At 66.9% G+C, this 56,561-nt stretch carries 55 protein-coding genes (1 of these 55 only partly in view); 35 read left to right on the top strand and 20 right to left on the bottom strand.

The window, feature by feature from the left end:
* Positions 1-63, bottom strand: the start of a protein-coding gene (locus ACFWPX_RS15540) for a ZIP family metal transporter (protein WP_378927929.1). 624 nt of this gene lie to the left of the window's left edge; only the first 63 of its 687 coding nucleotides appear in the window; it begins with the start codon at positions 61-63; the stop codon falls past the left edge of the window.
* Between the two features lie 76 nt (positions 64-139).
* Here ACFWPX_RS15540 and ACFWPX_RS15535 point away from each other — a divergent pair, with 76 nt between their 5' ends.
* Positions 140-919 (top strand): alpha/beta fold hydrolase, encoded by a 780-nt coding sequence (locus ACFWPX_RS15535; RefSeq protein ID WP_378927928.1) that lies wholly within the window; start codon positions 140-142, stop codon positions 917-919.
* Here the strand turns inward: ACFWPX_RS15535 and ACFWPX_RS15530 are convergent.
* Positions 906-1,850 carry an SMP-30/gluconolactonase/LRE family protein gene (locus tag ACFWPX_RS15530; protein WP_378927927.1) on the bottom strand — a complete coding sequence of 315 codons (945 nt, stop codon included), beginning with the start codon at positions 1,848-1,850 and terminating at the stop codon, positions 906-908. The genes ACFWPX_RS15535 and ACFWPX_RS15530 overlap by 14 nt on opposite strands.
* 115 nt (positions 1,851-1,965) lie before the next feature.
* Between ACFWPX_RS15530 and ACFWPX_RS15525 the strand changes: the two genes are divergently transcribed.
* Entirely contained in the window at positions 1,966-2,415 is a 450-nt protein-coding gene (locus tag ACFWPX_RS15525; protein ID WP_378916487.1) for a MarR family winged helix-turn-helix transcriptional regulator, read from the top strand.
* A 49-nt stretch (positions 2,416-2,464) separates the two neighbouring features.
* Here the strand turns inward: ACFWPX_RS15525 and ACFWPX_RS15520 are convergent, their stop codons facing one another.
* Positions 2,465-2,917 carry an SRPBCC family protein gene (locus tag ACFWPX_RS15520; RefSeq protein WP_378916485.1) on the bottom strand — a complete coding sequence of 151 codons (453 nt, stop codon included), beginning with the start codon at positions 2,915-2,917 and terminating at the stop codon, positions 2,465-2,467.
* A 545-nt stretch (positions 2,918-3,462) separates the two neighbouring features.
* On the opposite strand from ACFWPX_RS15520, the gene ACFWPX_RS15515 reads away from it, so the two are divergent.
* Positions 3,463-4,095, top strand: a complete 633-nt coding sequence (locus tag ACFWPX_RS15515; protein WP_378916482.1) for a TetR/AcrR family transcriptional regulator — start codon at positions 3,463-3,465, stop codon at positions 4,093-4,095.
* Positions 4,095-4,964, top strand: a complete 870-nt coding sequence (locus tag ACFWPX_RS15510) for an alpha/beta fold hydrolase (protein ID WP_378927926.1) — start codon at positions 4,095-4,097, stop codon at positions 4,962-4,964. Before ACFWPX_RS15515 ends, ACFWPX_RS15510 begins: the two co-directional genes overlap by 1 nt.
* A 21-nt stretch (positions 4,965-4,985) precedes the next feature.
* Here the strand turns inward: ACFWPX_RS15510 and ACFWPX_RS15505 are convergent, their stop codons facing one another.
* Positions 4,986-7,046, bottom strand: coding sequence for a prolyl oligopeptidase family protein (locus tag ACFWPX_RS15505; RefSeq protein WP_378927925.1), 2,061 nt, complete (start codon positions 7,044-7,046; stop codon positions 4,986-4,988).
* 190 nt (positions 7,047-7,236) lie between these two features.
* Here ACFWPX_RS15505 and ACFWPX_RS15500 point away from each other — a divergent pair, with 190 nt between their 5' ends.
* Genes ACFWPX_RS15500 through narI form a run of 5 tightly spaced genes read left to right on the top strand, consistent with a single transcriptional unit; the run spans position 7,237 to position 15,246 of the window.
* Positions 7,237-8,433 carry an MFS transporter gene (locus tag ACFWPX_RS15500; RefSeq protein WP_378927924.1) on the top strand — a complete coding sequence of 399 codons (1,197 nt, stop codon included), beginning with the start codon at positions 7,237-7,239 and terminating at the stop codon, positions 8,431-8,433.
* A 52-nt stretch (positions 8,434-8,485) separates the two neighbouring features.
* Entirely contained in the window at positions 8,486-12,172 is a 3,687-nt protein-coding gene (locus ACFWPX_RS15495) for a nitrate reductase subunit alpha (RefSeq protein ID WP_378927923.1), read from the top strand.
* Positions 12,172-13,821, top strand: a complete 1,650-nt coding sequence (narH, locus tag ACFWPX_RS15490) for a nitrate reductase subunit beta (protein WP_378927922.1) — start codon at positions 12,172-12,174, stop codon at positions 13,819-13,821. Before ACFWPX_RS15495 ends, narH begins: the two co-directional genes overlap by 1 nt.
* On the top strand, positions 13,818-14,498 hold the full coding sequence (gene narJ / locus ACFWPX_RS15485) for a nitrate reductase molybdenum cofactor assembly chaperone (protein ID WP_378927921.1): 681 nt from the start codon (positions 13,818-13,820) through the stop codon (positions 14,496-14,498). Before narH ends, narJ begins: the two co-directional genes overlap by 4 nt.
* A 16-nt stretch (positions 14,499-14,514) precedes the next feature.
* The gene (gene narI, locus ACFWPX_RS15480) at positions 14,515-15,246 is read left to right on the top strand and encodes a respiratory nitrate reductase subunit gamma (RefSeq protein ID WP_378927999.1); all 732 of its coding nucleotides are present in this window, start codon (positions 14,515-14,517) and stop codon (positions 15,244-15,246) included.
* Position 15,247: 1 nt separating this feature from the next.
* On the opposite strand, the gene ACFWPX_RS15475 is transcribed toward narI, so the two are convergent.
* Entirely contained in the window at positions 15,248-15,778 is a 531-nt protein-coding gene (locus ACFWPX_RS15475; protein WP_378916466.1) for a hypothetical protein, read from the bottom strand.
* A 139-nt stretch (positions 15,779-15,917) separates the two neighbouring features.
* On the opposite strand from ACFWPX_RS15475, the gene ACFWPX_RS15470 reads away from it, so the two are divergent.
* Complete coding sequence (locus tag ACFWPX_RS15470; RefSeq protein WP_378927920.1) at positions 15,918-16,892, top strand: dipeptidase; 975 nt, start codon at positions 15,918-15,920, stop codon at positions 16,890-16,892.
* Between the two features lie 7 nt (positions 16,893-16,899).
* Here ACFWPX_RS15470 and ACFWPX_RS15465 read toward each other — a convergent pair whose 3' ends face one another.
* Both ACFWPX_RS15465 and ACFWPX_RS15460 read right to left on the bottom strand, forming a co-directional pair.
* Positions 16,900-17,928, bottom strand: a complete 1,029-nt coding sequence (locus tag ACFWPX_RS15465) for an NADP-dependent oxidoreductase (RefSeq protein ID WP_378927919.1) — start codon at positions 17,926-17,928, stop codon at positions 16,900-16,902.
* 132 nt (positions 17,929-18,060) lie between these two features.
* Complete coding sequence (locus ACFWPX_RS15460) at positions 18,061-19,128, bottom strand: AraC family transcriptional regulator ligand-binding domain-containing protein (protein WP_378927918.1); 1,068 nt, start codon at positions 19,126-19,128, stop codon at positions 18,061-18,063.
* A 134-nt stretch (positions 19,129-19,262) separates the two neighbouring features.
* Here ACFWPX_RS15460 and lpdA point away from each other — a divergent pair, with 134 nt between their 5' ends.
* The 3 genes from lpdA (at position 19,263) to ACFWPX_RS15445 (ending at position 22,199) form a co-directional block, all read left to right on the top strand.
* Complete coding sequence (lpdA, locus tag ACFWPX_RS15455; protein ID WP_378916457.1) at positions 19,263-20,666, top strand: dihydrolipoyl dehydrogenase; 1,404 nt, start codon at positions 19,263-19,265, stop codon at positions 20,664-20,666.
* A 290-nt stretch (positions 20,667-20,956) separates the two neighbouring features.
* Positions 20,957-21,451 carry a L,D-transpeptidase gene (locus tag ACFWPX_RS15450; RefSeq protein ID WP_378927917.1) on the top strand — a complete coding sequence of 165 codons (495 nt, stop codon included), beginning with the start codon at positions 20,957-20,959 and terminating at the stop codon, positions 21,449-21,451.
* Between the two features lie 52 nt (positions 21,452-21,503).
* Positions 21,504-22,199, top strand: a complete 696-nt coding sequence (locus ACFWPX_RS15445) for a polysaccharide deacetylase family protein (RefSeq protein ID WP_378927916.1) — start codon at positions 21,504-21,506, stop codon at positions 22,197-22,199.
* 1 nt (position 22,200) lies between these two features.
* Here ACFWPX_RS15445 and ACFWPX_RS15440 read toward each other — a convergent pair whose 3' ends face one another.
* Positions 22,201-22,599 (bottom strand): winged helix-turn-helix transcriptional regulator, encoded by a 399-nt coding sequence (locus ACFWPX_RS15440; protein WP_378927915.1) that lies wholly within the window; start codon positions 22,597-22,599, stop codon positions 22,201-22,203.
* An 85-nt stretch (positions 22,600-22,684) separates the two neighbouring features.
* On the opposite strand from ACFWPX_RS15440, the gene ACFWPX_RS15435 reads away from it, so the two are divergent.
* On the top strand, positions 22,685-23,527 hold the full coding sequence (locus tag ACFWPX_RS15435) for an NmrA family NAD(P)-binding protein (RefSeq protein ID WP_378927914.1): 843 nt from the start codon (positions 22,685-22,687) through the stop codon (positions 23,525-23,527).
* Positions 23,528-23,675: 148 nt separating this feature from the next.
* Entirely contained in the window at positions 23,676-23,999 is a 324-nt protein-coding gene (locus ACFWPX_RS15430; RefSeq protein ID WP_378927998.1) for a hypothetical protein, read from the top strand.
* Here ACFWPX_RS15430 and ACFWPX_RS15425 read toward each other — a convergent pair whose 3' ends face one another.
* Positions 24,000-24,377: a VOC family protein gene (locus ACFWPX_RS15425; RefSeq protein WP_378916443.1), complete on the bottom strand. Its 378-nt coding sequence runs from the start codon at positions 24,375-24,377 to the stop codon at positions 24,000-24,002.
* Positions 24,378-24,467: 90 nt separating this feature from the next.
* A complete protein-coding gene (locus ACFWPX_RS15420) occupies positions 24,468-25,013 on the bottom strand; it encodes a carboxymuconolactone decarboxylase family protein (RefSeq protein ID WP_378927913.1) in 546 nt (181 codons plus the stop codon).
* A gap of 200 nt (positions 25,014-25,213) precedes the next feature.
* Here ACFWPX_RS15420 and ACFWPX_RS15415 point away from each other — a divergent pair, with 200 nt between their 5' ends.
* The gene (locus ACFWPX_RS15415) at positions 25,214-26,095 is read left to right on the top strand and encodes an NERD domain-containing protein (protein ID WP_378927912.1); all 882 of its coding nucleotides are present in this window, start codon (positions 25,214-25,216) and stop codon (positions 26,093-26,095) included.
* On the opposite strand, the gene ACFWPX_RS15410 is transcribed toward ACFWPX_RS15415, so the two are convergent.
* From ACFWPX_RS15410 to urtA, 6 genes are all read right to left on the bottom strand, one after another.
* The gene (locus tag ACFWPX_RS15410; RefSeq protein ID WP_378927911.1) at positions 26,096-26,845 is read right to left on the bottom strand and encodes a GntR family transcriptional regulator; all 750 of its coding nucleotides are present in this window, start codon (positions 26,843-26,845) and stop codon (positions 26,096-26,098) included.
* Positions 26,846-26,859: 14 nt separating this feature from the next.
* The gene (gene urtE, locus ACFWPX_RS15405; RefSeq protein WP_378927910.1) at positions 26,860-27,552 is read right to left on the bottom strand and encodes an urea ABC transporter ATP-binding subunit UrtE; all 693 of its coding nucleotides are present in this window, start codon (positions 27,550-27,552) and stop codon (positions 26,860-26,862) included.
* Positions 27,545-28,348 (bottom strand): urea ABC transporter ATP-binding protein UrtD, encoded by an 804-nt coding sequence (urtD, locus tag ACFWPX_RS15400; RefSeq protein WP_378927909.1) that lies wholly within the window; start codon positions 28,346-28,348, stop codon positions 27,545-27,547. The genes urtE and urtD overlap by 8 nt, the downstream gene beginning before the upstream one ends.
* Positions 28,345-29,475 (bottom strand): urea ABC transporter permease subunit UrtC, encoded by a 1,131-nt coding sequence (gene urtC / locus ACFWPX_RS15395; RefSeq protein ID WP_378927908.1) that lies wholly within the window; start codon positions 29,473-29,475, stop codon positions 28,345-28,347. The genes urtD and urtC overlap by 4 nt, the downstream gene beginning before the upstream one ends.
* Positions 29,472-30,356 (bottom strand): urea ABC transporter permease subunit UrtB, encoded by an 885-nt coding sequence (gene urtB / locus ACFWPX_RS15390; protein ID WP_266293973.1) that lies wholly within the window; start codon positions 30,354-30,356, stop codon positions 29,472-29,474. Before urtB ends, urtC begins: the two co-directional genes overlap by 4 nt.
* A gap of 70 nt (positions 30,357-30,426) precedes the next feature.
* Positions 30,427-31,677 (bottom strand): urea ABC transporter substrate-binding protein, encoded by a 1,251-nt coding sequence (urtA, locus tag ACFWPX_RS15385; RefSeq protein ID WP_378916423.1) that lies wholly within the window; start codon positions 31,675-31,677, stop codon positions 30,427-30,429.
* Between the two features lie 337 nt (positions 31,678-32,014).
* Between urtA and ACFWPX_RS15380 the strand changes: the two genes are divergently transcribed.
* Positions 32,015-33,844, top strand: coding sequence for an acyl-CoA dehydrogenase (locus ACFWPX_RS15380; RefSeq protein ID WP_378927907.1), 1,830 nt, complete (start codon positions 32,015-32,017; stop codon positions 33,842-33,844).
* A gap of 10 nt (positions 33,845-33,854) precedes the next feature.
* On the opposite strand, the gene ramB is transcribed toward ACFWPX_RS15380, so the two are convergent.
* The gene (gene ramB / locus ACFWPX_RS15375) at positions 33,855-35,261 is read right to left on the bottom strand and encodes an acetate metabolism transcriptional regulator RamB (RefSeq protein ID WP_378927906.1); all 1,407 of its coding nucleotides are present in this window, start codon (positions 35,259-35,261) and stop codon (positions 33,855-33,857) included.
* A 93-nt stretch (positions 35,262-35,354) separates the two neighbouring features.
* On the opposite strand from ramB, the gene ACFWPX_RS15370 reads away from it, so the two are divergent.
* The 5 genes from ACFWPX_RS15370 to ACFWPX_RS15350 all read left to right on the top strand — a co-directional run bounded on the left by ACFWPX_RS15370 (position 35,355) and on the right by ACFWPX_RS15350 (position 39,559).
* Positions 35,355-36,857: an ATP-dependent DNA ligase gene (locus tag ACFWPX_RS15370; protein WP_378927905.1), complete on the top strand. Its 1,503-nt coding sequence runs from the start codon at positions 35,355-35,357 to the stop codon at positions 36,855-36,857.
* A 73-nt stretch (positions 36,858-36,930) separates the two neighbouring features.
* A complete protein-coding gene (locus ACFWPX_RS15365) occupies positions 36,931-38,118 on the top strand; it encodes an anion permease (protein WP_378916416.1) in 1,188 nt (395 codons plus the stop codon).
* 12 nt (positions 38,119-38,130) lie between these two features.
* Entirely contained in the window at positions 38,131-38,412 is a 282-nt protein-coding gene (locus ACFWPX_RS15360; protein WP_378927904.1) for a hypothetical protein, read from the top strand.
* A gap of 11 nt (positions 38,413-38,423) precedes the next feature.
* Positions 38,424-38,789 carry a DUF3349 domain-containing protein gene (locus tag ACFWPX_RS15355; RefSeq protein ID WP_378927903.1) on the top strand — a complete coding sequence of 122 codons (366 nt, stop codon included), beginning with the start codon at positions 38,424-38,426 and terminating at the stop codon, positions 38,787-38,789.
* Between the two features lie 143 nt (positions 38,790-38,932).
* Entirely contained in the window at positions 38,933-39,559 is a 627-nt protein-coding gene (locus tag ACFWPX_RS15350) for a TetR/AcrR family transcriptional regulator (protein WP_378927902.1), read from the top strand.
* Between the two features lie 62 nt (positions 39,560-39,621).
* On the opposite strand, the gene ACFWPX_RS15345 is transcribed toward ACFWPX_RS15350, so the two are convergent.
* Positions 39,622-40,638, bottom strand: a complete 1,017-nt coding sequence (locus ACFWPX_RS15345) for an alpha/beta hydrolase (protein WP_378916406.1) — start codon at positions 40,636-40,638, stop codon at positions 39,622-39,624.
* Positions 40,639-40,884: 246 nt separating this feature from the next.
* Between ACFWPX_RS15345 and ACFWPX_RS15340 the strand changes: the two genes are divergently transcribed.
* From ACFWPX_RS15340 to ACFWPX_RS15325, 4 genes are read left to right on the top strand one after another with little or no spacing between them, the layout of a single operon-like run.
* Positions 40,885-41,655 carry an ABC transporter ATP-binding protein gene (locus ACFWPX_RS15340; protein ID WP_378916404.1) on the top strand — a complete coding sequence of 257 codons (771 nt, stop codon included), beginning with the start codon at positions 40,885-40,887 and terminating at the stop codon, positions 41,653-41,655.
* On the top strand, positions 41,652-42,413 hold the full coding sequence (locus tag ACFWPX_RS15335) for an ABC transporter permease (RefSeq protein WP_378927901.1): 762 nt from the start codon (positions 41,652-41,654) through the stop codon (positions 42,411-42,413). Before ACFWPX_RS15340 ends, ACFWPX_RS15335 begins: the two co-directional genes overlap by 4 nt.
* Complete coding sequence (locus ACFWPX_RS15330) at positions 42,410-43,210, top strand: ABC transporter permease (protein ID WP_378927900.1); 801 nt, start codon at positions 42,410-42,412, stop codon at positions 43,208-43,210. Before ACFWPX_RS15335 ends, ACFWPX_RS15330 begins: the two co-directional genes overlap by 4 nt.
* Before the next feature lie 59 nt (positions 43,211-43,269).
* A complete protein-coding gene (locus ACFWPX_RS15325; RefSeq protein WP_378927899.1) occupies positions 43,270-44,334 on the top strand; it encodes an ABC transporter substrate-binding protein in 1,065 nt (354 codons plus the stop codon).
* Between the two features lie 30 nt (positions 44,335-44,364).
* Here the strand turns inward: ACFWPX_RS15325 and ACFWPX_RS15320 are convergent, their stop codons facing one another.
* Complete coding sequence (locus tag ACFWPX_RS15320; RefSeq protein WP_378916393.1) at positions 44,365-45,384, bottom strand: XdhC family protein; 1,020 nt, start codon at positions 45,382-45,384, stop codon at positions 44,365-44,367.
* 15 nt (positions 45,385-45,399) lie between these two features.
* On the bottom strand, positions 45,400-45,996 hold the full coding sequence (locus tag ACFWPX_RS15315) for an NTP transferase domain-containing protein (protein WP_378927898.1): 597 nt from the start codon (positions 45,994-45,996) through the stop codon (positions 45,400-45,402).
* 126 nt (positions 45,997-46,122) lie between these two features.
* On the opposite strand from ACFWPX_RS15315, the gene uraD reads away from it, so the two are divergent.
* The 9 genes from uraD to puuE all read left to right on the top strand — a co-directional run bounded on the left by uraD (position 46,123) and on the right by puuE (position 56,457).
* Positions 46,123-46,614: a 2-oxo-4-hydroxy-4-carboxy-5-ureidoimidazoline decarboxylase gene (uraD, locus tag ACFWPX_RS15310; protein ID WP_378927897.1), complete on the top strand. Its 492-nt coding sequence runs from the start codon at positions 46,123-46,125 to the stop codon at positions 46,612-46,614.
* Complete coding sequence (gene uraH, locus ACFWPX_RS15305; RefSeq protein WP_378916385.1) at positions 46,611-46,928, top strand: hydroxyisourate hydrolase; 318 nt, start codon at positions 46,611-46,613, stop codon at positions 46,926-46,928. Before uraD ends, uraH begins: the two co-directional genes overlap by 4 nt.
* 1 nt (position 46,929) lies before the next feature.
* Positions 46,930-47,835 (top strand): factor-independent urate hydroxylase, encoded by a 906-nt coding sequence (pucL, locus tag ACFWPX_RS15300; RefSeq protein WP_378927896.1) that lies wholly within the window; start codon positions 46,930-46,932, stop codon positions 47,833-47,835.
* Complete coding sequence (locus ACFWPX_RS15295) at positions 47,832-49,193, top strand: 8-oxoguanine deaminase (RefSeq protein ID WP_378927895.1); 1,362 nt, start codon at positions 47,832-47,834, stop codon at positions 49,191-49,193. Before pucL ends, ACFWPX_RS15295 begins: the two co-directional genes overlap by 4 nt.
* Before the next feature lie 234 nt (positions 49,194-49,427).
* A complete protein-coding gene (locus tag ACFWPX_RS15290; RefSeq protein WP_378927997.1) occupies positions 49,428-50,291 on the top strand; it encodes an FAD binding domain-containing protein in 864 nt (287 codons plus the stop codon).
* 22 nt (positions 50,292-50,313) lie between these two features.
* Positions 50,314-53,193, top strand: coding sequence for a molybdopterin-dependent oxidoreductase (locus ACFWPX_RS15285; protein WP_378927894.1), 2,880 nt, complete (start codon positions 50,314-50,316; stop codon positions 53,191-53,193).
* Positions 53,190-54,413: a DUF6986 family protein gene (locus ACFWPX_RS15280; protein WP_378927893.1), complete on the top strand. Its 1,224-nt coding sequence runs from the start codon at positions 53,190-53,192 to the stop codon at positions 54,411-54,413. Before ACFWPX_RS15285 ends, ACFWPX_RS15280 begins: the two co-directional genes overlap by 4 nt.
* A 155-nt stretch (positions 54,414-54,568) precedes the next feature.
* The gene (alc, locus tag ACFWPX_RS15275; protein ID WP_378927892.1) at positions 54,569-55,546 is read left to right on the top strand and encodes an allantoicase; all 978 of its coding nucleotides are present in this window, start codon (positions 54,569-54,571) and stop codon (positions 55,544-55,546) included.
* Positions 55,543-56,457, top strand: a complete 915-nt coding sequence (gene puuE / locus ACFWPX_RS15270; RefSeq protein WP_378927891.1) for an allantoinase PuuE — start codon at positions 55,543-55,545, stop codon at positions 56,455-56,457. Before alc ends, puuE begins: the two co-directional genes overlap by 4 nt.
* Positions 56,458-56,561 lie beyond the last annotated feature (104 nt).

Raw genomic sequence — 56,561 nt, 5'->3', positions numbered from 1 at the left:
CACCGCGACCCCGATCAGCAGCGGGACCGCGGTGCCGAGGCCGTACAGCAGGGCGGTGGGCATGGGCCAGAGCCTATTCGACCCGCCGTGCGCGAAACGCCGGGAACCTGGCGCGCCTGTGCCGATTAGGGTGGTTGACGTGTTGTTTCTGGACGAGGGCGAACCCACCGCGCCCGCGATCGTGTTCATCCACGGCATCCCGGGCTCGGTCGACTGGTTCGCTGCCGCCGCCGAGCGGATGAGCGGCGACTTCCGGGTGATCCGGGTCGATGCGCACGAACTCGGCGCCGACGGCGACTTCAGCGCCGCCGCCCGCACCGCCCCGCTCATCGCGCTCATGAACGACCTCGACCTCACCGACGTGACCGTGGTGGGCCATTCGTTCGGCGCCGAGATCGCGTTGGAACTCGCCGCTGTCTCGAACCGCGTCGCCCGCGTGGTGGTCGTCGGCCAAGCCCCGGACTACCGGGCCGCCAAGATCCCGGCCGCCGCCAAATGGGTTGTCCGCCCGTGGGCGGTGCGCCTGGCACAACGGTGGACACCCGGACCGGTGATCCGGCTGGCGAGCCGATCGGCCTTCGCGCCCCGCTTCCGCTACGACTCGGCACCGGGGCTGGCCGACGCGCTGGTCCGTGACTTCCGCGCCACCCTCCCCGCCGGTCTCGCCTACGCAACGGGCGCCCGAGCCGACGACCTCGCCGCACAACCCCTCGACACCCGCGTACAGGCCCTGGACCAGCCCGTCCTCGCCATCCACGGCCGCCACGACTACCTCTACGACAGCACCGCGACCCTCGCCCGCTTCGCCGCCGCGGGCGCCGACACCCACCTCGTCGAACACGCCGGCCACTCGCCCCAGGTCGAGCAACCGGACGAATTCGTCTCCGTCCTGCGCGAATTCATCGCTAGAACCCGCTGACCGCTGAAACCACGAACGTCCCCGGTGTGCCCGCCTGCCCCAGCGGGCCACCCTTGTCGAACTGCGATGACACGATCAGCGCCCGCTCGCCCGAATGCACCATCGTCGTAGGAACATTCAGTGTGGGATCGTGGAATTCGCCGGTGCGGGTGGCGGTTGCGCCGTCGTCGGCGAGAGTCCAGCGGCTGATGGTGTTGTCGAGGTTGTGGACTATCCACAGGGTGTCCTCGCGCAGGTCCAACCCGTCGCCGTGGCGCGCGTCGCCACCGATCAGCGATACCTTCCGGATCGGGTCGGTGCCGCCGGTGAGGTCGATGCGATACAGCTGGGCCGCTGACATGGCGACGACGATCAGATACTTCCCGGCCGGGTCGGCGACAATTCCGTTGAGCTCGAACACCTTCGGATCGCGCGGCCCGAGCGCAGCGGTCAGGTCGTAGGCGACAGTCAGTTCACTGCCAGCACCGATTGCCGCCTTGTAGACGACATTTCGCACGCTGTCGGTCAGATAGGCCGACCCGTCCGCGCCGAAATCCAGGTCGTTGACGAAACGCGGCGCGTCACCGGGCACTTCGAACCGTGCGAGCAGCGCCCGTGACCCGGTGTCGTAAACGCTCACGCCCACACCGGAATCGATCACCCACAGCCGACCGCTCCGATCGACCTTCAGACCGTTCGCAGTCTTCCTGCCGTCGGCGCCCGCGGGCAGGAACACCTCGGCGCGCGAAGCGTCGGCAGCCGCGCGATACACCGCACCGTCCGCGAACGACCCGACGTAGGTGTCACCGTTACGCGCGTCCAAGCCGATGCCCTCGGGATACACGGCATCGCCGGGCAGTTCATACGCGGTGCTCAATGTGGGTGTGGCGGGCGAGGTCCCGCACGCGGTCATGGCCAGGCACGCGGCGGCAACGGCGACGGTTCTCAACATGATAAAGCCTCTCAGTGATGTAATGACAAGCATTAAGCGATAGGCAGTAAGATAGATTAGGGTCGTTATGATCGTCAAGGGCATTATGAAGTGATGGGCGGATACCATGCACCGCATGACGTCCATGTCCGCCGCCGAGAGGCTCGGCACGTATATCAAGCGCGCCGAGCAAGCCCTGATCGCGACGAAGACGGCCGCGCTGAAACCCGCCGGGCTCACCGTCCCGCAGTACAGCGCGCTGCTGCACCTCGCGGAGAATCCCGGTATCTCGGCCGCGGCGCTGGCTCGGCTGGCCGGCGTCACCCCGCCGACGATGAACACCGTCCTGACCAATCTGCAGGACCGCGGCCTGGTCGACCGCACCCCGCACGAGTGGCACAAGAACGTGCTGGAAACCCGCCTGACCGAGGAGGGGCGGGCGGTGATGAACGACGCCGACGCCCGCGCGATCGCGGTGGAGCGCGCACTGGCCGAGCAATTCAGCACGGCCGAACTCGCGGCGGTGCAGGAGTCGCTCACGCGCGCCGCGCAGGCACTCGACGCGATTCGCGACGACCTGCCGTGACGAAAAAGAGCCCGCCGGAAGTTCCGGCGGGCTCACAAGATGATCGAGGTCAGCGCTCGGCGGCGACCTTCACCTTGCTCAGCGTTTCGTGCATCCCCGAGACCAGGTCGGCCTCGAACTTCTCCTCGCCGCCCATGGCGACCTTGATCGTTCCCCGCAGCCAGCCGGGCAGGCCTTTGACGTCGACCGTGCGCGTCTCGACGACGCGGGTGCCGGTGGCGGTCGGCTCGAGCTCGTAGGCCCAGGTCGTGCGGTTCTCGTTCATCCGGAACGCCAGCGCCTTGTTCGGCTCGAAGCGCACGATGCGTGAAGTGGTCGGGTAGATCTTCCAGCCGACCTTGTTGACATTGACGGTGAACGCGCCGTCGCGGACGCCGCCGACCGCGACCATCTTCAACGTCGTCGGGCTGAGCTCGGGCATGCGGCGCAGGTCGGCGAGCACCGACCAGACCTTTTCCGGCGATGCGGCGATGTCGATGCTGGCTTCGAGAGTGTTCGGCAACGTTGCCTCCGGGGTAAACGTGACGGGCTGTCACGCTCAGCATAAGCACCGTGGCCGCACCCGACCTCCGCCCGTAGTCGGATCTTGTCCGTGGGTACTTCCCGATACCGCGAAGACGGGGCATTCGCGTCGGTACACTCGCGTTTCACATGTCGGTAGTCCCGGGCTGGTGCCCTAGGTGAGACCGAACTTCTCGGGTCTTGCGTCCTTTGGAAAAAATTCTAGAGAATTCCTTTAAAACACCTCCACTTCACATTGTGTCTGGGTATCGTCCGAGACGGCAAATGGCCGGTGACGACGAAGTCACAAAACATCGACTTGGAGTGACACATGCTTTACAACATCACTGATGACGGCAGCGACGGCAACATTCTGACCCTGCTGCTCGGACTGCTCACCAGCTCGCTCAGCAGCGGTTCGGCGCAGACCTCCGGGAATTGATGCGACTATAGCCAACTTTCGGCTAACGCGCGGTTGGCCGAATGGGCGGCCGTTGGGCCTGATCCATGACGAGGGGATCAGGCCCTTCGGTATTGTCAGCGACAATGTCACAGGATGCGAATACGGGACGAATGTATGCCGGGCAACCCGTAGAGGACCGGCAACGCCAGCGGCGTGCGCGTTTTCTGGAGTCAGGCCTTACGGTCTTCGCGCGCGATGGGTATGCCAACAGTTCGGTCGGTGCTATCTGTAAGGACGCGGGGCTGTCGTCTCGACAGTTCTACGAGGAGTTCACCGGCCGCGAGTCCCTGCTGCTGGAGCTGTACGAGCAGATCGATCGGCATTCACGCGAGGCGGTGGCCACCGCACTCGAGGACAAGTCCGAGGCGACCGTGCTCGAGCAGATCGACGCGGCCGTGCGGGCCTATGTCGAGTCGATCGGCAACGATCCACGCAAGGCGCGGGTGGCGCTGGTCGAAGTGGTCGGAGCGGGCCCCAAGGTCGAGAAGTTCCGGCTCGAGCTGCGTCGCGTGTGGGGATCGTTGCTGGCCAGTGCCGCCGAGGACGCGGCCATGCACGGCGAAATCCCGCCCGGCGACTACGAACTGCGGGTGCTCGCGATCATCGGCGCGGTGAACTATGTCGTCGACGGCTGGAGCGGCAGCGATCCGCGTCCTCCGCTCGACGAAGTGATCAAGGTGCTGAGCAGGGTGATCCTGGGCGCGGTCGGGGCCTGATGCCGCGGGTCGAGATCGTCCCGATCCAGGTACCCGACGGCAGCACCCTGCCGGTGCGGCTCATTCCGGCCACCGGTGCACACCGGCATCCGGTCACCGCGGACGCACCACGCCCGGTCGTGGTCATCGTGCCCGGCCTGGCTGTGCCAGGGGAGTACTACGAGTATTTCGGACACCGGCTCGCCGCCTGCGGATTCGACGTCGCCATCGGCGAACTGCGAGGTCAGGGCGCGAGTAAACCTCGTCCTGATGCGGGAAGTTCTTACGGCTACCAGGAATTGGTCTCGGTGGACTTTCCGGCGATGCTGGCCGCGGTGCGCAACCGGTTCCCGGCCAGCACGCCGTACCTGCTCGGCCACAGCATGGGCGGGCAGCTCTCGGCGATGTACGCGGCTCGGGTGCGCGGCAGGCTCGGTGGCCTGATCCTGGTCGCTTCCGGCACGCCGTATTTCCGTGGGTTTCGCGGTGTTCTGGGTCCGGGTGTGCTGGTCGGTACCGCCGCGGTGGCGGTCGCGTCGAACCTGGCCGGTTTCTGGCCGGGGGACCTGCTCGGCAAGCGCGCGTACGGCAGGCAGTCCAAAGTGCTCATGTCGGATTGGGCCAGGCTGGCGCGCACCGGGCGCTTCGTGCCCGTCGGTGCCGATATCGACTACGACGAGCGGATGTCGCGGCTGAAGTTCCCGGTCCTGTCGATCACCGTCGCCGGTGACGAGATGGCCCCACAGACCTCCGCCGACCACCTGCTCGGCAAGCTGACCGGTGCGCAGATCACCCGGTGGTTCCAGCCGGAGGCCCTGGGGCACATCGGCTGGATCACCAATCCGGACTCCACCGTCGACGCGGTGGAGAAGTGGTTGCGCGACCGCTGATCCGGTGCGGACCGCGCAGGCTCAGGCCGAGCGGCGGCCCTCGATCAGCATCTGGATGAAGAACTCGTAGACCAGCGCGGACAGGTACGCCGACTGCTTGTTGTCGGCGGCACCGCCGTGACCACCCTCGATGTTCTCGTAGTACCAGACGGTGCGATCCTGCGACTCGAGGAGCGCGGCCATCTTTCGCGCATGGCCGGGATGGACCCGGTCGTCGCGGGTGGAGGTGGCGAGCAGGATCGGCGGGTACTGCTTGCCGGTGTCGGTGTTCTGGTACGGCGAGTACTCGCTGATGTAGGCCCATTCCTCCGGCTTGTCCGGGTCGCCGTATTCGGCGACCCACGACGCACCGGCCAGCAGCAGGTGATAGCGCTTCATATCCAGCAGCGGCACCTGGCAGACGATGGCGCCGAACAGATCCGGGTAGCGAGTGAGCATCACGCCCATCAGCAGACCGCCGTTGCTGCCGCCGATCGCGCCGAGCCGATCGGGGGTGGTGATGCCACGGGTGACCAGGTCGCGGGCGACCGCGGCGAAGTCCTCGAAGGCGCGGTGGCGATGCTCTTTCAGCGCGGCGGTGTGCCATTCGGGGCCGTACTCGCCGCCGCCGCGGATGTTGGTCATCACGTAGGTGCCGCCGCGTTCGAGCCAGTTCATGCCCGCGGAGCCGAGATATGCCGGGGTCTTGGAGATTTCGAAACCGCCGTACCCGTTCATGATCGTCGGGCCGGGAGTGCCGCGGCGGTCACGATGCCGAATCACGAAGTAGGGCACCGCGGTGCCGTCGTCGGAGGTGGCGAAGAACTGCTCGGTCTCGATGCCGGTGGCGTCGAAGTAGCCGGGCGCCTGCTTCAAGGTCACCGCGGTTTCGCCGATGGCGCTGCTGAGCAGTGTGGTCGGGGTGGTGAAACCGGTGGTGGTGAGCATGAATTCGTCGCCGCCCTCGAGTGGGTCGAGGTTGTTGACCGAGGTGGAGGACATCGCGGGGGAGTCGGTGAGCTTGCTGGTCGTCCACCCGTCCGGGCCGGGAGTGAGAACCCGGAATCCGGTCTGCACATCTTGCAGAGTGGTCAGGATCAGGTGGTTCTCGGTCCATCCCCACGATTCCAACGAGGTGTGCGGGTCGGGGGCGAAGAGAACCTCGAACTCCCGCGAACCGGCGAGGAAGTCGTTCAGGTCGGTGACCAGCAGGCTGCCGGGGGCGTAGGTGGTGTCGGCCGGTGTCCATTCGGTCTTCAGGCGCACGAGCAGCCAGTCGCGGTACCAGTCGACATCCGCGTCGGTGGGGGTTTCGATGAGGCGCCATTCGCCGTCGTCGAGCAGCGACACCTCGCTGTTGAAGAAGTCCGTCGAACGGTGCAGGTAGTGGCGCTCGTAGCCGGGGTGGCGGTCGTATCCGGCGCCGATCGAGACGTCGCTCGGCTTGCCCTCGTATACCGTTTCGGCTGTGGACAATTCCGTGCCACGTCGCCAGCGCTTGGCGATGCGCGGGTATCCGGAGTCGGTGAGCGATCCGGGTCCGAAATCGGTGCCGACGTAGACGGTGTCGGCGTCGATCCAGCCGATGCGCGACTTGGCCTCCGGCAGGTAGAACCCGCCGTCCTCCGGGGCGATGAATTGCCTGGTGATCAAGTCGAATTCGCGCTCGACGCCTGCGTCGGCACCGCCGCGGGACAGGTGGATGATGGCGCGCTCCTGCGAGGGCCGCAGCACCGCGGCACCCGACCACACCCAGTTCTCCCCGTCGGCCTCGGCCAGCGCGTCGACATCGATCAGCACATCCCACTCGGGCTCATCGGTGGCGTAGGACTCGAACGTCGTGCGCCGCCACAGTCCGCGCTGATGCTGCGCATCACGCCAGAAGTTGTACAGCCACGGGCCGCGCCTGCCGGGGTAGGCGATCTTGGTGTCGTCGTCGAGCATCGCCAGTACGCGACGCTCCATATCGGCGAATCGGTCGGTGGCGGCGAACCGGTGGCCCACCACGTCGTTGCGGGCGCGCGCCCAGTCCAGCGCGCCCTCGTCGGTCACGTCCTCGAGCCAGAGATAGGGATCGGTCACGTTCTGCTCAACGCCGCTCATCCCCACATTGTTGCCGATGTGGCCGACCACATTCGCACCCGCTGTGTTCGATGGTTTGCTGCACGGGGTTGACAGCGGCCTGCACGCGGTTTCACGTCCTCTATGCACAGGTAGCGGTGCAACATTCGATGGTTGCCATCTTGTTGCGTGTTGTCCGGGCAGGTTCGTGGGAGTGTGTTCTCCTGGGTTGGTGACCTCGCTACAGGCAGCGGTACGGACCGGGTCCCCGACCCTCAATCTCGCCCTGGCCACCTGGGTTTCGGCCATCAACTTCTGGGCGTGGAACCTCATCGGCCCCCTCTCGCCGAACTACGCCGACAAGATGGCACTCAGCAGCATGGCGGCCTCGATCATGGTGGCTATGCCGATTCTCGTCGGCTCGCTGGGCCGGATCGTGTCCGGCGCGCTCACCGACCGTATCGGCGGCCGCTCGATGTTCATCGGGGTCTCGCTGGCCTCGATCGTGCCGGTTGTCGCGGTCGGCATCGCGGGCAGCATCGAGTCCTACCCGCTGATGCTGGTGTTCGCGTTCCTGCTCGGTATCCCCGGCACCATCTTCGCCGTCGGCATCCCGTTCGCGAACTCCTGGTACGTGCCTGCCCGCCGCGGTTTCGCGACCGGTGTGTTCGGCGCGGGCATGGTGGGCACCGCGGTGTCGGCGTTCTTCACACCCCGGTTCGTCCGCTGGTTCGGGCTGCTGCCCACCCACCTGATCGTGGCGGCCGCACTCGCGGTGACCGCGGTGCTGTGCATCCTGTTCATGCGGAACTCGCCGGATTTCACCCCGAACACCGACCCGGTGCTGCCCAAGCTACGCGCCGCGATGAAGTTGGGTGTCACCTGGGAGATGTCGTTCCTGTACGCGGTGGTGTTCGGCGGGTTCGTCGCCTTCAGCTCGTATCTGCCGACCTACATCAAGCACATCTACGGCTTCTCCGCGGTCGACGCGGGCAGCCGCACCGCGGCCTTCGCACTCGCCGCGGTGATCGCGCGCCCGATCGGTGGCGCGCTCTCGGACCGCATCGCGCCGAAGTACATCGTGATCGTCTCGCTGGCGGGCACCGCGGCGATGGCGGTGGTGGCCTCGTTCAAACCGCCTGCCGACCTCGCCTCGGCGGCCACGTTCATCACCCTCGCGCTGTTCCTCGGGGTCGGGACGGGTGGCGTGTTCGCCTGGGTGGCGCGGCGAACGCCCGCGCAGAGCGTCGGCAGCGTCACCGGCATCGTGTCGGCCGCGGGCGGACTCGGCGGCTACTTCCCGCCGCTGATCATGGGCATGACCTACAACGAAGCGAGCAACAGCTACGCCGTCGGACTGTTGCTGCTGGCCGCGACCGCGTTGGCCGCGCTGGCCTACACCGTGTTCAAGCTGCACGCCGTCGAGTAGCGGTGCTCCCCGCGCCATCCCTGATCGGACCTCGTCGAAGGAGAAATGAACAGTGGCATCTCGAGCGCGGATCGGCGGACCCGTCGAAGACCTGTTGGTGCGCAGCGGCCGGTTCTTCACCCCCGGTACCGAATCCCCGGATCTGCGCACTGTCGCCCGTTCCGGCGGTCGCGAGGGCGACATCTTCTATCGCAACCGGTGGAGCCACGACAAGGTGGTGCGCTCGACCCACGGCGTGAACTGCACCGGGTCGTGTTCGTGGAAGGTCTACGTCAAAGACGGCATCATCACCTGGGAGACCCAGGACATCGACTACCCGTCGGCGGGCCCCGACCGGCCGGATTACGAGCCGCGGGGCTGTCCCCGTGGGGCCGCCTTCTCCTGGTACACCTACTCACCGACGCGGGTGCGCTACCCGTACGCGCGCGGTGTGCTGGTCGAGATGTATCGCGAAGCCAAGCGGCGGATCGGCGATCCCGTCCTGGCCTGGGCCGACCTGCAAGGCGATCCGGATCGGCGCCGAACGTATCAAAAGGCCAGGGGTATGGGCGGTTTGGTGCGGGTGAGCTGGGACGAGGCGGTCGAGATGATCGCCGCGGCGCATGTGCACACCATCGCCGAATACGGCCCGGACCGGGTGGCCGGGTTCTCGCCCATCCCGGCGATGTCGATGGTGTCCTTCGCGGCGGGGTCGCGGTTCGTCGAGATGATCGGCGGGGTGATGACCTCGTTCTACGACTGGTACGCCGACCTGCCGGTGGCCTCGCCGCAGGTCTTCGGTGACCAGACCGATGTGCCGGAGTCGGGTGACTGGTGGGACGCCTCCTATCTGATGATGTGGGGTTCCAATGTGCCGGTGACGCGCACGCCGGACGCTCACTGGATGGCCGAGGTGCGCTACCGCGGTACCAAGGTCGTCACCGTCAGCCCCGACTACGCCGACAACACCAAATTCGCCGACGAATGGATGCCGTGCGCGGCGGGCACCGACGGGGCGATGGCGATGGCGATGGGGCACGTCATCCTCACCGACTACTTCGTGCGCGCACGGGAACCGTTCTTCGTCGACTACGTCCGGCAGTTCACCGATCTGCCCTTTCTGGTCAGCCTGGTCGAACGCGACGGCCGCCTTGTTCCCGGCAAGAATCTCACCGCCGCCGATCTGGGCTCCAGCGCCGAGAACGCCGCCTTCAAGCCGGTGTTCATCGACAGCGTCACCGGCGAGCCAGCCGTACCGCACGGCTCGCTGGGTTTCCGGTTCGGGCAGGAAGGCGTCGGCAAATGGAACCTCGACCTCGGTGAGCTGCAACCCGCGCTGACCGTCGCCGATGCGGGCGACGGGCGGTCGGTGGTGGTGACGCTGCCGCGCTTCGACACCGTCGACGGCCACGGCGAGACGATCGATCGTGGTGTGCCGGTGCGGATGGTCGCTGGTCGTCCGGTCTGCACGGTCTTCGATCTCATGCTCGCCCAGTACGGCGTGGCACGGCCGGGCCTGCCGGGGGAATGGCCGAGCGGCTACGACGATCCCGGTTCGCTCTACACCCCCGCCTGGCAGGAACCGATCACCGGCGTCTCGGGCGCGCAAGTGATCCGGATTGCCCGCGAATTCGCGGACAACGCGGTCGATTCCGGCGGCCGCAGCATGATCATCATGGGCGCGGGGATCTGCCAGTGGTTCCACGGCGACGCTACCTACCGCGCGATTCTGGCGATGCTGCTGCTCACCGGTTCGATGGGCCGCAACGGCGGCGGCTGGGCCCACTATGTCGGGCAGGAGAAGTGCAGGCCGGTGACCGGCTGGTCCACCGTCGCGATGGGCACCGACTGGTCGCGCCCGCCGCGCCTGATGGCGGGCACCTCGTACTGGTACGCGCACACCGACCAGTGGCGCTACGACGGCTACCGTGCCGATGTGCTCGCCGCGCCGACCGGTCGCGGCCTGTTCCGCGGCAAGCACACCATGGACGTGATGAGCTCGGCCGTGGCGATGGGCTGGACGCCGTTCTATCCCCAGTTCGACCGTTCCTCGCTGGACCTGGCCGACGAGGCGGCCGCCGCCGGCATCGACCCGGTGGCCTACACCGTCGACCAATTGCACAGCGGCAAGCTGCGATTCGCGGTCCAGAATCCGGACAGCCCGAGGAACTGGCCGCGGGTGCTGAGCGTGTGGCGGTCGAATCTGCTCGGCTCCTCGTCCAAGGGCAACGAGTACTTCCTGAAGCATCTGCTCGGTACCGGTTCCAACGTGCGCAACACGCTCGCCGAGACGGGGCAGCGTCCCGTGGATGTGGTCTCACCCGATCCGGTCCCGGAGGGCAAGCTCGACCTGCTGATGTCGATCGACTTCCGGATGACCTCGACCACCCTGTTCTCCGATGTCGTGCTGCCCGCGGCCACCTGGTACGAGAAGGCCGACCTGTCCAGCACCGATATGCACCCCTTCATGAACGCCTTCACCCCGGCCATCGACCCACCGTGGGAGACCAGGTCCGATTTCGACGCGTTCGCCGCGATCGCCCGCGCGTTCTCGGCGATGGCGGCGGTGCACCTCGGCACCCGCACCGATGTCGTGCTCGGCACATTGCAGCACGACACCCCCGGTGCGATGGCCTATCCCCATGGCACCCAGTCGAATTGGCAGGACACCGGTGATGTTCCGGTACCGGGCAAAACGATGGGTCCGCTGGCGGTGGTCGAACGGAATTACGCCGCCATCGCGGAGAAATGGGCGGCATTGGGCCCGCTGGTCGAGAAGGCGGGTTTGACGACCAAGGGCATCACCGTGTTCCCGGATCAGGAAGTCGTCGAGCTCGGCCGACTGCACGGTGTGATGAATTCCGGTGTGGCAGCAGGCCGTCCGGCACTGGAGACGGCCGAGAAGATGGCCGATACCATCCTCATGCTGTCGGGCACGTCCAACGGCAGGCTGGCGGTGGCGGGGTTCGAGGAACTGGACCGGCGCACCGGTCGTCACATGGTGGAGCTGGCCGAGGGCAGCGAGGAACGCCGAATCACGTTCGCGGAGACCCAGTCCCGGCCGGTGCCGGTGATCACCAGTCCTGAGTGGTCGGGCAGCGAAACCGGTGGGCGCCGCTACGCGCCGTTCACCCAGAACATCGAATTCCTCAAGCCATTCCACACACTCACCGGTCGCATGCATTTCTACGTCGACCACGATTGGCTGGAGGAACTCGGCGAGGCGCTGCCGATCTACCGCCCGCCGCTGGACATGGGGAAACTTTTCGGCGAGCCCGGAATCGGGGAAACCCGCGACGGCGTCGGCCTGACCCTGCGCTATCTGACCCCGCATTCGAAATGGTCGATCCACTCCGAATACCAGGACAACCTGCTGATGCTGTCGCTCTCGCGCGGTGGCCCGACCATGTGGATGAGCCCCGGCGACGCGGAGAAGATCGGCGTGCGCGACAACGAATGGGTCGAGGCGGTGAACCGCAACGGCGTGCTGGTCTGCCGGTCGATCGTGTCCCAGCGCATGCCCGACGGTGTGGTGTACGTGTACCACGCGCAGGAACGCACCATCGATGTCCCGCTGTCGGAGACCACCGGAACCCGTGGCGGCATTCACAATTCGCTCACCCAGTTGCTGATCAAGCCGACGCATCTGGCGGGCGGCTATGCCCAGACCTCGTACGCGTTCAACTATCTCGGCCCGACCGGAAATCAGCGCGACGAAGTCACCGTGGTCCGTCGCCGCAGCCAGGAGGTGACGTACTGATGAAAGTCATGGCGCAGTTGGCGATGGTGATGAACCTGGACAAGTGCATCGGCTGCCACACGTGTTCGGTGACCTGCAAACAGGCGTGGACCAATCGCACCGGCACCGAATACGTGTGGTTCAACAATGTGGAAACCCGTCCGGGACAAGGCTATCCGCGCACCTATGAGGATCAGGAGAAGTGGCGCGGCGGCTGGACCATGAAGAACGGCCGGTTGCGCTTGCTCGGCGGCGACCGTTTCAGCAAGCTCGCCAATATCTTCGCCAATCCGAAGATGCCCTCGATCGAGGACTACTACGAGCCGTGGACCTACGACTACGAGAACCTGACCAATGCCCCACTGAGCGACCAGGTTCCGGTCGCCGCGCCGCGTAGCCTGCTCACCGGCGCGCCGATGATGATCAAGGGCTCGGCCAACTGGGACGACGATCTGGCCGGTTCGCCCGAGATCCTCCCCGGTGACCCGGTGCTGGCGAAGGTGAGCGAGAAGGTGAAGGCCGATCTCGAACAGACCTTCATGTTCTATCTGCCGCGTATCTGCGAGCACTGCCTCAATCCGGCGTGCGTCGCGTCCTGTCCTTCCGGCGCGATGTACAAGCGCACCGAGGACGGGATCGTGCTCGTCGACCAGGACAAGTGCCGTGGCTGGCGGATGTGTATCTCCGGATGCCCTTACAAGAAGGTGTATTTCAACCACAAGACGGGCAAGGCCGAGAAATGCACCTTCTGCTATCCGCGGGTCGAGGTCGGCTTGCCGACGGTCTGCGCGGAGACCTGCGTCGGCCGGTTGCGGTATATCGGGCTGATCTTCTACGACGTGGACAAGGTGCTCGACGCCGCCGCCGTCGCCGATGAGCGCGATCTGTACGAGGCGCAGGTGAACGTGCTGCTCGATCCCGCCGATCCGGACGTTGTCGCGGGAGCGCGTGCCTCCGGTATTCCGGACAGCTGGATCGAGGCGGCGCAACGATCCCCGATTCACGCGCTGATCAAGGACTTCCGGGTCGCGCTTCCGCTGCATCCGGAATACCGGACTATGCCGATGGTGTGGTACATCCCGCCGCTGTCACCGGTGGTCGACGCGGTCAGCCGGGACGGGCACGACGGCGAGGATGTCGGCAACCTGTTCGGAGCGCTCGAATCGTTGCGAATTCCCCTGGAGTACTTGGCCGGGCTGTTCACCGCCGGGGACACCGAACCGGTGGCGGTGGTGTTGCGCAAGCTGGCCGCGATGCGTTCGTATATGCGCGATATCAACCTCGGACGTGAGCCGCGAGCGGAGATTCCGGCGGCCGTCGGGATGACCGAGGAAAAGATGTACGAGATGTACCGGCTGCTGGCGCTGGCGAAAATCGAGGACCGGTACGTGATTCCCTCGGCCTATGCCGATCAGGGGCATCAGCTAGAGGAGTCCGTGGCCGACTGCGCCCTCGACTTCGACGGCGGACCGGGCATGTACGAACAGGTTTCGGGTCCCTTCGGCGAGACCAGCGGCAAACCGGTGCCGGTCGCGGTGGAGACGTTCCACGCGCTCAAACAGCGCCAGACCAGTGAATCCACCCCCGCGGGCAACGGTTCTCGGGTCAACCTGCTGAACTGGGACGGCAAAGGCGCACCGGAGGGCATGTTCCCGGGTGGCCGCACATGATGCGCCCTCGCGCGGCCCGGCGCGCCGCCGAGCAGCGGCTGGTGTGGCAGGCGGCCTCGCTGCTGCTGGCCTATCCCGACAGCGAACACCGAACGCGACTCGAACTGGTCGCGCAACTGTGCGCGCACCTGCCGCGCGAGCAGGCCGAGCCGTTGCTCCTGGTGGCGTACGACTTGGGTTCGCTCACCGAAGTGGCTGCGGCACAACAGTTCACCGAGACCTTCGACCTGCGCAGGCGCGCGACGTTGCTGCTCACGTACTGGACCGACGGCGATACCCGCAACCGTGGCACGGCGATGCTCGCCTTCACCGAGGCATACCGCGGCGCGGGCGTGGAGCCGCCGAGCGGCGAGGTCGCCGACCACCTGCCCGTCGTGCTCGAGTTCGCCGCCACCGTCGACCCCGTCGCCGGTGCCGCCCTGCTCACCGCGTATCGGCGCGCGATCCACGCGATCGGACTCGCGCTGTCGGAGGAGGATTCGCGCTACGCCCCGGTGCTGGCCGCGGTCATCGCGACCCTGCCGCCCGCGACCGAACAAGATCTCGGCTGGGCCCGCAGGCTGGTCGACGCGGGACCGGCGGCCGAATCGGTGGGGCTGGCCCCGTTCACCCTCACCGTGCCGCCGCGCCGAAGTGCGCAAGACCGGGAACCCGCTGTAGCGAAAGGACTTCGGTGATATGGCAGCCAACGATGTGTCGGCGGGTGAGATCTACTGGGACATCGTCCCGTACGTGAGTCTGGCGATCCTGATCGTCGGCACCTGGTGGCGCTACCGATACGACAAGTTCGGCTGGACCACCCGGTCCTCACAGCTCTACGAGTCAAGACTGCTGCGCATCGGCAGTCCGCTGTTCCACTACGGGATGATGGTGGTGATCGTCGGCCACATCATCGGGCTGGTCATCCCACAATCCTGGACCGACGCCATCGGCATGAGCCAGCACGTCTATCACATCCAAGCCATCGCACTCGGCAGCATCGCGGGCGTGGCCACCCTCACCGGCATCGTGTTGCTGATCTATCGCCGCCGCCGCAACGGTCCGGTCTTCACCGCGACCACGCTCAACGACAAGCTCATGTACCTGATCCTGGTCTGCGCGTTGATCACCGGGCTGGCGACCACCTTGATCGGCTCCGGCGCGATCGGGCCCGAACACAACTACCGGGAAACGGTCTCGCCGTGGTTCCGTTCGATCTGGATCCTGCGGCCGCGTGGTGACCTGATGGCGCAGGCACCGCTGTCGTTCCACATCCACGTGACGATCGCCTTGATCTTGTTCGCGATCTGGCCGTTCACCCGGCTCGTGCACGCCTTCAGCGCACCGTTCAGCTACTTCTACCGGCCCTACATCGTGTACCGCTCCCGGGCGAGCGCCAAGCCCGATGAGCTGATCGGCTCGCGCCCGGAGCGGCAGGGTTGGTGAATCACCATTTGTGGGCGACGTCGATGACCACCCGAGCGGGGTTGTCGAGGGTGCTCACGCGGAACGGGAGGCGGGCGCGCACGCCGAGGCCGAAGGTGGTCTGTCCTTCGAAGGAGCCGGCGAACGCGGCCTGGCGGAAGGTCGGGTAGCCGTTCACGGTGACGAGTTCGGTGCGGCTCGGCGGGTTGTAGGTGCTGTTGCCCGCGTTGTCGTAGGCGGGGGCCAGGACCGTGATCTGCAGGAACGCGCCACCGCGTAGCGGCACAGCGGCGCCGGAACCGTCCTGGGTGACGGTGCCGACGTAGCCGACGCGGTAGCCGGCGGTGGGGCCGGACAGGTCGACGACCAAGCGGTCGTAGCACTCGTGGCGGCCGGCGCGGACTCCCGCGACGGTGGCGGTGGAGTAGTTCGAGGACGACTTGTCGTATGAGCCCCAGGAGAGTCCGCAGTAGGACGGGGTGGCCGCGGCGGGCAGTGCCGACAGGCCGAGGCAGGTCGCGAGGGAGGCGAGGAGGACGAGGACGCGACGCATGTCGCACCGCCTTTGGATCAGGGCCCATGGGTCGGGGATGCAGTACTGACTTATCGGAGGGACAAGACAGCGCGTTAGCGTCGGTCCGGCGTCGAATGTGCTGCGAAACGTACGATCACAGGTCACGAATGAACCGGAGGTGGATGTGTTCCTGTGGGAGCAGCACTGTTGTCTGCCTTTGCGGCCAACGGCCAGGGTGGCGGACCTGGCGCGGTACCCGTTGGGGTCGTATCTGTCGGTGAATGTCGGGTACTCGGGGGAGCGCAAGGCTGATTCCCTCGCGCTGCTGCGCCAGTTCCGGGGCGAGGCTCTGGTCGACCCACGGTTCCGGTTGGTCGACGGAATCGCCGATATCGGCGCACCCGAGGTGATCGGGCTGGCATTCGACCTGGAGGACTCGGCGCCACTCGACGGCGACCTCGACAATGTCGCGATGTTCTACGACCTGGGCGTTCGCTCGCTGCTGCCCACCTACAACCACGCCAACGAGGCGGGTTGCGGCTGCCTCGACACCGTGGACACCGGGCTGAGCGGCTACGGAAAAGACTTGGTACGCAAGCTCAACGAGGTCGGCATGTTCGCCGACGGGTCGCATTGTTCGCGCCGCACCGGCCTCGATATCTCCACGCACACGTCGGTTCCGATGATCTACAGCCACTCCAATTTCGCCGCGCTGCACGAACATCCGCGCAATATCGACGATGAGCAGGCACGGGCGTGTGCCGCGACGGGCGGGGTGATCGGCATCAATGGCGTCGGGATCTTCCTCGGCTGCAACGAGCCGGATGCGCGCTCCGAGCGGCTGGCGGCGATGGCCGACCACATTCGCTACGGCGTCGACCTGGTCGGCATCGACCACATCGGCATCGGTTCGGACTATTCGTTCGATGGTCAGCAGTTCAACGACGAGATCCGTGACAACCCCGGCGCGTTCTCCGACGCGTATACGAAGTGGGGTCCACTGCAGTGGACCCCACCCGAGGATCTCCTCGGCGAATCCGACGTTCCGGGCCTGGGCGAACTCCTCGCCGCCCGTGGTTTCACCGCTGCCGAGCGCGAAGCGGTCTTCGGCGGCAACTTCGCCAGGGTCGCGAGCCAGGTCTGGCGTGCGTGATGTCGCCTCAGGCGAGGCGGACGAGCATTTTGCCGGTGTTGGCGCCGGTGAGGACACCGAGGAAGGCGGCGGGGGCCTGGTCGAGGCCTTCGTAGACGGTCTCGGTGGTGCGGAGGGTGCCGTCGGCGAGCCAGCCCGCGGCCTTGCCGATGTATTCGCCGAAGATCGGGAAGTAGCTGGTCACCAGCATGCCCCGCAGGGTGATCTCCTTCGTCGCCGCGAGGTAGAGGTCGGGGATCTGCTGGGCGGTGGCGCCGTTGTAGCCGCTGATCGCGCCGACAAGGGCGATGCGGCCGTGCTGGTTGAGTGACTCGATGGCGACCTTCAGGTGTTCCCCGCCGACGCTGTCGAGGTAGACATCGATGCCGTCGGGCGCGGCGGCCGTGAGCTGACCACCGAGGTCACCGGCGCGGTAGTCGATCGCCGCGTCGAAACCGAACTCCTCGAGCAACTTTCCCGTCTTGACGGGGCCACCGGCCGAACCGATCACCCGCTTCGCGCCGAGTGCCTTGGCGATCTGGCCTGCCACGCTGCCGACGGCGCCCGCGGCAGCCGAGATGAACACGGTGTCGCCGGGCTTGACCGGGGCGACATCGGTGAGTGCGGCGTAGGCGGTGAGCCCGGTGGTGCCGAGCACGCTCAGGAAGTGTTGCGGTGCGGCGAGTTCCGGGTCGATCGGCGTCGCGGTCGCGGCGTCGACGATGGCGTGTTCGCGCCAGCCCGCGAAGTGCGAGACCGTCGCGCCGACCGCGATATCGGCTGAGCGGGAAGCGATCACCTCACCGACCGCTGAACCGTCGAGTGCCGCGCCGAGTTCGAACGGCGGCATGTAGGACACCTTGTCGTCCATCCGTCCGCGCATGTACGGATCGACCGACATCCAGGTGTTGCGGACCAGAATCTGGCCCTCGGCGAGCTCCGGCAGCTCCCGCTCGACCAGTGCGAAATCGCCTGCGACCGGTGCGCCGTTCGGGCGGGCGGCGAGGTGGATCTCGCGGGTGAAGGTGGGCAGTGCGCGGGTGGCCGTGTTCGACATGATCGAGCCTTCTTTCGAGGTCAGCCGGTGTTTCTCGCCGGTGATGACTACGTTAGGGCGCGCGATCGGGCCTTTCGAGGTCCCCGCACGCCACCACCCGGTCCATTCACGCCACATCTCGAACTGGATGGCTCATACGGCTGGTGTCGCCCCGGTCCAGCGGTGGAAGGCCTTGCGCAAGGCGCGGTCGTCGGTGAAGGCGAGGCGCTGGGCGATAACGCTTTTGGTGAGTCCTTGATCCAGCAGAGTTTTCGCGCGTTCGTAGCGGAGTAGATCGAGTTCGTCGCGCCAGGTGGTGCCGTGTTCGGCGAGGTGGCGCTGGAGGGTGCGCTGGCTCATCGCGAGGGTTTTCGCGACTCGGGCAAGGGTGGGGTCGGCGGCGTCGATGGCGTCGGCGAGGGCGATGCGGAAAGTGTCGAGGGGGTCTGCGATCGTGCGGGAGGAGGAAAGGACCAGGCCCGCGTGGCTGCGCATCAGATCGGCGAGCATCGGGTCGGCGCGGGGGAGCGGGGCGTTGGCGTCGTCGGCATGGAAGGTGATCGAGTCCGATGCGGCATCGAATTCGATGTTGTCCGTGCCGAATACGGCGACCAGGTCCGCGCGGTCCGGTGGTGCGCTGTGGCCGAAACTCACCCTGGTCGGAACGATGGGGCGTCCGGTGGCTTCACGGGCCCGGCGCAGGTAATACGCCATCACGTACTCGTTGACCACCGACGCCACCGCGGGATCGCCCGCCGAGGTCCGGTAGCCGATGGTGAGGTCGCCCTCGCCGGACAGGTCGAAACCTTCGGTGGCCGCGGTGACCAGGCGGTGGTACGGCTGAGCGGCACGCAGCGAATCCGTCAGTGTGGCACCGCCGGTCACCAGATAGTCCCAGGTGTTCAGGGTGCCGAGCGGTGCGGCCGCGGCGACCGCGGCACCCGCTCCCGTCGGCCGCGCGTGCGCGATCAGCTCCCACAGCCGCAGCAGCGAACTCATCGGGATCCGGTTCAGCTCACCGCGCAACACCACCTCGTCGGTGCCGGGGATGCGGGTCAGCTGATCCTCGGCCGCACCTGCTTGCCGGGCGGCCTGCACCAGCAGCCGCACCAGGTGCGTCGACACCGTGCCGTCGAGCCGACTGCCGATCCCCTGGCCATCGGCCGTGCCTTCGGTCAGCACCGGCTGTGCCGCTCGGCTGCTCACTGCCCCGCCGCTCACGGACTCGACAGTACTGCTCGATCCGGTCGGTCGACGATGCCGCGGCGTGGGCGCGCACCGCCGGTCGAGGGCACATCTCACCTATGTGGGGGACGGGTGGGTGAACTCCTCGAAACAGAGTTAGGCTCGGTGACGTGACTTCCCACTACGATGTCGTCGTTCTCGGCGCTGGTCCCGGCGGATATGTCGCCGCGATCCGTGCCGCTCAACTCGGCCTGCGAACAGCGATTGTCGAGCAGAAATACTGGGGTGGCGTGTGCCTGAACGTGGGCTGCATCCCGTCCAAGGCACTGCTGCGCAACGCCGAGCTGGCCCATATCTTCCAGAAGGAAGCCAAGACCTTCGGCATCTCCGGTGAGGTCAGCTTCGACTTCGGTGCCGCCTTCGATCGCAGCCGCAAGGTGGCCGACGGTCGGGTCAAGGGCGTGCACTTCCTGATGAAGAAGAACAAGATCGACGAGTTCGACGGCCTCGGTACCTTCACCGGCCCGAACTCGATCGATGTCGCCCTCACCAAGGGCGGCAGCGAGACGGTCACGTTCGACAACGTCATCATCGCCACCGGCACCACCACCAAGCTGCTGCCGGGCACCCAGCTCTCCGACAACGTGGTCACCTACGAGGAGCAGATCCTCACCCGTGACCTACCGGGCTCGATCCTGATCGTCGGCGCGGGCGCGATCGGCATGGAGTTCGCCTACGTCCTCAAGAACTACGGCGTCGACGTGCGGATCGTGGAGTTCCTCGACCGCGCGCTGCCCAACGAGGACGCCGACGTCTCCAAAGAGATCACCAAGCAGTACAAGAAGCTCGGCGTCACCATCACCACCGGTGCGGCCGTGCAGTCGATCGACGACGACGGCTCCAAGGTCACCGTCCAGATCAAGGACAACAAGTCCGGCGCGATCGAGACCGTCACGGTCGACAAGGTGCTGCAGGCTGTCGGCTTCGCGCCGCGGGTGCAGGGCTACGGCCTGGAGACCACCGGTGTCGCCCTCACCGACCGGGGCGCCATCGAGATCGACGACTACATGCGCACCAACGTGGCGCACATCTACGCGATCGGTGACGTCACCGCCAAGCTGCAGCTCGCCCACGTGGCGGAGGCGCAGGGTGTGGTCGCGGCCGAGACCATCGGCGGCGCCGAGACGATGACCCTCGGTGACTACCGGATGATGCCGCGCGCCACCTTCTGTCAGCCGCAGGTCGCCAGCTTCGGTCTCACCGAGCAGCAGGCCCGCGACGAGGGCTACGACGTGAAGGTCGCGACCTTCCCGTTCCAGGCCAACGGCAAGGCGCACGGCCTCGGCGACCCGACCGGTTTCGTGAAGCTGATCGCCGACGGCGCGCACGGCGAACTCCTCGGCGGGCACCTGATCGGCCCCGATGTGTCCGAGCTGCTGCCGGAACTGACGCTGGCGCAGAAGTGGGACCTCACGGTCAACGAGGTGGCCCGCAATGTGCACACGCACCCGACGCTGAGCGAAGCGGTGCAGGAAGCGATCCACGGCCTCGCGGGGCACATGATCAACTTCTGACATTTCAGCCGACAGGGCCGGGTGCGCGAATCGCGTGCCCGGCCCTTTTGGTTTCTTTTTGGTCTTTTTCTCGCCGTTGATTTGGTGAATCGAAGCCTGTCACCGATGATCTCTGTAGCTCTTTCGTTCGCTTGTTAGTCGCAACACCTGATCTTGTGCGTACATGGGTAACTCGCCGGGCACGCCCACAAGCTGACTCCATAGTGACCGCCAGCCCGGCACCGCGCTGCCGTCGTACCGAACGACCGGCAGAAGGCGCGGCGAGGCGGACAGAGAGGGTACGAAACTCGATGAGCATTCTCGGTTGGACAGCACGTTTCGCGGCGGTGGCCGCGGTCGCTGTGGCGGGACTCGGCATGGTGACACCGGCCGTGGCCGAACCTCTTTTCCCCGGTGGGCCGGATGTTCCCGGAGTTCCCGCCATTGTTCCCACCGCGTCGCCGTGCCCGGTTGTCGAAGCGAGGGCGTGCATGCGGCTGTCGACGAACGAGGCGTGGCTGGTCGACAACGGCCGGGTGATCTTCGGGCCGACGCCGATCTCGCACGGCATGGCCGGATTCGAAACCCCGCCCGCGGTGACCAAGATTTCCTTCAAACGGGAATTCCACTGGAGCACGATGCACAATGCGCCCATGCGATGGGCGACCTTCTTCAACGGCGACATGGCATTCCATGTGGGACCGGTCGATTCGAAATCGCACGGTTGTGTGCGGATGACCGAAGACGGCGCCCACCGCTTCTTCGACTACCTGAACCCGGGCGACATCACCCAGGTGATCGTGTAAGTACACGGATAACTCACCGGGCCGACCCGACCCGGTGAGTTACCGTCTGTCGATGCGTCGTTGGTTGGTGGGCGGGATTGTCGGCATCGTTGTGGTTTCGGCGGTGGCGGTCGGCCTGTATGTGTTGATGAATTCCCGGACCTATCAGGTGACGGGGCGGCTGGTCGATCGGGTCGAGACCGACGAGAAGGTTGTCGCGCTGACCTTCGATGACGGCCCGACCGCGCGCACCCCGGAAGTGCTGCGGGTGCTGGGGCAAGCCCAGGTTCCCGCGACCTTCTACCTGGTCGGCGCGGACCTGGCCGCGCATCCCGAATACGGTGCGGCGATCGTGGCAGCGGGCCACGAGATCGGGAACCACTCGTATTCGCACCGGCGCATGGTGCTGGTCTCCGGTGACACCGTGCGCGAGGAGATCGAACGGACCGACAGCGAGATCCGCCGCGCCGGCTACCCCGGACCGATCAGTTTCCGCCCGCCCTACGGCAAGAAACTGTGGACGCTGCCGCACTATCTCGCCGACCACGATCGCACCACGGTGACCTGGGATGTCGAGCCCGATTCCGCCGGTGGCGCGTCTCGCGAAGCCATCGTCGCCGACACCCTCGCCGAGACCAGGCCGGGCTCGATCATCTTGCTCCACGTCATGCACGGGGCCGAGTCCATTACCGCGGTGCCGGAGATCGTCGACGGATTGCGTGCGCAGGGCTACCGATTCGTCACAGTCTCCGAGCTGCTCGCGCGTTGAGCTAGTCCTGGCCGACGCCCCCGGCGCGGTGGTAGCTGTCCTGTGCCGCGCGGACGGCGTCCATATTCGATTCCAGGACCACGATCAGCGACCGCAGATGGTCGGCGACCTCCGCGCCCAGCTCGGTGAGGGTGTATTCGACGCGGGGTGGGATGGCTTCGAGCACCTCGCGATGGACCATGCCGTCGCGTTCCAGCGCCTGCAGGGTCTGCGAGAGCATGCGCTCACTCACGCCGTCGACCCGGCGGCGCAGGGCGCTGAAGCGGACGGGGCCGTCGCGCAGCGCGACCAGAGCCAGCACTCCCCACCGCCCGGCGATGTTCTGCAGGACGGGGCGGGAGGTGCAATTGCGCGCGAAGACGTCGGCTTCCAGCGTGGGGTCGTGGTCCGTCTCGGGCATGCGTCCATCATACCCACTTGACGCAAGTGCCCACTGAAGGCATAGTGCTTACTAATAGTTAGTACTTGTGGCTCTGGAGGTAGCAATGACCGTGGCAGTGACAGCAGCAGGCGGACAGCTCGGCCGGTTGGTCGTGGAGGCTCTACTCGCCGCAGGGGAGCGGCCGGTCGCGATCGTGCGCGATCCGGGCAAGGTCGCCGATCTCGCCGCGCGAGGTGCCGACGTGCGACAGGCGTCCTACGACGATCCCGCCGCCCTCGATGCCGCACTGGTGGGTGTGGACCGGGTGCTGCTGATCTCGGGCAATGAATTCGGGTCTCGAATTGCCCAGCACACCAATGTCATTCGGGCCGCCGAGCGTGCCGGTGTCGAACTGCTCGCCTACACCAGCATCCCCCGCGCCGAGAGCAATTCGATGGTGCTTGCCGCCGATCATCGGGGCACCGAAGAGGTGCTGGCGACCGCCTCGGTACCGACGGTGCTGCTGCGCAACAGCTGGTACTGGGAGAACTACGGCGGCGCCGTCGCGAACGCGGCACAGTCCGGCGTCCTGCACGGCGCGATGGCCGCCGGCCGCGTCTCCGGCGCCGCACGGGCCGACTACGCCGAGGCCGCCGCACGCGTGCTCACCGGCGAGGGTCACGAGGGCCGCGTCTACGAACTGGGTGGTGACGAGGCGCTGACCGGCGCGGATCTGGCATCAGCGGTGACAGAGGCGAAGGGCGTCACGGTCCGCTACGAAAACCACACCCAGGACGACTACACGGCAGCCCTGCGCGCCGCGGGCCTCGAGGATCAATACGCCGCCGTCCTCGCCGACGCCGACGCCCGCATCGGCGAGGGCGTGCTCGAGGTGAACACCGGCGACCTGGCCAAACTCCTCGGCCGCCCGGCGACCTCGGCGGCCACCGTGTTCGCCCGCCAGTAATCCGGCTACCGCGCCGGCCCGATCGGGCGGGTCGGCGCTGGATCCTGGTCAGAAGCCCCGGGGAGGCGGTCCTGCTACCGTCGGCACTGTGGCTGATCAAACTTCCCGCCGACGTACGCACATCTGGTTGAGTGGGCTGCTGTTCTTCATGGGCACCCTGCACTTCGTAGCGCCCAAGCCGTTCGACAAGATCGTGCCGCCGCAGCTGCCCGGCAACCCGCGGACCTACACGTATGGGTCCGGGGTTGCCGAGCTGGGCGTGGCGGCCGCGCTCGCGGTGCCGCGCACCCGGCGGCTCGGCGGGTGGCTGGCCGCGGCGCTGTTCGTCGGTGTCTTCCCGGCCAATATCCAGATGACCGTCGATGTGGTCGGTAATCCGAAGGCGCCCAAGGCTTTCAAAGCCGGGGTGCTGGCGCGGTTGCCGCTGCAGATCCCGATGATCGTGACCGCGCTGCGGGTCGCGCGCCGCTGATCACACCCACTGCACGAGCTGGATGACGATCCCGTTGGGGTCGGTCATCTGGAAGTAGCGCTCGCCCCACTCCTCGGTTTCGATGGGCGTCTCGATCGGGACGCCCTCGGCGCGCAATCGGTCGTATTCGCGGTCGATATCGTCGACGACGAACACGACAAGGAGCCCCTCGCCCGCGTTGCCCGCGATGCGGGCGGGCTTGAATGAGCCGAGACCGGTGCGCAGGTAGATCACGTCCATGCCCGCGTCGGCCCGCTCCACGTTGACGAACCCCTCGGCGGCCATCTTCTCGGTGAAGCCGAGGTGGTCGATCAGGAACTGGGCCGACGCCTGCGGATCGGCGACATTGAGCGAGAGGGCGGAAGCGGTGATCTGCATGGGTTCTCCTCGGTCGATGAACTCCGTACGTTGTACGCCTTTACTGTGGGAGATCTCGCGCGGGCCCGCCATATGACCTAGGTCACACTCTCAGAACTTGTCGCGCTCGATCCGCAGGGTCGTGATGGTCGACGCCAGACCTTCGTACTGGTTGATCAGCAGCACGATCTCGATCAGCACCCGCTCGCCGTAGTGCTCGGCCAGCTCGGCCCACGCCGCGTCGTCCACATTCCGGGTGGTCACCAGCTGATCGACGACATCGAGCAATGCCCGCTGCCGAGGTGTCCAGCCCTCGGCCTCTGGACCTGCGCCGACCCGCTCGATCTCGACGGCCGACAGCCCCGCTTTGCGCCCCAGCCTGCGATGATGATCGGCCTCGTAGTCGCACTTGCGCAGCTGTGCCACGCGCAGGATCACCAATTCGGCCTCCGCGCGCGGCAGCTTGCCGCCCGGCATCAGCTTGCCGGAGAAATGCAGCCAGCCGCGAAACAGCCCACCCGTGCGACCGAGGGTGCTGAACAGGTGCGCGTCGTCGGTGCCCGCCGCGCGGGAAAGCACTTGCCAGACAACCCAGTTGATCGGCCCGAGTTCACCGAACCGGCCCGGTGAAACGCGTGGTAGGGGCGCTGCATCCATCTCTGGTCCACCTGTCTTCTCGAACATCGTCGGTCCGGGTCGCCAGCGTAGTCGTCGGTATCGGCTCGGGGGGCCAGTCCTGTATTCGTGCCGGTTTTCTTTGGTTTCCAGTGGTTTTCGGAACAGTTGCGCGTCATGATCGGTGAGTACCGCAGCGCGCAGCGGCGGTGTGAGGTCGCAGCACTAGGGGAACATCGCACATGCTGGTTCGGATCAGACCGGGTGCCGAGCTCACCGGCGCCGAGCGCGAGCTCGTCGATTGCCTGCGCGCCTATCCGAGTACGGGGCTCGCGCTGGTCGAGTGCCGGGTGGGTGACCGGCGGCTGGGCGGGGTGATCGTGACGCCGCGCGGCATCACGGTGCTCGAGGTGAAGGGCTTCCGGCGGCGGCAGAGCGGGCTGCTCACCGCTACCGCCGACGGCGCGTGGCGGATCAGCGACAGCCCGCTGGATTTGGAAGCCGAGCCATCGAACGGTCTCACCGACCGGGTCGAGCACGGGGTGCACGCGGTGCGGGTCGCGCTGGAACAGGCGTTGCAGGACAGCAGGCATGTGTCCGGTGCGGTGGTGCTCGTGCCGTATCGCGGCGTGGTCGTCCGGCCCGCGCGCACCGCGCTGCGGCCGGGGCTGGATGTGCTGGTCGCGAACAGCGTCGACGCGCATGAGCTGCGGGTATACCTCGAAGGGTTCTCGGCGGGGCCACGCGAATGGACGATCGATCGGGTGCTCAACACCTGCGCGACGCTCGGGGTGGCCGAGGTGCCGTCGCGCGCCGAGCTGGCCGAGGAGGGTTTCGCGAACAATCGGCCCGCGCCGACGCCGGTGGTGCCGCAGGTGCGCAAGTTCAGCGAGCCCGTCCCGCCCGCTGATCCGTCCCGCCGGGGAAAGCTCGTCGGCATCGCGATGTTCGCCGCCGCGCTGCTCGGCATCTTCGTCGTCTTCGTGTCGGTCGGCGTGGCGTTGTTGCAGGACTCGCCCGATCCGCGCCCGATGTCGGACACTTCGCAGACCTCGACGACCCGCGCGCCCACGTCGGCGACTCCGCGCAAGATCGAGTGCTGGCCGTTCCAGCGCGACTGTTGATCAATCCCGCACGGCGCGACCGAGTTTGGTGAAGGCGATCGCCTGTTCGGCACGCACCCGAACGTGAGCGCGGGAGGAATCGATGTGGGCGGTGAGGGTGCGTAGTGCCTGTTCGTCGTCGCCCGCCAGCACCTGTTCGGCGATGGTGATGTGATCGGCCGTCATGGCCGCCACCCGTTCGGCGGTGGGCACATCCATGGTGCGAACCGGGCGAACCCGCAGGTAGACGGCTGCCAGTGCCTCGGCGAGGGCGGAATTGCCCGCCGCCATGAGTAGTTCGGTGTGGAACCGCTCGTCGGCGGCGACGAGGTCGGGTCCGGGTTCCGGTGGGGTGTCGCGGTATTCGAGCCAGCGGGCCAACTCGGCGCGCACGGTGGGCAGGTCGTGCTCGGTCGGGATGTGTACCTGTACGGACCCACCGGCGGCGATGCGCTGAAAGCCTCGGGTTTCCAGCACGATTCGGAGCTCGTAGAGCTCGTCGAGTTCGTTCAGGCGGGGCCGGTACAGGTAGAGCCCATCGGGATGGCGCTGCACGAGCCCGTCGGCCTGGAGCCGGGCCAGCGCTTCGCGCACCGGGGTGCGCGAGACGCCGTAGCGCTGGGCCAGCCGTTCGGCGCGCAGCCGCTCGGTCGGTGCCAGTTCCCCGGTGGCGAGGTCGTGGCGGAGTTCGTCGTAGACGCGCGCGGCCAGCGGTACCCGCCGACTACCTGCGGCGGGACGTGCGTCCTCGCCCGATCCCCGCCCGGCCATGTGCGCCGCTGCGATCAGATCGCCATCGCCGCGCGGACCGCGGATTCCGCACCTGCCCCGCCTGCACCGGTCGAGCCGAGATCCCCCGAGTGCAGCACGTAGTACTGCTGTGCGGCCTGCAGCGCGAAGCCGATGTGCTGCTCCACCAGCAGCACGCTCAAACCACCGCGCTGCGTCAATTCGATGATGGTTCGCTCGATTTCGGCGACCACCGACGGCTGGATGCCCTCGGTCGGTTCATCGAGGATGAGCAGCTTCGGCTCGGTGATCAGTGCCCGCGCGATGGCCAATTGCTGACGCTGCCCGCCCGAGAGCAGGCCCGCCTTGCGGGTGAGCAGCTCACGCAGCGCGGGGAACAGGTCGAGGGATTCGTCGATCAGCGCCTTGCCCCGTTTGCGACCGTCCGCGACCACCTGCAGGTTCTCGGCGGTGGTCAGCTGCCCGAAGCTCTGCTGGCCCTGCGGCACGTAGCCGATACCGCGCTTGACCCGTTGCGAGGGTGAGAGCTTGGTGATCTTCTCGCCGTCGAAGGTGATGGTCCCCGACTTGGTGGGCAGCAGACCCACGGCGGCGCGCAGCAGCGTGGTCTTGCCCGCGCCGTTGTGGCCCATGATCGCGACGACGCTGTCGTCGGGCACGGTCATGCTGACGCCGTGGATGACCTCCGTGCGCCCGTACCCGGAACGGATGTCGTGAAGTTCAAGCATCGGCCGACTCCTTGTCTGTCGCAGTCAGATTCGCGGTGCCGAGGTAGACCTCCTGCACCTTCGGGTCGGCCTGCACCTGTTCGACGCTGCCCTCGCTGAGCACCTTGCCGCCCGCGAGCACGGTGACCGAGCTGGCGAAGGACCGCATGAAGTCCATGTCGTGCTCGACGACGATCACCACGCGGTCACCACCGATGCGGCGCAGCAGGTTTCCGGTCTCCTCGCGCTCCTCGGCACTCATGCCCGCCACGGGCTCGTCGAGCAACAGCACCGACGCGTTCTGCACGAGCAGCATGCCGATCTCGAGCCACTGCTTCTGCCCGTGCGCGAGTACCCCGGCGGGCTTGTCGCGCAGCGCGGTGAGACCCGTTGTCTCCAAAGCCTCTTCGATGCTCGGCAGGACCGACTTGCGGGTGCGCAGCAGCGACCATGCCGAACGCCCGGCGCCCGCGGCGATATCCAGGTTCTGCAACACCGTGAGCTGCTCGAACACACTGGCCGTCTGGAAGGTCCGCCCGATGCCGAGGCGGGCGATCTGGTGCACCTTCTTGCCGAGTAGTTCGGTGCCCGACTTCTGCGCCGAACCGGTAGCCGGGACGAGGCCGGTGATGGCGTCGATCAGCGTGGTCTTGCCCGCGCCGTTCGGGCCGATCAGGAACCGCAGGTCACCCTGCAGCACCGTGAAATCGACATCGGTGACCGCCTTGAAACCGTCGAAACTGACCGAGAGGCCGCGGATTTCAAGGTAGTCGCTGTCCATGCCGGCGTTGCCGCCCGCTTTGGGTTCGTGTGTCATCGCGCTTGCACCTTCTCCTCGGTGACGACGGCGGCCGGCTCTTCCGGTGCGGGTGGCAGCTTCTTGCGGCTGTCGAGCCAGCCCTTGAGCATCGGCCACAGCCCGGCCAGACCGGCGGGGATGAACCCGACGACCACGATGAACAACACGCCCTGCATGTAGGTCCAGCCCGACGGGAACGACTCCGACAGCGAGGTCTGCGCCCAGGCCACCCCGATCGCACCGAGAACCGGTCCGAGCAGCGTGGTGCGGCCACCGATGGCGACGCCGATCAGGAAGGCGATCGACGGGATGACGCCGATGTCGGCGGGGGAGATGATGCCGACGATCGGGGTGAACAGCGCACCGGCGATACCGGCAAGGAACGCCGCCACCACATAGGCGACGATTTTGATATTGGCCGGGTCGTAGCCGAGGAAGCGCACGCGCTCCTCCGCGTCGCGCACCGCGACCAGCAGTTCGCCGTAGCGGCTGCGATTGAGCTGACGGATCAGCGCGACCACCACGAGCAGCGTGCCCGCGGCGATGAAGAACAGCATCTGCCGGTTGGCCGGGTCCGAGAGCCGGAATCCGAAGAAGGAGCGGAAGTCCGACAGACCGGTGAAGCCGCCGATGGCCTGCTGACCGGTGAGCAGGATCGCCAGCGCCGCGGCCAGCGCCTGGCTCAGGATGGCGAAGTAGGCACCGCGTACCCGGCGCTTGAACACGCCGTAACCGAGCACGGCGGCGACCAGCGCGGGCAGCACCAGGATGCCGAGAATGGCGACCGGCGCGGAACTGAACGGCTGCCAGAAACCGGGGAGTTCGCTGATGCCGGAGATCTCCATGAACTCCGGGACGTCGTTGCCGAGGCGAGCCGCGTCGGCGAGCTGCATGTGCATGGCCATGATGTAGGCGCCGATGCCGAAGAACACGCCCTGGCCGAGCGTGAGCATTCCGCCACGGCCCCACGCCAATCCGATGCCGGCGGCCACGATGGCGAAGCAGAGGAACTTGGCGAGCAGGTTCAGGCGGAAGTCGCTCAGGACCGCCGGGGCGACAGCGAACAGCAGGATGGCGGCAACGGCGAACCCGACCAGGGGAGTGAGTCGCGGGTGAGCGCGGAGACGTTCGGTGAGTGCGGTCATGCCAGGCTCCTCGTCCGCACGGTGAACAGGCCCTGCGGGCGGACCTGCAGGAAGATGACGATCAGCACGAACACGATCACCTTCGCGATGGACGCGGTGGTGGAGTATTCGATGAACGAGTTGAGCAGGCCGAGCGCGAACGCCGCGATCACCGTGCCCTTGATCTGGCCTAGGCCACCGATCACGACCACCAGGAACGCGTCGATCAGATAGCTCTGGCCGATGGTAGGACTCGTCGAGCCGATCAGGGTGAGCGCGACACCGGCGACACCGGCCAGCCCGGAGCCGATGAAGAACGTGCTGATATCGGTGAATCTGCTGGAGATACCACTGGTTTCGGCAAGTCCGCGGTTCTGCACGACGGCGCGAATCCGTCGGCCCATCGGCGTGGTCTTGAGCACCGCGGCCAGGGTGGTCACCGCGACGATCGCCAGCACGAGGATGAAGATGCGGGTCTTCGGCACCACCGCGCCCGCGATAGTGATTCCGCCACTGAGCCATTCGGGTACCAGCACGTTCTTGGCCGGTGCGCCGAAGATGTCACGCGCGGCCTGCTGCAGCACGAGCCCGACACCGAAGGTGACGAGCAGCGTGTCCAGCGGTCGGTCGTACATGTAGCGGATCAGCCCCATTTCCAGGGCGGCGCCGAGCAGGCCGCCGATGAGGAAGCCCATCAGCAGGGACACGACCAGCGAAACTCCGGCCGACGAGAACACCTGTTGCACAACATAAGTGGTGTAGCAACCGGCCATGATGAATTCGCCGTGGGCCATATTGATGACGCCCATCTGACCGAAGGTCAGTGACAGGCCGAGCGCGGCGAGCAGAAGAATGGATCCCAGACTCAACCCGGTGAAGAGCTGACTTATCAGCACGTCCATTGCAGTGGACTCCTTGAAAATGGGGCGATGTGGGACGCGCGAGCCGCGCGTCCCACATCTATCGGGCTGTTTACTTCAGGCCCTTGGCCCACTCGTAGGACTTCAGGTACGGGTCGGGGGTGATGGCCTTGCCGGAATCCCAGACGGTGTAGATGAGGCCGTCGGGGCGGATCTCGCCGATCCGGGCGGTCTTGGTGATGTGGTGGTTGGAGCCGTCGATGGTGACGGTGCCTTCCGGGGCGTCGAAGCTCACACCGTCGGCCGCGGCCTGGATGTCGGCCACCGCGAACGACTTCGCCTTCTCGACGGTGTTCTTCCACAGGTAGACCGAGGCGTAGGCGGCTTCCATCGGGTCGGAGGTGGGCTTGTCGGCGCCGAAGGCGGCCTTGTAGTCGGCGACGAACTTCTTGTTCGCCGGGGAGTCGACGGTCTGGTAGTAGTTCCAGGCGGTCAGCTGGCCCGCGATGTTCTGCGCACCGATACCGGCGACCTCTTCCTCGGCGATCGACACCGAAACCACCGGCATCTCAGCGGCTTTCAGGCCCGCGTTGGTGTATTCGCGGAAGAAGGCGACGTTGGAGTCACCGTTGAGGGTGTTGAACACCGCGCCCGCCTTGGCGGCACGCACCTTGTTGATGATGGTGGAGAAGTCGGTGGAGCCGAGCGGGGTGTAGTCCTCGCCCTTGATCTCGATGCCGTTGGCCGCGGCGTAGGCCTTGATCTCGCGGTTGGCGGTCTGCGGGAAGACGTAGTCCGAGCCGACCAGGTAGAGGGACTTGATGCCCTTCTGCTTCAGGTAGTCCAGCGCGGGGATGATCTGCTGGTTGGTGGTGGCGCCGGTGTAGAAGATGTTCTTGGAATCTTCCAGGCCCTCGTACTGCACGGGGTAGTAGAGCAGCGAGTTCAGGTTCTCGAACTTGGGCTTCATGGCCTTACGGCTCGATGAGGTCCAACCGCCGAATACCGAAGCGACACAGTCGGAGCTGATCAGCTTCTCGGCCTTCTCGGCGAAGGTCTTCGGGTCCGACGCACCGTCCTCGAGCACGATCTCGATCTTCTTGCCGAGGACACCGCCCGCCGCGTTGATCTGGTCGATCGCCAGCTTGGTCGAATTGGCCACGGTCACTTCGGAAATGGCCATGGTGCCCGACAGCGAGTGCAGCGAGCCCACCTTGATGGTGTCCTTGGTGGTATCGACGCAGGAGGCGGCGGTCGAGCCGGTCGACGCGTCGTCGCGCGCACCACAGCCGGTGAGCAACAGGCCGGCAACGGCCACCGCGGCAGGCACGGCAAGTGCCTTGACCAAACGGGATTCAGACATGGGCGGTTCTCCTCATCAGGTGTAACGGCGGCGCCACACGCGCCACAACGAACACCACCGCTGCTCCCCGGCGACTGGATGTACACCGAGTTGTATACAGCTGCTGTATTCGTGATTCGAGACAGTAGATGGAACTTGTTGCACCCGAATGTCTTCCGGTCACGTGCCCGTTTCGTCTGTTTCATCCATGTGAATTGTTCGCCGAACGGTCGACTGAGGATCGGCTTGCCTACGGTTGCGTAGGGATGTGGCGATACGGCACGCTTCGATTTGTACGACGTCGAGCAGCCGAGCCACGCGGCAATCGGGCCGTGTGCGGTCAGTCGAGGAGGGCCCAGTGGGGCACTACAAGGCGAACGTGCGTGACATCGAGTTCAATCTGTTCGAGGTGCTCAACCTCGACAAACTCCTGGACACCGGCGCCTACGGCGACCTGGACTCCGATACGGTGCGCCAACTCCTCGACGAGGTGAAACACCTGGCCGAGGGGCCGATCGCGGACTCGTTCGCCGAGGCCGACCGGCACCCGGTGGTCTTCCACCCCGATACCTACGACATCACCGTGCCCGAACCGTTGCGCAAGACGGTGAACATGGTGCACGAGGCGGGCTGGTACCGCCTCGGCATGCCGGAAGGCATGGACGGCACGGCCGCCCCGAATGTGCTGATGTGGGCGATCAACGAGCTCATCATCTGCGCCAATCCGGCCGCCAGCTTCTTCAACATGGGCCCGCTGATGGGATCGGTGCTCTACGGGGTCGGCAACGACGAGCAGAAGCGCTGGGCACGTGGCGGGTTCGAGCGCGGGTGGCAGGCCACCATGGTGCTCACCGAGCCCGACGCCGGATCCGATGTCGGCGCGGGCCGCACCAAGGCCGTGCCACAGCCCGACGGGTCGTGGCACATCGAGGGAGTGAAACGGTTCATTTCCGGCGGTGACGTGGGTGATCTGGCGGAGAACATCTTCCACCTGGTGCTCGCGCGGCCGGAAGGCGCCGGTCCGGGCACCAAGGGGCTTTCGCTGTTCTACGTGCCGAAGTTCCTCTTCGATCCCGAGACGCTGGAACTGGGCGACCGCAACGGTGTGTATGTGACCGGGGTCGAGCACAAGATGGGGATCAAATCATCGCCGACCTGCGAGATGACCTTCGGCGGCACCGCGGTGCCCGCCAAGGGCTGGCTGGTGGGCGAGGTGCACGACGGCATCGCCCAGATGTTCGAGGTGATCGAGAACGCGCGGATGACGGTGGGTGTGAAGTCGTGCGGGACGTTGTCGACCGGGTATCTGAACGCGCTGGAGTACGCCAAGACGCGGGTGCAGGGCTCGGATTTCACGCAGATCGCCGACAAAGCGGCGCCGCGCGTCACCATCACCCATCACCCCGATGTACGCCGGTCGCTGGCCATGCAGAAGGCCTACGCGGAGGGGCTGCGCGCGGTGTATCTGTATACCGCCGCGCATCAGAACGAGGATGTGGCGCAGCTGGTATCCGGTGCCGATCCGGAGACCGCGCACCGCGTGGACGATCTGCTGCTGCCGATCGTCAAGGGCGTCGGTTCCGAGCGCGCGTACCAGTTGCTCACCGAGTCTCTGCAAACTTTCGGCGGCTCCGGCTATCTGCAGGACTATCCGATCGAGCAGTACATCCGCGACGCCAAGATCGACTCGCTCTACGAGGGCACCACGGCGATCCAGGCCCAGGACTTCTTCTTCCGCAAAATCGTGCGTGATGGCGGCGTCGCCCTGGCCCACGTGAACGCTCAGATCAGCGCTTACCTCGACAACGACACCGGCCGCTTCGCCGCCGAGCGCGCCCTGCTGCGCACCGCCCAGGCCGACGTCGGCGCCATGGCTGCCACCCTCACCGGCTACGCCATGGCGGGCGGGACCGAGCCCACCGAGCTCTACAAGGTCGGCCTCGGCTCGGTGCGCTTCCTGATGTCGGTCGGCGACCTGCTCATCGCCTGGCGCCTGCTGGTCCAGGCCGATATCGCGGCCGCCGCCCTCGCCTCCGACGCCGCACCGCAGGATCGCCCGTTCTACCAGGGCAAAGTCGCCGCGGCGAGCTTCTTCGCCAAGAACGTCCTCCCCGGACTCACCGCTACCAAGAACATCCTCGCCACCATCGACAACGACATCATGGCCGTCCCGGAGGAAGCCTTCTGAGCGGGCGACGCTACTTGATGAGATAGGGCGAGACCGAGCTGCGGTGTTCGCTGATGTCGAGGGCCTTGCCCAGCGGGGGGAAGGCGCGCTGGGGGCAGTTGGAGCGGACGCAGACTCGGCAGCCCGCGCCGATAGGGGTGGCGTTGGCTTCGCCGAGGTCGATGCCGTCGGCGTAGACGACGCGGCCCGCGTGGCGCAGTTCGCAGCCGAGGCCGATGGCGAAGGTCTTGCCGGGTTGGCCGTAGCGGGTGGCGCGGCGTTCGACGGTGCGGGCGATCCACAGGTACTTGCGGCCGTCGGGCATCTGGGCGATCTGGGTCATGATCTTGCCGGGGTAGGCGAAGGTCTCGTAGACGTTCCACAGCGGGCAGGTGCCGCCGCTGGCCGAGAAGTGGAAACCGGTGGCGGACTGGCGTTTCGACATATTGCCCGCGCGGTCGACGCGGACGAACGAGAAGGGGACGCCGCGCAGGGTCGGCCGTTGCAGGGTCGAGAGGCGGTGACAGATGGTTTCGAAACTCTGCGAGAAGAAGGCCGACAGCCGCTCGATGTCGTAGCGGAAGTTCTCGGCTACTTCGTGAAAGTGTGTGTAAGGCAAGACCATCGCGGCCGCGAAGTAGTTCGCCAGTCCGAGCATCGCGAGTTTGTGGGAGGCGTCGGAGGCGAAATTTCCTTCGTCGACCAGCTTTTCGAGTAGTGGGCCGCATTCGAGGTAGGCGAGTTCGGCGGCGAGTTTGAAGGTGCGCTGTCCGCCGGACAGGTGCGGGGAGATCTCGAGCTGTTTGGTCTCGGGGTCGAAGTTGTGCAGCACCCCCTCGCCGAGGTCGATGCGCTCGCTGATCCGCACGCCGTGCGCGCGCAGCAGGCGCACGATCTCGGTGCTCACCTCGCCACCGTGGAACCGGATGCGCGCGGTGAGATCCTCTGCGGCGGTATCCAATTCGTGGATGTAGTTCTGGCGCTGATAGAAGTAGTCGCGCACTTCCTCGTGCGGCTTGCTGATCGCGGCGCTGCCGGAACCGTCGGCGAACCGGTCCTCGGTGGCGGCGGCCAGCTGCGCGCTGGTGTTGCGGTAGCGGTTGTGCATGGCCACCAGGGCGCGCGCCATCGACGGATGCGCGGACACCATGTCGGCGATCTGCTGGGTGTCGGCCTCGATACCCAGCTCGGCATCGAGCACGACTTCGGACAACTCGGCGATGAGGCGGGTGTCGTCCTGGGCGGAGAAGAAGGTGGGGTCGACGCCGAAGACCTCGTTGATGCGCGTGAGCACCGGCACGGTGAGCGGTCGCACGTCGTGTTCGATCTGGTTCAGGTAGCTGGCCGAGATCTCCAGTTTCTGCGCGAGCGCGACCTGGCTCAGCCCACGTTCGGTGCGCAGCTGGCGCAGCCGCGCACCGACATAGGTCTTGGCCATATGTCCAGTTTAAGGGCGTTTTCGCAGGCTTGCCAATGGATTCTTAACAACGGGTACGAGCTCTGTGTCACACCCTCGCGATACTGTCGTGAGGTGCTGTTCAGCGATGTCGTCACGGCCTCCGCGGCCGTGCGAGCGACCAGGTCGCGCAAGGCGAAAACCGCCACGCTGGCCGACCTTTTCGGTGCCGCGGGGCCGTCCGAGATCGGCACCGTGGTGGCGTGGCTGTCCGGTGAGCTGGTGCAGGGCCGGATCGGGGCAGGCTGGCGCACGGTGACCGGGCTGGATACGCCACCGAGCAGCGACGCGAGCCTCACCGTCGGCGCGGTGGACGACATCTTCTCCCAGCTCACCGGGCTCAACGGCAAAGGCTCGGCCAACCGGCGCCGCGAATTGCTGACCGCGCTCTTCACCGCGGCGACCGAGCAGGAGCAGTCCTTCCTGATCCGCCTGCTCACCGGTGAACTGCGTCAGGGCGCGCTCACCGCGATCGTCGTCGAGGCGCTCGCGCAATCCACCGGTATCCCCGTCGATGTGGTGCGCCGGGCCCACATGCTCTCGGGCCAGCTGCCCACCACGGCGATCGCCGCGCTCGCCGGGGGCGAACAAGCACTGTCCGCATTCCGGCTCGAGGTAGGACGCCCCGTAGCGCCGATGCTCGCGTCACCGGGCGGCTCACTGGACGAGGCCCTCGCCGAACTGGGCTCCGACATCAGTGTCGAACACAAGCTCGACGGCGCCCGCATCCAGGTGCACCGCGACGGCGACCAGGTGTGGGTCTTCACCAGAACCCTGCGCGACATCACCACCGGCGTCCCCGAACTCGTCGACCTGGTCAGAGCCCTCGACTGCACCACCGTGGTCCTCGACGGCGAAACCCTCGCCCTCACCGACTCGGGCCGCCCGCGCCCGTTCCAGGAAACGATGAGCCGATTCGCCACCATCGGCGATCCACGCCGGTTGCATCCCTACTTCTTCGACTGCCTGCACCTCGACGGTGTCGACCTCATCGATGAACCACTGCGCGTCCGCCGCGTCGCGCTCGAGCAGGTCGCGGGCGAACACAGCATCCCCGCCCTCATCGCGCCGACGCCGGAAGCCGCCGCCGACTGCTACGACGACGCACTGGCCGTCGGCAACGAGGGCGTGATGGTCAAGGCGCTCGATGCCACCTACGCCGCGGGCCGACGCGGCAAGGCCTGGCAGAAGGTCAAACCCGCGCACACCCTCGACCTGCTGGTGATCGGCGCCGAATGGGGCTACGGCCGCCGCACCGGGTTCCTGTCCAACCTGCATCTGGCCGCCCGTGATCCGGAGACCGGTGAGCCGGTGATGGTCGGCAAGACCTTCAAGGGCCTCACCGACGAGTTGCTGCGCTGGCAGACCGAGGAATTCCCACGCCACGAAACCCACCGCGACGGTCAGACCGTGTACCTGCGCCCCGAACTCGTCGTCGAGATCGCGCTCGACGGCGTCCAGACCAGTACCCGATATCCCGGTGGGGTGGCGCTGCGCTTCGCCAGAGTGGTTCGTTATCGGCCGGACAAGGAAGCTGCGCAGGCTGACACTATCGACGCGGTGCGCGCACTCGGCTGAGCTCACCTGGTGTTCGGGCGACTTACCCGCAACAGTTTGGCAATCCGGCGGCGGCATACGACACACTGTTCGGGTGAGCGCCGAACTAATGGTCCTGTTGATCGTCATCGTCACAGCTCTCGCATTCGACTTCACCAATGGATTCCACGACACGGCCAATGCCATGGCGACCTCGATCGCCACCGGAGCGCTGAAGCCGAAGACCGCGGTCGCGCTCTCGGGAGTGCTGAATCTGATCGGTGCTTTTCTGTCGGTGTCGGTAGCGGCGACGGTGGCAAAGGGCATCGTGCAGTTGAACGAAGTGAGCGGACACGACCTGCTGGTCATCGTCTTCGCCGGCCTGGTCGGCGGCATCCTGTGGAACCTGTTCACCTGGCTGCTCGGCTTGCCGTCGAGTTCCTCGCACGCGCTGTTCGGCGGCTTGATCGGCTCGACGATCGCCGCGCTCGGCTGGAACGGGGTGATCTGGGCATCGGGTTCGGACGGAGTGCTGATCAAGATCGTGTTGCCCGCGCTGCTCGCGCCGGCGATCGCGGCCGTGGTCGCGGCCATCGGCACGTTCCTGGTGTATCGGATCACCCACGGCGTCGATCGGGGAAAGACCGACGAGGGCTTCCGCTGGGGGCAGATCGGCTCGGCCTCGCTGGTCTCGCTGGCGCACGGCACCAACGACGCGCAGAAGACGATGGGCGTCATCTTCCTCGCGCTGGTCGCCTACGGCTCGCTGGACAAAGACGACCACATGCCGCTGTGGGTGATGTCGGCCTGCGCGGTCGCGATCGCCCTCGGCACCTATCTCGGTGGCTGGCGGATCATCAGGACCCTCGGCAAGGGTCTGGTCGAGATCGAGTCGCCGCAGGGCCTGGCCGCGGAGTCGACCTCGGCGGCCATCATTCTCACCTCGGCGCACTTCGGCCTGCCGCTGTCGACCACACAGACCGCGACCGGCGCGATCCTCGGTACCGGCATCGGCAAGGGCGCCGAGGTGCGCTGGCGGGTGATGGGCCGGATGGCCGTCGCCTGGCTGCTCACCCTGCCGATGGCCGGCATCGTCGGCGCGATCTGCTGGGCGATCGCGCACCTCATCGGCGGTCTCGCCGGCGTCCTCGTGGTGTTCGGCCTGCTGATCGCGGGGTCGCTCGGGATCTACCTCCGGTCGCGCCGGGACCCGGTGGGCACCCACAATGTGAACGAATGGCCCGAGGGCCATCAGCCACCCGTCTCGGCACCGTCGCCGATCGACCAGAACCATGCCGGGTAGAGGGGAGCGATCGTGCACACCGTGATCACCAATCTGAGTTCACTGTGGGAAGTGGTGCTCGCCGCGCTGATCTTCGGCGCAGGCGTACCCGCGGTCTTCGCCTACGCCGTGCGGTGGTGGGCCAATGCCGAGACCGTCGACGCCGAGGGCCGGGTGCAGCGCAACTATCCGGCGCTGGCTGGTGCGCTGATCTGCCTGATCCTCATCGTCATCGTGGTGATCTCCGGAATCCTGTTCACCGCCAAGGCATTCATCGCCCACCAGTTCGGCATCCACCTGTTCGGCCAAGCATGAGTGAGGACGCCATGACCGATCCGAACCCCGCCCCGCCGAGCCCGCCGGTCCGCGGCAATCTGCTCTCGCGGGTGCTCGGCTGGTTGCGTGCCGGGTATCCGCAGGGCATTCCGCAGTCGGACTACGTCGCGTTGTTCGCAGTGCTGCACCGCCACCTCACCGACTACGAGGTGGTGGTGATCGGGGAGAAACTGGTGGAGGCGAATCCGAATCGGGAGTCGATCAGCGAGGCCGAAATCGAAGCGGCCATCGCCGATTTCGCGAAGGAGCAGCCAGCGCCCGCCGATGTCTCGCGCGTGGCTTCGCATCTGGCGGCCGGTGGCTGGCCGTTGGCCGAACCGCTCGACGACGGCGAACCAACTACCGAACAGAATTGATCGCCGAGCTTCGACAATTCCCGTGTGCCAGCGCAATTCACCGTGACAATGGCGAATCGCCTGGCTGCCGGGCGATCGCGCGCTAGCATGCATCCGTGGTTCGGCGTGCGGATGTAACCGATAGTGGTCGTAGTTACGGTGGATTGTCGCGCCAGCAGCGAGTCGCGCTACGCCGCAACAGGTTGACCGACGCGGCGCTGGAACTATTCGGCACCCAGGGATATTCGTCGACCTCGATCGAGCGGCTGTGCTCGACCGCGAATGTGTCGACCCGCAGTTTCTACGAAGACATCGGTAGCCGCGAGGCATTGTTGATCGCACTCGTCGACCGGTTGAACGCGGCCGCGCTGCGCCGCCTCGACGAGGCATTGGAAAGTACCAGTGAACAGCCGCTGGTGGTGCGCGTGGTGGAGAGTTTCCGCGCGTTCCTCGCGGTGACCTGCCGTGATCGCCGGGCGGCGCGGGTGTTCTACGTCGAGGTCGTCGGCGTGAGTCCGGTGGTGGAGGAATGGCGGCGCGCGCAGCGGCGGTCGATTTCGGCACTGCTCACCCGGGAAGCACAACGCGCCGCCGAGCGCGGCGAAGCGGAATCGCGCAGCCTGCACCTGTTCGGCCTCGCGGTAATCGGCGCGGTGAATTCGCTCGCCCAGGAGATGGTGCACGCCACCGTTCCCGGCGACGCGATCTCGGTCGACGAGATCTGCGAGGAGATCGCCTATTTCATCCGCTCCGGGCTCACGGTGCGCACCGCGGTCGCGCCGACGACGTAGCTGCCCACAACGCAAAAGCGGGAGGCATCCGAATCCGGATGCCTCCCGCTTTCAGTGGGAAATCAGATGCCCATGCCCTGAGCGAGCAGCGGCCACGACTCGTGCAGCGCCTGCTCCCAGTACGGCCAGTAGTGGGTGCCCATCGGGGTGAACTGGTATGTCGCCGGGATGTTCAGCGAGTCCAGCTTGGCCTTCAGGTTCTGCGTGCAAGCGTTGGTCGCCGCTTCGATGCCGATACCGAGACCGAGGTTGATCACGCCCATCGGGCCGGGGGACCCGTTGAGGTAGTAGGCGACGTCGGCGTTGGTCGGCATGCCGCTACCGCTGGAGATGTAGAGGTTGGTGCCGCGCAGCTTCTCGGCGTTGATGACCGGGTCGTTCTCGACCCACGCCGGATCGTTGTCCGGGCCGTACATGTTCGCGGTCTTGCCACCGGCCCAGGTCTCCACGGAGAACTTGACCGCCTGCTTGCCCATCGGGTCGGCGATCTGCGCGCAGCCACTGTAGGCGGCGACGGACTTGAACAGACCCGGGTTGGCCTCGGCCAGCTGCAGCACCGAGGTGCCGGAGGTGGACAGACCGGCCAGCGAGTTCAGGCCGGTCGAGTTCAGGGCGCCGTCGAGCAGCGGCGGAAGCTCCTGGGTGAAGAAGGTGCTCCACTTGTTCAGGCCCAGCTTCGGGTCTTCGGCTTTCCAGTCGGTGTAGTAGCTGCCGCGACCGCCGATCGGCTGGATCACATTGACCTGCTTGTCGGCCAGGAAGCTGAGCGCCTGGGTCTGCGCGGCCCAGCTGGCGGTGCCCTCACCGCCGTCGAGGCCGTTGAGCATGTAGAAGTTGGGGGCGGGCTTGGACTCGTCGACGGGACGCTGCACGTCGATCGTGATGTCCTTCTTCATCGCCGCCGAATACACCTTCAGGTGCCACACGCGTCCGTCTTTGACGATGGACGACACGGCTGAGGGCTTCTCGGGTGCGGCGGTGGCGGCGCCACCGGCGACAACGGCCACCGACAACGCGGCGGTCAGAGCCACGGCGGTGGTGCGCAGCGCGGCCACGGTACGTAGTGCAGAGAGCTTCATCGAACAGTCGGTTCCAGTCCACGGGCCCTGTCGGGCACGTCATCGCAGTGCTTCCCCCGGTCGCCGAGAGCATATGCGCTCAACGCCTGCAGGGCTGTCAGATCCTCCGACACTCTATGTCCTCTCACACGACAGAATCGTTACCGGTTCACTTTTATGGGTGACCTCGAGCACGGTTTACGGGGTCGCAATCTTGGCTCCGATTCGGAAATGCCGCCGCAACCAGCCGCTCTTATGGTGACGAGCATGGGTACGGGGATCGAGATCAGTGGGTTGAGCAAGACCTTCAAGGTAGGACGCGACACCGTCAACGCGCTGGAATCGGTGGATTTGCGGACTTCTCACGGTGCATTCCTGTCATTGCTCGGGCCGTCCGGCTGTGGCAAATCGACGGTGTTGCGGATTCTGGCCGGCCTCGACGAACCGAGTGCGGGCACCGCGCGCATCAACGGGCTCACGCCGGAACAATTGCGCGGCGGAGCGCAGCTCGGTATCGCGTTCCAGGATTCGGCGCTGCTGCCGTGGCGCAGTGTGGAGTCCAACATCCGGCTGCCGTTGCAGGTGGCCGGGCTGCCCGCCGAACCGGACCGGATCGCTGAACTGATCGCGCTCGTCGGCCTCGAAGGGTTCGAGAAGGCCAAGCCCGCGCAGTTGTCCGGCGGTATGCGCCAACGGGTTTCGATCGCGCGGGCACTGGTCGTACAGCCCTCGGTGTTGTTGCTCGACGAGCCGTTCGGCGCGCTCGACGATATGACCCGGCAGCGGTTGAACCTGGAACTGCTGCGTATCTGGACCGAGAAGCCCGCGACCACGTTGATGGTCACCCACGGGATCGGCGAGGCGGTGTTCCTCTCCGATGTGGTGGCGGTGATGAGTCCGCGACCGGGCCGGGTGCTGGAACTGGTCGAGATCGACCTGCCGCGCCCGCGCACCCCCGAGATGATGCGCACCCCGGAATTCCACAAGCTCTGTGACTACCTGTCCGAGCTGCTGTTCGGGCGGGGTGGGGTCGCGTGAGTGCGGGCGCGGGCCGGGTCGCCGGGGCGCTCGGCGTGGGGGTGCTGATCGCGCTGTGGTGGGCGCTGGCCGCCGCCGGAACCGCAGGCGGGACGATTCCTACGCCGTGGCGCGTCCTTTCCGCCATGTGGTCGGACGGGTGGGGGCTCTACGGGCCCAATTTCCAGGTCACCGCGATCGGGGCGGTGCAGGGCTTCCTGTGGGGGAACGTGCTGGCGATCGGGATCGCGGCGCTGATCATGCTGGTGCCGCGAATCGAACCGCTCGCCACCCAATTGGCCATCCTGAGCTACTGCACGCCACTGGTAGCGCTGGGCCCGATCATCCTGGTGGTGTTCGGCGGACGCACGCCCACGGTGTTCCTGGCCGCGATGTACTGCTTCTTCACCACCATGGTCGGCGCGGTGAGTGGCTTGCGTTCGGCCGATCCGGCGAGCCTGGATCTGGTGCGCGCCTACGGCGGTGGCCGCTGGCAACAGCTGTACCGGGTCCGATCCATCGCCGCACTACCGAATACGTTCGCCGCCTTGAAGATCGCCGCACCGTCGGCCGTGCTCGGCGCGATCATCGGCGAGTACCTCGGCGGCGTGGACAGCGGCATCGGTGTCGCGCTCACCGCGGCGCAGACCGCCTACAACGTGCCGCGCACCTGGGGCATGGCGATCGCCGCCGCCGCACTGGCCGGGCTCGGCTACCTGCTCGTCGCGGGCGCGGCCCGGCTGATCACGCCGTGGACGACTGTGGAGGAGGGGCGATGACCACCACCGTTGTGCGCCGGATCGGCCGTTTCCTGCTGCCGCTGGCGACTTCGCTGATCCTGCTGCTCGTCATCTGGACGCTGTTTCTTCGCCTGTTCCCGCAGATCGGGCCACGGGTGGGCAAGACACCGTCGGATGTCTGGGCCTACCTGGTGACCTCGGCGGGTGCGCCGGCGGCACGGCAGGCGATCTTCGACGACCTCGCGATCACCCTCGCCGACGCGGCATCGGGCTTCGCGGTCGGGATGGCGGGCGCGCTCGGCGTAGCCGCGCTGTTCGTGCTGTATTCGGCTGTGCGGCAGACGTTCATGCCGGTCGCGATGCTGTTGCGTTCGGTGCCGCTGGTCGCCCTGAGCCCGATCGTCGTGCTGATCTTCGGCCGAGGCACGGCGGGGGTCACCGTCCTGACGGCGATCGTCGTGTTCTTCCCCGCCCTGGTGATGATCATGACCGGCCTGCGTGAAGCACCAAGACAGGCAATGGAATTGGTGACCGCCTACGGCGGCTCGCGGTGGACGCGGCTGCGGATGGTCGCGGTGCCCGCCGCGCTGCCGTCGGTGTTCGCAGCGGCGCGGGTCTCGGTCCCCGGTGCGTTGATCGGTGCCCTGCTCGGTGAATGGCTCGGCAGTGGAACAGGATTGGGCGCTAGCCTGGTGCGGGCCATCCCGATGTTCCAGTACAACCGGTTGTGGGCGTCGATCGTGGTCGTCACGGTGGTGTCGGTGCTGCTGTACGCGATTGTCGGCGTGATCGAGAACCTGGTGCTCGCGCGCTTCGGTCCGAGTGCGGGAAAGTAGGAATAGCGGCGGAACGTGGCCGCAAAGAGAACGAAACGCGCCGAATCTACATTCTGCGTATGAACAGTATCGACCGTCGTTCCTTTCTTCGATTTTCGGCATTGACCGGCGCGGCGCTCGGCGGGGCCGGATTGCTCGCGGCCTGTGGCGGCGCTTCGGGTACTTCCTCGAACGGGTCGACCGACGACGGCTCGAAATTCGGCAAGGTCGCTATCCAGTTGTCGTGGATCAAGAACATCGAATTCGCGGGTGAGTACTTCGCCGATTCGAAGGGCTATTTCAAGGATGCGGGATTCGGTGCGGTAGATCTCGTCGCCGGTGGTGCGGCGTCGACTTCGGTGGAAGCGGGCCTGGATACCGGCAAGATCTGGCTCGGCCTTTCCGCGCCGCAGACCACCGCGCCCGCTGTGCTCGAAGGCCTGCCCGCCAAGATCGTCGGCGCGACCTATCAGAAGAACCCGTTCGCGATCGTCAGCTCGGCGGGTAAACCGATCAAATCGCCCGCGGATATGAAAGGCCGCAAGATCGGTGTGCAGGACACCAACCAGCTCATCTTCAGCGCTCTGCTGGCCGCAAACGGCATCAGCCCGGGCGAGGTGACCGTGGTGCCCGCGCAGTTCGATCCCACCCCGCTGGCCAACGGTGAGGTCGACGGCTGGGTGAGCTACGTGACCAACGAGCCGATCACTCTGGCCGCCAAGGGCTTCGCCAACGACCACTTCCTGTTCGCCGACTTCGGTCTGCCGCTGGTCGCCGAGACGCTCACCGTCACCCAGAACACCATCGACAACGAGCGCGACAAGCTCAAGGCCTTCCTGACCGCCCAGATCAAGGGCTGGAAGGACGCCGTCGCCAACCCGGCCGAGTCCGCGCGTCTGGCCGTGGAGGTCTACGGCAAGGACCTCAAACTCGACCTTGCCGAGCAGACCGAGGAAGCCATCGCGCAGAACGACCTGGTCGTCTCCGCCACGACCAAGACGGACGGCCTCTTCTCGATGCCCGACGCGCTGATCGAGCAGAACATCGCCGCCCTGCGCACCGCGAAGATCGACATCAAGGCCGACCAGCTCTTCGACCTGTCCGTACTCCGCGAGGTCTACGCCGAGAATCCTGGCTTGAAGTAGGCGCCGCAACCAGCGGCTCCAGCCGCAGATCTATATCGCCATGCCCACTGCGGCTGTCGAGAGGTAGTCGCGCTGGGCGGCCAGGCGCAGACCCGCGCGGGAGGCGAGGAAGTCGGCGGTGATGAAGACGGCGGTCTCGGCGGGGGTGCGCGGGCCCGATTCCAGGCCGGCGGGCACATGCACGCGGGACAGGGTGGGCTCGTCGAAGCCACCAGCGCGCAGGTCGTCGAGGCGACGGGCTTGGTCGGCGGGGGTGCCGAGCGCGGCTAGGTATCCGAGCTCGGGTAGTCGTAATGCGACCGTGAGCAGCGGGATCTCGAAGCGCGGCTCGTTGGCCAGCACGACGATGGCGGTGCTGCTGTCGATCTCGCCCGCGGCCGAGAGGGTGTTGAGGTAGCGGTGCGGCCAGTCGACGACCACTTCGGCGCCGGGGAACGAGGCCGGGTCGGCGAACTCGGGGCGCGAGTCGCAGATGCTCACCCGGTAGCCGATCATCCGCGCCTGCGCGACGAGGGTGGCCGCGTAGGCGTTGGCGCCGAAGATGATCAGGCGCGGCGGCGGGCAGTACGAGGCGACGAACAGATCCGACTCGGGCAGCGCGACGAGTTCGGTCGCGTGCTTGCGGTCGGTGACCAGATGCTGGCCGATGACATCGGGATCCTGATTCCAGACCACGGTGAACACGGTGACCCGGCGATGGGCTTGGATATCGGCGGCGATGGTGGGGAATTCGGGAAAATCGCGGCAGGAGAACGGCTCTACGAAGATATCGACGAGCGTGCCGTCGTCGGCGCTCGATTCCATACCGGTGAGCATGCTGTAGCGACGCAGTTGCCGGACGCCGGTGCGGCCCGCTTCCAATGCCGCCTCGTAGACGGTCTCTTCCAATCGGCCGGAGGCGATGGATCCGAAGACGCCACCGTTGGGGGTGACGAGCATCGAGGAGCCGATGGGCAGGGAATTGGTGCCGATGGTACGGACCACGGTGGCGAGGCCGCCCGTACGGCCCGAATGCCACACTCGCAGAAGGTCATCGACGATATCGCGCATATCTCACAACTCCGATCACCGTGCGCCGACTTCCGGGAAATCGCGATCGGTCCCTGTCGCCAAGTCGTCGCACGTGACGCACACCATATCCTGTCGACCGCCCAAATAGGAACCGGCCCCGGTATCGCCTGCGGCTACCTCTGAAATGGCTTCCCAGTGCTTGTTCTCTATCACAACGGGATGTCCAGGTGTGTCGTGAAACACAGCACGGGCAAGTCCGCTCTGGCTCGAGCGCGCAGCGGCGAGCACTCTGGCGACCACATCGGCCCCGATATCGGGGGTGTCGACGGGCAAGAACGCCACATAACGGGTGCCGGTTTCGCCGGCGGCGCGCAGACCCGCGCGCACTGTCGCGGAGAGTCCGGTCGCCCAGTCGGCGACCCACCGCCACTCGGTGCCGTCGGGCAGTCCGAGAGCGGCCGGATCGGGTCCGGTCGCGCCGAGCGTGACGATCACCGGATCGCAACCACCGTCGCGCAGGGCGGTGATCGCCGAGCGCAACCAGGCGCCGTTTTCGGCGAGTGCCTTGGGTTTGCCGTATCGCGTGCCCGCACCCGCCGCGAGGACGATGCCCGTGCACGACGAGTGCGCGGACGGGTCGACTGGGGGCATGTGAGCGAAGGTAATGACGCAATGTTGCCGGTCGATTACGGCAGGGGAGCGCAGCGACGACGACACGCCGACGTGATGGAGTGCACATCGGTGGCGGCATGGCGGGGATCGCGCGATGCTGGATCGATGACGAGCGAAGGGCTGAGCCTCGCGGGTTTCAACGATCTACCTGCGGCGACTGCCGAAGAGACATTGCTTGCCTGTTGCTCCGCACCACGCTGGGCACGGGCGATCGCGGCCGCGCGTCCCTACGCGACCACGGACTCGCTGCTGGCGGCGGCCGATGCGGAATTGACCGCCCTCGATGACGATGAGATCGACGAGGCACTGGCCGATCACCCGCGCATCGGCGACCACCCGACCTCGGCGGCGTCGGCGCGCGAACAGTCCGGTGTGGCGGGCGCGGACGTGCGCGCCGCGCTGGCCGAGGGCAATCGCGCCTACGAGGCGAAATTCGGCCATATCTACCTGGTCTGCGCGGCAGGCCGCAGCGGCGAGGAGTTGCTCGCGGTATTGCGGGCGCGGCTGGACAACGATTCGTCTACCGAAAGGCGGGTCATGCGAACAGAATTGGCGAAGATCAACCGTCTGCGCCTGGCGGGGCTGGTGGCGCCGTGACGAGCCTGAGTACTCACGTCCTCGATGCTGTGGGTGGGGTGCCCGCCGCGGGCGTCGCCGTGTGGCTCATGCGCGGCGACCAGCGGCTCACCGAAGCGCTCACCGATGCCGACGGTCGGGTGAAAGAGCTTGCGGCCGGGCTGAATCCAGGCGACTACCGGCTCTTCTTCGATACCGGCAGCTACTTCGCGGCGCAGGGTGTCGAGACCTTCTATCCGGAAGTCTGTGTCGCGTTCACGGTGGGTGAGCGGCCGCATCTGCATGTGCCGCTGCTGCTGTCGCCGTTCGCCTATTCCACCTACCGAGGGAGCTGAGATGGCACTGAGTGGTCCGATCGTGTTGACCGACAATCGATATGGCAAAGCCGAGAATCGGGTTGTGCGTTTCTACAAAGAGAACGCGCGCCACGAGATTCGCGACGTGAACGTCTCGACCGCGCTGCGCGGCGATTTCGAGGCGGCTTACACCGACGGTGACCAGCGTCACGTCCTGCCCACCGACACCCAGAAGCACATGGCGTTCGTCTACTCGAAGAAGCCCGGCCTCGACACCATCGAGGAGTACGCGATCGCGCTGGCGAAGCATTTCGTCGACACGGTCGAGCCGGTATCCAGTGCGCGCATCGACGTGGACTCCTATGGCTGGCAGCGGGTTTCGATCGGCGGTGCCGAGCACGATCACACCTGGGTGCGCCAGGGGCCCGAGGTGCGCACGGCCGCGGTGACGGTGGCGGGCAAGGGGGCGAAGCAGCAGACCTGGGTGATCGGGGGGATCAAGGACCTGGTGCTGCTCAAGTCGACCGGCTCGGAGTTCGCCGACTTCCTCACCGACGAGTACACCACCCTCGCGCCGACCCACGATCGCGTGCTGGCCAGTTCGCTGGTGGTCCAGTGGCGGTTCGCCGAAACCGGTGGCGTCGACTGGGACGGGGTATACGCGGGGATCCGCGCTACTCTGCTCGAGCTGTTCGCGACTACGTATTCCAAGGCGCTGCAACAGACGCTGTATGCGATGGGAACCGCTGCACTGCAACGTTTCCCGATACTGGCGGAGATCCGGTTGTCGGCACCGAACAAGCACCACTTCGACTACGACCTCGCGCAGTTCGAGATCGAGAACAAGGGTGAGGTGTTCTGGGCAGCCGACCGACCGTACGGCTCGATCCATGCCACCCTTGCGCGCGCGGACGCGCCCGATGCGGGCATCGCGTGGCAGGCGTGAGGGCGCCCGAGGTGCTGATCCACGGGTGTGCGGTGGTGACCGTCGACGCGGCGGGCACCGAGTATCGCCATGGCTGGGTCACCGTGCGTGGCAACAAGATCGATGCCGTCGGCGAGGGAGAGCCGCCGGAGTTCGGCCCTGAGGTCGCGCGGATCGACGGGCGTGGCTGCGTGCTCACCCCCGGCCTGGTCAACACCCACCACCACCTGTACCAGTGGATCACCCGTGGGCTGGCCGCCGACCACACGCTGTTCGAGTGGCTGACGAGGCTGTATCCGGTGTGGACGCGGATCGACGAGAAGTCGGTGCGGACGGCGGCCACCGGTGCGCTGGTCTCGCTGGCGCGCAGTGGGTGCACGACGTCGTCGGATCATCATTACGTGTTCCCGCGCGGTGGCGGCGATCTGCTCGCCGCGGAAATCGGGGCGGCGGCCGATGTGGGGCTGCGGTTCCACCCGGCGCGCGGGTCGATGGATCTCGGGCGGAGTCAAGGCGGGCTGCCGCCGGACGCTGTGGTGGAGTCGATCGACGACATCCTCGCCGCGAGCGCCGCGGCCATCGCGGACTGGCACGACCCGTCCTTCGACGCGATGGTGCGGATCGCGCTCGCCCCCTGCTCGCCCTTCTCGGTGACCGCCGACCTCATGCGCGAGTCCGCGGCGCTGGCCCGATCCGCCGGGGTCCGGCTGCACACTCACCTCGCCGAAACCTTCGATGAGCTGGACTTCTGCCAGCAGGGCTTCGGCTGCACGCCCGCTGAGTACATGGAACAGCTTGGCTGGCTCGGCGAGGACGTCTGGTACGCCCACGGCGTGCACCTCGACGACCCGGCGATCGCCGCGATGGCGCGCACCGGGACCGGGGTCGCGCATTGCCCGACGTCCAACGGTCGGCTGGGCGCCGGGATCGCGCGGACCGCCGAGCTGGTGGCGGCCGGTGTGCCCGTTGGCCTCGGGGTCGACGGTGCGGCCAGTAACGAGTCGAGTTCGATGATCGAGGAACCGCGCAACGCGCTGCTGTACGCGCGGGCGGTCGGCGGTCCGCGGGCGATGACGGTGCGGACCGCGCTGGAACTGGCGACCATGGGTGGCGCGCGGGTGCTCGGGCGGTCAGAGGAGATCGGATCCATCGAGCCGGGCAAACTGGCGGATCTGGCGCTGTGGCGGCTGGATACCCCCGCGCACGCGGGCATCGAGGACCCTGTTGTCGCGCTGGTGCTCGGGTCGGCGCCGCCGTTGGCCGCCTTGCTGGTGAACGGGCGCGAGGTTGTTCGCGACGATGTGGTGCTGACCGTGGACGAGGCATCGGTGGGTGCCGATGTCGCCCAGGCGCAGACGACCCTGTTGGCCGGCGGGTGAGCGTGCTCGGCCGGGATGGGCGCTGATGTCGGCCGCGCGCCGGTCGGTGCGCGGCCGCGAGGAGACGCCGCGGGCGGTACCCACCGGCGGCGTGCTGAACTGCGATTTCACTCGGATCGGCGCACACTGGATGACGTACACCGGGTTAACCGCGGCGCAATCTGGCGCGGGTTTCGTGCAACACCGTGGCAACTCCCGGCCCCTACTGTGGCCGGTGAGGTAAGCGAGGTGAACGTGGATCTGGATACCGTTTCCGAGGTTGTTCTCGCCCGCGAACGCGCCGATCTGGCGCAGGTCGGAGCGGGTACCGCGGTGCTGGCGGGCGGCACCTTCCTGTTCTCCGAACCGCACGATCACCTCGACCGGCTGGTCGACATCACCACCCTGGGCTGGGCACCGCTGAGGGCGTCCGCGCAGGGTCTGGAGATCGCCGCGACCTGCACGCTGGCGGAGTTCGCCGGTGCCCGTCCCGGCCGCGAACTCGGTACTCCGGTGTTGTGGCCCGAGTGGCCGGGCACCGCGCTGTTCGCCCAGTCCTGCCGGGCGCTGCTGGCCTCGCACAAGATCTGGCGCACCGCGACGGTCGGCGGGAATGTCTGTCTGTCACTGCCCGCCGGTGCGGTTCTCGGTGCGCTCGTCGCCTTGGACGCGACGGCGGCGATCTGGCCTCGTGGCGGTGGCGAGCGCCGAATCGCCCTGCGCGACTTCGTTACCGCGCCGGGCGAGAACCTGCTGGCGGAAGGTGCCGTCGTACGCTCTTTCCTGGTGCCCACCTCGAGCCTGTTGGCGCGCACCAGCTTTCGCAAGATCGCCCTGGCGCCACTCGGGCGTTCCGGGTCGGTCGTGATGGGCAGGCATCAGTCCGACGGCCGATGCGCGATCACCATCACCGCGGCGACCGTACGCCCGATCGTCCTCGACTTCGATTCCGTCCCTTCGCAATCCGACCTGACCGACGCGCTGGCCGACCTGGGCAACGACGTGTGGTTCGACGATCCACACGGTGCGCCGGACTGGCGCAGGCACGTGACCGGTCTACTCGCCGCCGAGGTCGCGGCTGAACTCAGGGGGCCAGCCTGCGCGGCCGAATCGTGCTGACGACGGAACAAGGAGGTGGTTCATGAGGCTCGATATCGACGGCCGCGCGGTCGAGGTGACCGCGCGCCCCGGCCAGTGCCTGCGCACGCTGCTGCGCGAACACGGCGAGCTGGCGGTCAAAAAGGGCTGCGACTCCGGCGATTGTGGCGCCTGCTCGGTGCTGCTCGACGGCGAACCCGTCCACTCCTGCCTGATCCCCGCCCACCGCGCCGCCGACCGCGCGGTGACGACCGCCGCGGGTCTCGGCGACGCGGACGGCCCGAACCCCGTGCAGCGCAGCTTCGTCCAGAACGCCGCGTTCCAATGCGGTTTCTGCACCGCCGGAATGGTGGTGACAGCGTCGGGTCTGGCCGCCGCCCGACCCGACACGGCTGTGGACAACTTTCCTGCTGAGGCAGTCACCGATGCCGAACGCGCCGAGCTGCTGAAGGGAAACCTCTGCCGCTGCACGGGCTATCGCGCCATCGCCGACGCCTTGGCAGCACCCTGTGCATCACTGTGCACAACTGCCGAGGAAGCCGCGCAGCAGGCGAGCGCGGAGTCGCTCGACGACGGAAATCCGCCTGACCCCTCCCTGGGTGTGCAGGCGCGGGTCGGTGGGGTGATGCGGCGGAAGTATCGGGCGGGGCAGATCGGGGATGGGGTGGGGGCGCCCGCGGGGGCGCGGATCGTGCGGGGTGGGGAGGCGTTCACGATGGATGTGGTGCCGGGGGCTGGGGACCAGATGCCGCCTGTGGCACCGTGGCATCTGGCGGTGCTGGTCAGTCCGCACGCGCACGCGCGGATCGTCTCCATCGATGTGGCCGCGGCGCGGGCTGTTCCGGGTGTGCACGCGGTGTTGACACATGTGGATGGACCGGAAACCGCGTTTTCCACGGCTCGCCACGAACTGCGCGAGGACGATCCGGACGACACCTTCGTGCTCGATCGAACGGTCCGGTTCGTGGGGCAGCGGGTGGCCGCGGTGGTGGGAGAGACCCTGCATGCCGCCCGCGCCGGAGTGCGAGCGCTTCAGGTGGAGTACGAGGTGCTGCCTGCGGTATTCGAACCCGAGGCGGCCTTGGCCGATGGCGCGCCGCTGCTGCACGCCGACAAGCCGGCCTCGGCACGGATCGCCGACGCCAAGCGCAATCTGATCGCCGAGATCCACGGCGGTGTCGGTGACTTCGATGCCGGAATAGAGCGGGCCGCGAAAGTGGTGAGCGGCGTGTGGAATTCACCGCGCGTGCAGCACGTGCACCTGGAGACCCACGGTGGCGTCGGCTGGCTCGATGACGCGGGCAGGCTCGTCGTCCGATCGAGCACACAGGTGCCGTTCCTGGTGCGCGACGAACTCTGCCACGTGTTCGGACTCGACCGGGATCGTGTGCGGGTGTTCGCGACTCGCGTGGGCGGCGGGTTCGGGGCGAAGCAGGAGATGCTGGCCGAGGACCTGATCGCGCTGGCCGTGCTGCGCACCCGGCATCCCGTGCAATACGAGTTCACCCGCACGGACGAATTCACCTCGGCCACTTGCCGTCACCCGATGCGCGTCGCGGTCACCGCCGCAGCCGACGCGGCGGGCATCCTGACCGCACTCTCGGTGGACGTGCTCACCGACTCGGGCGCCTACGGCAACCACAGCGGGGGTGTGATGTTCCACTCCGTCGGCGAATCGGTGGCGGTCTACCGCTGCCCGAACAAGCGGGTCGACGCACAAGCGGTGTACACCAACAACGTTCCCTCCGGTGCGTTCCGTGGCTACGGGCTCGGCCAGGTGATCTTCGGCGTCGAATCGGCGATCGATGAACTGGCGCGCGAACTCGGCATCGACCCCTTCGAATTCCGCCGCCGCAATGTGGTGATCCCGGGCGATCAGTTCACCGGCGCCGAAATCGACGAATCCGACCTGACTTTCGGCAGCTACGGCCTCGACCAATGCCTCGACACCGCCCAGCAGGCGCTGCGTCGCGGCAACGGTGTCGACGCACCGGGCCCGGAATGGCAGGTGGGTGAGGGGATGGCCGTGGCGATGATCGCGACCGTGCCCCCGCGCGGACACCATGCCGATGCCACGGTGAGCCTGCTCCCCGACGGACGCTACGAAATCGGCGTCGGAACAGCGGAATTCGGCAACGGGACCACCACCGTCCACGCCCAGCTCGCGGCGACGGCACTGGCCACCGCCGCCGAGCGGATCGTGATCCGCCAATCCGACACCGACGTCGTCGGCCACGACACCGGCGCGTTCGGCTCCACCGGCACCATGGTCGCCGGCAAAGCCTTGTACACGGCGGCGCTCGAACTGCACGCGATGCTGCTGGCCAGGGCGGCGAAGGTGAGCGGTCACCCCGAACGCGACTGCCTGCTCGAAGCGGGCGGGGTGCGCTGCGGCGACGAGCTGATCACCGCTGCCCAGCTGCTCGCCGACGGCGAGCTGATCGCCCACGGCACCCACGCGGGCACCCCACGCTCGGTGAGTTTCAATGTCCACGCGTTCCGGGTGGGGGTCCAGCCGTCGACCGGTGCGGTACGGATCCTGCAGTCGATCCAGGTCGCCGACGCGGGCACCGTACTCAATCCGGTGCAGCTGCGCGGGCAGGTGGAAGGCGGGGTCGCGCAAGCACTCGGCACCGCGCTCTACGAGGACATGCGATCGGAGAACGGTGTGGTGACCACCAGGACGCTGCGCCACTATCACATTCCGCAGTTCGCCGATCTGCCCCGCACGGAGGTCTATTTCGCCGAAACCAGTGACGAACTGGGCCCGCTGGGTGCCAAATCGATGAGTGAGTCCCCCTACAACCCGGTGGCCCCGGCCATGGCGAACGCGATCCGCGACGCCATCGGAGCCCGCCCGTACCGATTACCGATGACGGCCGACCGTGTGTGGCGCGCCATCCAGGAAGGAACCGCCGGGTGAATACTCGCCTGCCCGAACATATTCGAGCCCGTCTCGACGCTGTTCTCGACTCCGTCGACGCCGAACTGCGCGTGCGCTACCCCGGAGCCGGTGACCGGGTCCAGCCCGTGCACACCGCCTACGTTCCCGCCGACCGCGCCACCGCGGAAACCCCCGCCGAGTGGGGTGCTGCCGCCTTGGAGTTGCTGCATCGCCACGCCGACTTCCTCGTCGGCCTCGACGTCACCGGTTCACTGCCCGCCGTCCGCCGCCAGCTCACGGACCGGCCGGTGCAGGACATGCGCATCGACTTCGAAGACGGCTACGGGTTCCGTGCCGACGAGGAAGAGGACGCGGCCGCGAAGGCAGCGGGCGAGGCGCTGGCGGCCTGGGTCGAAAAGCCCGGCGCCCCGGTCTCCTTCGGTGTTCGCACGAAAGGGCTGGCCGCGAACGAACGTCGGCGCGCGCTGCGGACCCTCGAACTCGTCCTCGACGGAGCGGGTGGCGCGCTGCCCGGCTTCGTGTTCACGGTGCCGAAGATCCGTGCCGCGGAACAGGTATCGGCGATCGTCGACCTGTGCACCGGACTCGAGCGTGGCCACGGCCTGCCTGAGCGGTCGCTGCGTTTCGAATTACAGATCGAGAGCCCGCAGGCGATCATCGCCCCCGACGGCACCGCGCCCATCACCAAGATGATCCAGCTGGCAGACGGCCGGTGTAGCGCACTGCATTTCGGCACCTACGACTACACCGCCGCCTGCGGCATCGCGGCCACCGATCAGGCCCTCGACCACCCCGCCGCCGACTACGCCAAGTCCGTGATGCAGGTCGCCGCCGCGCAGACGGGGGTGTGGATCTGCGACGGCTCGACCCAGATCGTCCCCGACGTCGATCCAGAAGGCGCGATGGCCAATCATCACCGCCTGGTCGACCGGGCACTGCGCCGCGGCTACTACCAGGGCTGGGACATGCACCCCGGCCACCTGATCACCCGCTGGCTCGCCACCTACGACTTCTTCCGCAGCGCGTCCGAGGTGGCGGTGCCGCGCCTGATCGCCTATCTGGACCGGCGCGGAGGAGGCGTGATGGACGAGCCCGCCACCGCCGAGGCTTTGGCGAGCACCGTGTTGCGCGGCCTGCGTGCCGGTGCGTTCACCGATGCGGAACTTCTCGCCACAGCACCGGGTCTGACCAGCGATGTTCTGCTCGACCTCGTCGCGCGGCGGGTGCGCGCGACGTGAGATGCGAGGTGCTGACCCCGGCACGAATAGCGGTATACCAGTAATATCGGAGGAGGCGCTACACGGTGGAATGAGAGCGCTGTGTCGCGCATCCGGCGCACCATTTTCAGACGAGCACGGCTTCGGTCGTGGGCACCCGACCCCAGGAGGCACCCGTGAGCCGATTCACCGGCAGCGACGATTTCACCCTGCTACCGGATCTGGCCGTCCGCACCCTCGGCGGTTCGGTGATCTGGGCGAACGACGAATTCTTCGCGGAGAAGGAGAACCTCGTCAGCCCGGGTCCGTCGGAATACCAGCCGGCGACGTTCGGGCACAAGGGCCAGGTCTACGACGGCTGGGAGACTCGCAGGCATCGCGGCAAACCCGGTGACGATTCGGCGATTGTGCGCCTCGGTGTGCCCGGCGTGATCCGTGGCGTCGTGGTCGACACCGCCTGGTTCAAGGGCAACTATCCGCCCGAGGTGTCGCTGTCGGCGCTGGCGATCGAGGGCTACCCGCCCGCCGAGGAGATCGCCGCCCGCACCGACTGGGTGACCCTGCTCGACCGCGTGAAGGTCGGTGGCGACAGCCGCAATCCGTTCGCCGTCGACGACGAGAACCGGTGGACCCATGTGAAACTCACCATGCATCCCGATGGCGGCGTTGCCCGTCTGCGCGTGCACGGCGAAGGTCGCCCCGACACCGCGCTGCTCGGCCTCGGCCCGCTCGACCTCGCCGCACTGGAAAACGGCGCCATCGTGCTCGACTGCTCCAACCGCTTCTACAGCTCGCCGAACCAGATGCTCTACCCCGGCCTGGCCAGGGAAATGGGCGACGGCTGGGAGACCGCGCGTCGCCGCGACGACGGAAACGACTGGGTGCTAATCAAACTCGCCGGACCGGGGGCGATCCGGCTGGCCGAGATCGATACCTCCTGCTTCCTCGGCAACAGCCCCGGCGCGGCCTCACTCACCGGATTCACCAGCGACGGAACAGAAGTCGAGCTCCTGCCGCGCACCGACCTGCTGCCCGACACCCGCCACCGGTTCGCGCTGGAGCTCGCGGCCGCCTCGGTCGTGGAGGTGCGCCTCGATATCTATCCCGACGGCGGCCTCGCCCGGCTGCGCCTCTACGGGGAGCTCTCCGCGTGAGCGATATTCGCGATTTCGTCGGTTACGGACCGAATCCGCCCGACCCGCAGTGGCCCGACGACGCGCATATCGCCGTCCAGTTCGTGCTGAATTATGAAGAGGGCGGGGAGAACAACGTCCTCGACGGTTCGCCGCATTCGGAGACCTTCCTCTCCGAGATGACACCCGCCGATGCCTTTCCGAACCGGCACATGAGCATGGAATCGCTCTACGAATACGGTTCGCGCGCAGGGTTGTGGCGGGTGCTGCGCGCATTCGAACGGCGCGGCCTACCGCTCACCGTCTTCGCGGTGGCGCGGGCCATGCAGCGCAATCCCGAAGCGGTGGCGGCCTTTTCCGAGCTCGGCCACGAAATCGCCTGCCACGGACTGCAATGGAAGTCCTATCAGCTGATCGATCGCGATATCGAACGCGCCGACATGGCCGAAGCGATCCGCGTCCTCACCGAGCTCACCGGCGCGGCCCCCCTCGGCTGGTACACCGGCCGCGACTCCCCGAACACCCGCGAATTGGTGGTCGAACAGGGCGGTTTCGTCTACGACTCCGACTCCTATGCCGACGACCTCCCCTACTGGACCGAGGTGCGCGGCAGGCATCACCTGGTGGTTCCGTACACACTCGACACCAATGACATGCGCTTCTCTTCCCCGGCGGGCTTCGCCAACGGCGACGAGTTCTACGCCCACCTGCGCGACGCCTTCGACGTGCTCTACCGGGAAGGCGCGGAAGGCGCCCCGAAAATGCTGTCGGTAGGACTGCACTGCCGCATAGCGGGACGCCCCGCCCGCACCGCGGCCCTGGAACGCTTCCTCGACCACGTCCAATCCCACGACCGGGTGTGGACAACCCGCCGCATCGACATCGCCGAACATTGGCGCAAGGTGCACCCGGCAGGGCTCCTCGCCAATTGACCGCGAAACGTCGACCCCGCCGCCCCCCCGCGGCGGGGGGGGGCCGCGGCGGCCCCGATCCCGTGTTTCTTGCGGACCGGGGCCGGTCGCTTCAACCCTTCCTC

Source organism: Nocardia sp. NPDC058518, assembly GCF_042719655.1.
Lineage (GTDB): Bacteria > Actinomycetota > Actinomycetes > Mycobacteriales > Mycobacteriaceae > Nocardia.
The sequence above is the reverse complement of the archived record's forward strand: the minus strand, read 5'-3'. Positions and strand labels throughout refer to the sequence as shown.

What these genes read in the sequence shown, in the direction of transcription:
- ACFWPX_RS15530 (WP_378927927.1), bottom strand. Translation starts at nt 1,850, where the DNA reads ATGTTGAGAACCGTCGCCGTTGCCGCCGCGTGCCTGGCCATGACCGCG.
- ACFWPX_RS15525 (WP_378916487.1), top strand. Translation starts at nt 1,966, where the DNA reads ATGACGTCCATGTCCGCCGCCGAGAGGCTCGGCACGTATATCAAGCGC.
- ACFWPX_RS15515 (WP_378916482.1), top strand. Translation starts at nt 3,463, where the DNA reads ATGTCACAGGATGCGAATACGGGACGAATGTATGCCGGGCAACCCGTA.
- ACFWPX_RS15510 (WP_378927926.1), top strand. Translation starts at nt 4,095, where the DNA reads ATGCCGCGGGTCGAGATCGTCCCGATCCAGGTACCCGACGGCAGCACC.
- ACFWPX_RS15505 (WP_378927925.1), bottom strand. Translation starts at nt 7,046, where the DNA reads ATGAGCGGCGTTGAGCAGAACGTGACCGATCCCTATCTCTGGCTCGAG.
- narH (WP_378927922.1), top strand. Translation starts at nt 12,172, where the DNA reads ATGAAAGTCATGGCGCAGTTGGCGATGGTGATGAACCTGGACAAGTGC.
- narJ (WP_378927921.1), top strand. Translation starts at nt 13,818, where the DNA reads ATGATGCGCCCTCGCGCGGCCCGGCGCGCCGCCGAGCAGCGGCTGGTG.
- ACFWPX_RS15475 (WP_378916466.1), bottom strand. Translation starts at nt 15,778, where the DNA reads ATGCGTCGCGTCCTCGTCCTCCTCGCCTCCCTCGCGACCTGCCTCGGC.
- ACFWPX_RS15465 (WP_378927919.1), bottom strand. Translation starts at nt 17,928, where the DNA reads ATGTCGAACACGGCCACCCGCGCACTGCCCACCTTCACCCGCGAGATC.
- ACFWPX_RS15450 (WP_378927917.1), top strand. Translation starts at nt 20,957, where the DNA reads ATGAGCATTCTCGGTTGGACAGCACGTTTCGCGGCGGTGGCCGCGGTC.
- ACFWPX_RS15445 (WP_378927916.1), top strand. Translation starts at nt 21,504, where the DNA reads ATGCGTCGTTGGTTGGTGGGCGGGATTGTCGGCATCGTTGTGGTTTCG.
- ACFWPX_RS15440 (WP_378927915.1), bottom strand. Translation starts at nt 22,599, where the DNA reads ATGCCCGAGACGGACCACGACCCCACGCTGGAAGCCGACGTCTTCGCG.
- ACFWPX_RS15435 (WP_378927914.1), top strand. Translation starts at nt 22,685, where the DNA reads ATGACCGTGGCAGTGACAGCAGCAGGCGGACAGCTCGGCCGGTTGGTC.
- ACFWPX_RS15430 (WP_378927998.1), top strand. Translation starts at nt 23,676, where the DNA reads ATGGGCACCCTGCACTTCGTAGCGCCCAAGCCGTTCGACAAGATCGTG.
- ACFWPX_RS15425 (WP_378916443.1), bottom strand. Translation starts at nt 24,377, where the DNA reads ATGCAGATCACCGCTTCCGCCCTCTCGCTCAATGTCGCCGATCCGCAG.
- ACFWPX_RS15420 (WP_378927913.1), bottom strand. Translation starts at nt 25,013, where the DNA reads ATGGATGCAGCGCCCCTACCACGCGTTTCACCGGGCCGGTTCGGTGAA.
- ACFWPX_RS15415 (WP_378927912.1), top strand. Translation starts at nt 25,214, where the DNA reads ATGCTGGTTCGGATCAGACCGGGTGCCGAGCTCACCGGCGCCGAGCGC.
- ACFWPX_RS15410 (WP_378927911.1), bottom strand. Translation starts at nt 26,845, where the DNA reads ATGGCCGGGCGGGGATCGGGCGAGGACGCACGTCCCGCCGCAGGTAGT.
- urtE (WP_378927910.1), bottom strand. Translation starts at nt 27,552, where the DNA reads ATGCTTGAACTTCACGACATCCGTTCCGGGTACGGGCGCACGGAGGTC.
- urtD (WP_378927909.1), bottom strand. Translation starts at nt 28,348, where the DNA reads ATGACACACGAACCCAAAGCGGGCGGCAACGCCGGCATGGACAGCGAC.
- urtC (WP_378927908.1), bottom strand. Translation starts at nt 29,475, where the DNA reads ATGACCGCACTCACCGAACGTCTCCGCGCTCACCCGCGACTCACTCCC.
- urtB (WP_266293973.1), bottom strand. Translation starts at nt 30,356, where the DNA reads ATGGACGTGCTGATAAGTCAGCTCTTCACCGGGTTGAGTCTGGGATCC.
- urtA (WP_378916423.1), bottom strand. Translation starts at nt 31,677, where the DNA reads ATGTCTGAATCCCGTTTGGTCAAGGCACTTGCCGTGCCTGCCGCGGTG.
- ramB (WP_378927906.1), bottom strand. Translation starts at nt 35,261, where the DNA reads ATGGCCAAGACCTATGTCGGTGCGCGGCTGCGCCAGCTGCGCACCGAA.
- ACFWPX_RS15355 (WP_378927903.1), top strand. Translation starts at nt 38,424, where the DNA reads ATGACCGATCCGAACCCCGCCCCGCCGAGCCCGCCGGTCCGCGGCAAT.
- ACFWPX_RS15345 (WP_378916406.1), bottom strand. Translation starts at nt 40,638, where the DNA reads ATGAAGCTCTCTGCACTACGTACCGTGGCCGCGCTGCGCACCACCGCC.
- ACFWPX_RS15340 (WP_378916404.1), top strand. Translation starts at nt 40,885, where the DNA reads ATGGGTACGGGGATCGAGATCAGTGGGTTGAGCAAGACCTTCAAGGTA.
- ACFWPX_RS15330 (WP_378927900.1), top strand. Translation starts at nt 42,410, where the DNA reads ATGACCACCACCGTTGTGCGCCGGATCGGCCGTTTCCTGCTGCCGCTG.
- ACFWPX_RS15325 (WP_378927899.1), top strand. Translation starts at nt 43,270, where the DNA reads ATGAACAGTATCGACCGTCGTTCCTTTCTTCGATTTTCGGCATTGACC.
- ACFWPX_RS15320 (WP_378916393.1), bottom strand. Translation starts at nt 45,384, where the DNA reads ATGCGCGATATCGTCGATGACCTTCTGCGAGTGTGGCATTCGGGCCGT.
- ACFWPX_RS15315 (WP_378927898.1), bottom strand. Translation starts at nt 45,996, where the DNA reads ATGCCCCCAGTCGACCCGTCCGCGCACTCGTCGTGCACGGGCATCGTC.
- uraD (WP_378927897.1), top strand. Translation starts at nt 46,123, where the DNA reads ATGACGAGCGAAGGGCTGAGCCTCGCGGGTTTCAACGATCTACCTGCG.
- pucL (WP_378927896.1), top strand. Translation starts at nt 46,930, where the DNA reads ATGGCACTGAGTGGTCCGATCGTGTTGACCGACAATCGATATGGCAAA.
- ACFWPX_RS15285 (WP_378927894.1), top strand. Translation starts at nt 50,314, where the DNA reads ATGAGGCTCGATATCGACGGCCGCGCGGTCGAGGTGACCGCGCGCCCC.